49 protein-coding genes and 1 tRNA gene (1 of these 50 running past the window's edge) are annotated in these 57,671 nt (G+C 33.7%); 28 read left to right on the top strand and 22 right to left on the bottom strand.

Annotated features, from left to right (window positions below):
• A protein-coding gene (locus tag MST30_RS05955; protein WP_243473468.1) for a DUF8457 domain-containing protein crosses the window boundary here: on the bottom strand, positions 1–359 show its 5' end (the start). 388 nt of this gene lie to the left of the window's left edge; the window shows 359 of its 747 coding nt (coding positions 1–359); it begins with the start codon at positions 357–359; its stop codon lies beyond the left edge, outside the window.
• Between the two features lie 171 nt (positions 360–530).
• On the opposite strand from MST30_RS05955, the gene MST30_RS05950 reads away from it, so the two are divergent.
• From MST30_RS05950 to MST30_RS05915, 8 genes are all read left to right on the top strand, one after another.
• Positions 531–1,187: a thymidine kinase gene (locus MST30_RS05950; RefSeq protein ID WP_243473467.1), complete on the top strand. Its 657-nt coding sequence runs from the start codon at positions 531–533 to the stop codon at positions 1,185–1,187.
• Positions 1,171–2,280: an alanine racemase gene (gene alr, locus MST30_RS05945; protein WP_243473466.1), complete on the top strand. Its 1,110-nt coding sequence runs from the start codon at positions 1,171–1,173 to the stop codon at positions 2,278–2,280. Before MST30_RS05950 ends, alr begins: the two co-directional genes overlap by 17 nt.
• An 81-nt stretch (positions 2,281–2,361) precedes the next feature.
• Entirely contained in the window at positions 2,362–2,763 is a 402-nt protein-coding gene (gene mscL, locus MST30_RS05940; protein WP_243473465.1) for a large-conductance mechanosensitive channel protein MscL, read from the top strand.
• Between the two features lie 205 nt (positions 2,764–2,968).
• Positions 2,969–3,958 (top strand): aspartate-semialdehyde dehydrogenase, encoded by a 990-nt coding sequence (locus MST30_RS05935; protein WP_243473464.1) that lies wholly within the window; start codon positions 2,969–2,971, stop codon positions 3,956–3,958.
• A 152-nt stretch (positions 3,959–4,110) separates the two neighbouring features.
• On the top strand, positions 4,111–6,276 hold the full coding sequence (locus tag MST30_RS05930; RefSeq protein ID WP_243473463.1) for a prolyl oligopeptidase family serine peptidase: 2,166 nt from the start codon (positions 4,111–4,113) through the stop codon (positions 6,274–6,276).
• 163 nt (positions 6,277–6,439) lie between these two features.
• Positions 6,440–7,801, top strand: coding sequence for an Ig-like domain-containing protein (locus tag MST30_RS05925; RefSeq protein WP_243473462.1), 1,362 nt, complete (start codon positions 6,440–6,442; stop codon positions 7,799–7,801).
• A 12-nt stretch (positions 7,802–7,813) separates the two neighbouring features.
• Positions 7,814–10,165, top strand: a complete 2,352-nt coding sequence (locus MST30_RS05920) for an FG-GAP-like repeat-containing protein (RefSeq protein ID WP_243473461.1) — start codon at positions 7,814–7,816, stop codon at positions 10,163–10,165.
• A gap of 64 nt (positions 10,166–10,229) precedes the next feature.
• On the top strand, positions 10,230–11,141 hold the full coding sequence (locus MST30_RS05915) for an ABC transporter ATP-binding protein (RefSeq protein WP_243473460.1): 912 nt from the start codon (positions 10,230–10,232) through the stop codon (positions 11,139–11,141).
• Between the two features lie 31 nt (positions 11,142–11,172).
• Here MST30_RS05915 and MST30_RS05910 read toward each other — a convergent pair whose 3' ends face one another.
• From MST30_RS05910 to pdxA, 9 genes are all read right to left on the bottom strand, one after another.
• Complete coding sequence (locus MST30_RS05910; RefSeq protein WP_243473459.1) at positions 11,173–11,622, bottom strand: GreA/GreB family elongation factor; 450 nt, start codon at positions 11,620–11,622, stop codon at positions 11,173–11,175.
• Entirely contained in the window at positions 11,619–12,734 is a 1,116-nt protein-coding gene (locus tag MST30_RS05905) for an NAD(P)/FAD-dependent oxidoreductase (protein WP_243473458.1), read from the bottom strand. The genes MST30_RS05910 and MST30_RS05905 overlap by 4 nt, the downstream gene beginning before the upstream one ends.
• A 51-nt stretch (positions 12,735–12,785) precedes the next feature.
• Positions 12,786–15,779 carry a zinc-dependent metalloprotease gene (locus tag MST30_RS05900; protein WP_243473457.1) on the bottom strand — a complete coding sequence of 998 codons (2,994 nt, stop codon included), beginning with the start codon at positions 15,777–15,779 and terminating at the stop codon, positions 12,786–12,788.
• A gap of 169 nt (positions 15,780–15,948) precedes the next feature.
• Entirely contained in the window at positions 15,949–17,298 is a 1,350-nt protein-coding gene (gene accC / locus MST30_RS05895) for an acetyl-CoA carboxylase biotin carboxylase subunit (RefSeq protein WP_243473456.1), read from the bottom strand.
• A gap of 83 nt (positions 17,299–17,381) precedes the next feature.
• Positions 17,382–17,858, bottom strand: coding sequence for an acetyl-CoA carboxylase biotin carboxyl carrier protein (gene accB, locus MST30_RS05890; protein ID WP_243473455.1), 477 nt, complete (start codon positions 17,856–17,858; stop codon positions 17,382–17,384).
• Between the two features lie 30 nt (positions 17,859–17,888).
• Positions 17,889–18,887 carry a beta-ketoacyl-ACP synthase III gene (locus tag MST30_RS05885; protein WP_243473454.1) on the bottom strand — a complete coding sequence of 333 codons (999 nt, stop codon included), beginning with the start codon at positions 18,885–18,887 and terminating at the stop codon, positions 17,889–17,891.
• 178 nt (positions 18,888–19,065) lie between these two features.
• Positions 19,066–19,269, bottom strand: coding sequence for a 50S ribosomal protein L32 (gene rpmF, locus MST30_RS05880; RefSeq protein ID WP_218545603.1), 204 nt, complete (start codon positions 19,267–19,269; stop codon positions 19,066–19,068).
• Positions 19,270–19,277: 8 nt separating this feature from the next.
• Positions 19,278–19,817, bottom strand: a complete 540-nt coding sequence (locus MST30_RS05875; RefSeq protein ID WP_243473453.1) for a YceD family protein — start codon at positions 19,815–19,817, stop codon at positions 19,278–19,280.
• 79 nt (positions 19,818–19,896) lie between these two features.
• Complete coding sequence (gene pdxA / locus MST30_RS05870) at positions 19,897–20,937, bottom strand: 4-hydroxythreonine-4-phosphate dehydrogenase PdxA (protein ID WP_243473452.1); 1,041 nt, start codon at positions 20,935–20,937, stop codon at positions 19,897–19,899.
• Between the two features lie 96 nt (positions 20,938–21,033).
• Between pdxA and MST30_RS05865 the strand changes: the two genes are divergently transcribed.
• On the top strand, positions 21,034–21,624 hold the full coding sequence (locus tag MST30_RS05865; RefSeq protein ID WP_243473451.1) for a riboflavin synthase: 591 nt from the start codon (positions 21,034–21,036) through the stop codon (positions 21,622–21,624).
• On the opposite strand, the gene MST30_RS05860 is transcribed toward MST30_RS05865, so the two are convergent.
• The 3 genes from MST30_RS05860 to mce form a co-directional block, all read right to left on the bottom strand.
• Positions 21,613–21,816 (bottom strand): Fjoh_0651 family PID-CTERM protein, encoded by a 204-nt coding sequence (locus MST30_RS05860; protein WP_243473450.1) that lies wholly within the window; start codon positions 21,814–21,816, stop codon positions 21,613–21,615. The genes MST30_RS05865 and MST30_RS05860 overlap by 12 nt on opposite strands.
• 260 nt (positions 21,817–22,076) lie before the next feature.
• Positions 22,077–22,150: transfer RNA gene (locus MST30_RS05855), tRNA-Ile, on the bottom strand.
• A gap of 77 nt (positions 22,151–22,227) precedes the next feature.
• Positions 22,228–22,632: a methylmalonyl-CoA epimerase gene (mce, locus tag MST30_RS05850; RefSeq protein WP_243473449.1), complete on the bottom strand. Its 405-nt coding sequence runs from the start codon at positions 22,630–22,632 to the stop codon at positions 22,228–22,230.
• Positions 22,633–22,739: 107 nt separating this feature from the next.
• Here mce and rbfA point away from each other — a divergent pair, with 107 nt between their 5' ends.
• Both rbfA and MST30_RS05840 read left to right on the top strand, forming a co-directional pair.
• Positions 22,740–23,132 carry a 30S ribosome-binding factor RbfA gene (gene rbfA / locus MST30_RS05845; protein WP_243473448.1) on the top strand — a complete coding sequence of 131 codons (393 nt, stop codon included), beginning with the start codon at positions 22,740–22,742 and terminating at the stop codon, positions 23,130–23,132.
• Positions 23,133–24,335 carry an ABC transporter permease gene (locus MST30_RS05840; protein ID WP_243473447.1) on the top strand — a complete coding sequence of 401 codons (1,203 nt, stop codon included), beginning with the start codon at positions 23,133–23,135 and terminating at the stop codon, positions 24,333–24,335.
• Here MST30_RS05840 and dusB read toward each other — a convergent pair.
• Positions 24,332–25,333, bottom strand: coding sequence for a tRNA dihydrouridine synthase DusB (dusB, locus tag MST30_RS05835; RefSeq protein WP_243473446.1), 1,002 nt, complete (start codon positions 25,331–25,333; stop codon positions 24,332–24,334). The two genes, MST30_RS05840 and dusB, sit on opposite strands and share 4 nt — an antisense overlap.
• An 80-nt stretch (positions 25,334–25,413) precedes the next feature.
• On the opposite strand from dusB, the gene MST30_RS05830 reads away from it, so the two are divergent.
• Entirely contained in the window at positions 25,414–26,157 is a 744-nt protein-coding gene (locus MST30_RS05830; protein WP_243473445.1) for a prolipoprotein diacylglyceryl transferase, read from the top strand.
• Positions 26,147–27,541 (top strand): radical SAM protein, encoded by a 1,395-nt coding sequence (locus MST30_RS05825; RefSeq protein WP_243473444.1) that lies wholly within the window; start codon positions 26,147–26,149, stop codon positions 27,539–27,541. The genes MST30_RS05830 and MST30_RS05825 overlap by 11 nt, the downstream gene beginning before the upstream one ends.
• Positions 27,542–27,995: 454 nt before the next feature.
• Here MST30_RS05825 and MST30_RS05820 read toward each other — a convergent pair whose 3' ends face one another.
• Entirely contained in the window at positions 27,996–29,240 is a 1,245-nt protein-coding gene (locus MST30_RS05820; protein WP_243473860.1) for a M28 family peptidase, read from the bottom strand.
• A gap of 59 nt (positions 29,241–29,299) precedes the next feature.
• Between MST30_RS05820 and MST30_RS05815 the strand changes: the two genes are divergently transcribed.
• Positions 29,300–30,406, top strand: a complete 1,107-nt coding sequence (locus MST30_RS05815; protein ID WP_243473443.1) for a TolB family protein — start codon at positions 29,300–29,302, stop codon at positions 30,404–30,406.
• On the opposite strand, the gene MST30_RS05810 is transcribed toward MST30_RS05815, so the two are convergent.
• A complete protein-coding gene (locus MST30_RS05810) occupies positions 30,403–32,808 on the bottom strand; it encodes an outer membrane beta-barrel family protein (protein WP_243473442.1) in 2,406 nt (801 codons plus the stop codon). The two genes, MST30_RS05815 and MST30_RS05810, sit on opposite strands and share 4 nt — an antisense overlap.
• Before the next feature lie 154 nt (positions 32,809–32,962).
• Between MST30_RS05810 and lepA the strand changes: the two genes are divergently transcribed.
• The 4 genes from lepA (at position 32,963) to MST30_RS05790 (ending at position 38,237) form a co-directional block, all read left to right on the top strand.
• Positions 32,963–34,759, top strand: coding sequence for a translation elongation factor 4 (gene lepA / locus MST30_RS05805; RefSeq protein ID WP_243473441.1), 1,797 nt, complete (start codon positions 32,963–32,965; stop codon positions 34,757–34,759).
• A gap of 44 nt (positions 34,760–34,803) precedes the next feature.
• A complete protein-coding gene (locus MST30_RS05800; RefSeq protein WP_243473440.1) occupies positions 34,804–35,439 on the top strand; it encodes a response regulator in 636 nt (211 codons plus the stop codon).
• Positions 35,417–37,234, top strand: a complete 1,818-nt coding sequence (locus MST30_RS05795) for a sensor histidine kinase (RefSeq protein ID WP_243473439.1) — start codon at positions 35,417–35,419, stop codon at positions 37,232–37,234. Before MST30_RS05800 ends, MST30_RS05795 begins: the two co-directional genes overlap by 23 nt.
• Positions 37,235–37,484: 250 nt before the next feature.
• Entirely contained in the window at positions 37,485–38,237 is a 753-nt protein-coding gene (locus tag MST30_RS05790) for a hypothetical protein (RefSeq protein WP_243473438.1), read from the top strand.
• A gap of 323 nt (positions 38,238–38,560) precedes the next feature.
• Here MST30_RS05790 and MST30_RS05785 read toward each other — a convergent pair whose 3' ends face one another.
• A complete protein-coding gene (locus tag MST30_RS05785) occupies positions 38,561–40,390 on the bottom strand; it encodes a cation:proton antiporter (protein WP_243473437.1) in 1,830 nt (609 codons plus the stop codon).
• 113 nt (positions 40,391–40,503) lie between these two features.
• Between MST30_RS05785 and MST30_RS05780 the strand changes: the two genes are divergently transcribed.
• The 4 genes from MST30_RS05780 to MST30_RS05765 all read left to right on the top strand — a co-directional run bounded on the left by MST30_RS05780 (position 40,504) and on the right by MST30_RS05765 (position 45,749).
• Positions 40,504–41,364 (top strand): MBL fold metallo-hydrolase, encoded by an 861-nt coding sequence (locus MST30_RS05780; RefSeq protein ID WP_243473436.1) that lies wholly within the window; start codon positions 40,504–40,506, stop codon positions 41,362–41,364.
• Positions 41,365–41,380: 16 nt separating this feature from the next.
• Positions 41,381–42,988, top strand: a complete 1,608-nt coding sequence (locus MST30_RS05775; RefSeq protein WP_243473435.1) for a S8 family peptidase — start codon at positions 41,381–41,383, stop codon at positions 42,986–42,988.
• Positions 42,989–43,067: 79 nt separating this feature from the next.
• Positions 43,068–44,876, top strand: coding sequence for a M1 family metallopeptidase (locus MST30_RS05770; RefSeq protein WP_243473434.1), 1,809 nt, complete (start codon positions 43,068–43,070; stop codon positions 44,874–44,876).
• A 3-nt stretch (positions 44,877–44,879) separates the two neighbouring features.
• A complete protein-coding gene (locus tag MST30_RS05765; RefSeq protein ID WP_243473433.1) occupies positions 44,880–45,749 on the top strand; it encodes a zinc-ribbon domain-containing protein in 870 nt (289 codons plus the stop codon).
• Positions 45,750–45,762: 13 nt separating this feature from the next.
• On the opposite strand, the gene MST30_RS05760 is transcribed toward MST30_RS05765, so the two are convergent.
• Positions 45,763–46,953 (bottom strand): succinylglutamate desuccinylase/aspartoacylase family protein, encoded by a 1,191-nt coding sequence (locus MST30_RS05760; protein WP_243473432.1) that lies wholly within the window; start codon positions 46,951–46,953, stop codon positions 45,763–45,765.
• A gap of 3 nt (positions 46,954–46,956) precedes the next feature.
• Entirely contained in the window at positions 46,957–48,801 is a 1,845-nt protein-coding gene (locus MST30_RS05755) for a glutamate-cysteine ligase family protein (RefSeq protein WP_243473431.1), read from the bottom strand.
• 145 nt (positions 48,802–48,946) lie between these two features.
• Between MST30_RS05755 and rnpA the strand changes: the two genes are divergently transcribed.
• The 3 genes from rnpA to MST30_RS05740 all read left to right on the top strand — a co-directional run bounded on the left by rnpA (position 48,947) and on the right by MST30_RS05740 (position 51,899).
• A complete protein-coding gene (gene rnpA / locus MST30_RS05750) occupies positions 48,947–49,339 on the top strand; it encodes a ribonuclease P protein component (RefSeq protein WP_243473430.1) in 393 nt (130 codons plus the stop codon).
• Complete coding sequence (locus tag MST30_RS05745; protein ID WP_243473429.1) at positions 49,320–50,954, top strand: S41 family peptidase; 1,635 nt, start codon at positions 49,320–49,322, stop codon at positions 50,952–50,954. Before rnpA ends, MST30_RS05745 begins: the two co-directional genes overlap by 20 nt.
• Before the next feature lie 102 nt (positions 50,955–51,056).
• Positions 51,057–51,899: an OmpA family protein gene (locus MST30_RS05740; protein ID WP_243473428.1), complete on the top strand. Its 843-nt coding sequence runs from the start codon at positions 51,057–51,059 to the stop codon at positions 51,897–51,899.
• On the opposite strand, the gene MST30_RS05735 is transcribed toward MST30_RS05740, so the two are convergent.
• The 3 genes from MST30_RS05735 to rpiB are packed head-to-tail and all read right to left on the bottom strand — an operon-like array spanning position 51,896 to position 53,694.
• Positions 51,896–52,339, bottom strand: coding sequence for a GNAT family N-acetyltransferase (locus MST30_RS05735; protein ID WP_243473427.1), 444 nt, complete (start codon positions 52,337–52,339; stop codon positions 51,896–51,898). The genes MST30_RS05740 and MST30_RS05735 overlap by 4 nt on opposite strands.
• Positions 52,339–53,256 (bottom strand): cation diffusion facilitator family transporter, encoded by a 918-nt coding sequence (locus MST30_RS05730; protein ID WP_243473426.1) that lies wholly within the window; start codon positions 53,254–53,256, stop codon positions 52,339–52,341. Before MST30_RS05730 ends, MST30_RS05735 begins: the two co-directional genes overlap by 1 nt.
• A 3-nt stretch (positions 53,257–53,259) precedes the next feature.
• Positions 53,260–53,694, bottom strand: coding sequence for a ribose 5-phosphate isomerase B (gene rpiB / locus MST30_RS05725; RefSeq protein ID WP_243473425.1), 435 nt, complete (start codon positions 53,692–53,694; stop codon positions 53,260–53,262).
• A gap of 624 nt (positions 53,695–54,318) precedes the next feature.
• Between rpiB and MST30_RS05720 the strand changes: the two genes are divergently transcribed.
• Genes MST30_RS05720 through MST30_RS05710 form a run of 3 tightly spaced genes read left to right on the top strand, consistent with a single transcriptional unit; the run spans position 54,319 to position 57,576 of the window.
• On the top strand, positions 54,319–56,562 hold the full coding sequence (locus tag MST30_RS05720; RefSeq protein ID WP_243473424.1) for a ribonuclease R family protein: 2,244 nt from the start codon (positions 54,319–54,321) through the stop codon (positions 56,560–56,562).
• A 23-nt stretch (positions 56,563–56,585) separates the two neighbouring features.
• Positions 56,586–56,885, top strand: coding sequence for a heavy metal-binding domain-containing protein (locus MST30_RS05715; RefSeq protein WP_243473423.1), 300 nt, complete (start codon positions 56,586–56,588; stop codon positions 56,883–56,885).
• Positions 56,886–56,904: 19 nt separating this feature from the next.
• Positions 56,905–57,576: a head GIN domain-containing protein gene (locus MST30_RS05710; RefSeq protein WP_243473422.1), complete on the top strand. Its 672-nt coding sequence runs from the start codon at positions 56,905–56,907 to the stop codon at positions 57,574–57,576.
• Positions 57,577–57,671 lie beyond the last annotated feature (95 nt).

Raw genomic sequence — 57,671 nt, 5'->3', positions numbered from 1 at the left:
ACATCTACCTGTTCGCTTTCGTCTGGCATTTGGGCCACCATATCCTTAATTTTTTCCATTAGAGGCTCTGTAATTTGGTCGTCCTCAACCTCGTCTACATTAACATAGGTTTTATTTCCAATTTCAATATTATCGCTTACAGTATTATTAAACGCGGCATCTAGCATACCAAAAAATGAAGAATCATTACCAATGGTTGGCATATCGTCTTCAAAATTTTCTTGTGCAAATTTTAAGACCGTTAGCTTTTCATATAGTTTGGTAACCTCCTCATGCATTCTATCGACATCTTCTCTACCTTTTAATTTTAGAATCCTATGTGCAATGCTGATTAATTCTGATTCTAACTTCTTTTTCATGTGATCTAAGTTTATTGTTTAGTAAAGTCACACAGAACATCTTTAAACTATACTATTCTTGTTTAAAAATAAATAGCAGATGTTTCATCTTAATTACTTTTGATTTTTAATATTTTTGATTGACCTTTATACAAACGAAAATTGACTACGTTTTAGTGCTAAAATTACGAAATGTTTCTTGAAAATACGGTAAATCATAAAGAACAATTTGGGTGGATTGAGGTGATATGTGGATCAATGTTCTCTGGTAAAACCGAAGAACTGATTCGCAGGTTAAAACGCGCCCAATTTGCCAGACAAAAAGTTGAAATTTTTAAACCTGCTGTAGATGTGAGGTATGATGATGAAATGGTGGTTTCTCACGATTCTAACGAAATTCGCTCTACTCCTGTACCAGCTGCAGCCAACATTCCTATTTTAGCAGATGGTTGTGATGTTGTTGGTATTGACGAAGCTCAGTTTTTTGATGATGAAATTGTGAGAGTATGCAACGATTTGGCAAACAAAGGCATTCGTGTTATCGTCGCTGGTTTAGATATGGATTTTAAAGGCAATCCTTTTGGGCCAATGCCATATCTTATGGCAACCGCAGAGTATGTTACAAAAGTGCACGCTATCTGTACAAGAACAGGAAACCTGGCGCAATACAGTTATAGAAAAGCACAAAGTGATGATTTGGTTTTGCTTGGGGAAGTAGAAGAATACGAACCTTTGAGTCGTGCCGCTTTTTACAAATCCATGCTTAGAGATAAAGTAAGACAGATGAAAGTGAAAGATGCTGAAGAAATCAATCCTAAAGAAAAAAAATCGGATGCCAAAAGCGAATGAAACGGTCTTGGAAATTGATTTAGGTGCCTTAACACATAACTTCAATTATTTAAAATCTAAACTTAAACCCAACACCAAATTTCTGGCTGTTGTAAAAGCCTTTGCTTATGGTAGTGATTCTGTTGTTATAGCTAAACATTTGGAAACCCTCAATATAGACTACTTTGCTGTAGCTTATGCTAAAGAAGGTGTTTTACTAAGAGATGCTGGCGTTACAACACCTATCTTGGTACTTCACCCTCAGCCTGTTAATTTTAAAACGATAATAGAGCGCTGTTTGGAGCCTAGCATTTATAGTTCTAGAATTTTAGATGAGTTTATAAACGTTGCAGAGACTGAGTCTCAAAAAGACTATCCTGTACACATTAAATTCAATACAGGTTTAAACCGCCTTGGTTTTTGGGAAAATGATGTAGACAGCATAATTACCAAATTAAATAAAACCAAATCTGTAAAAGTGAAATCCCTTTTTTCACATTTAGCTGCCAGTGAGGATAAAAATGAAATTGAATTCACCCAAAATCAAATAGCAAGTTTTCAATCTATTGCTAAAGATTTTAAATCTAAATTAGATTATAACCCTTGGTTGCACTTATGCAACACTTCTGGTATTATAAACTATCCTGAAGGACATTTAGATATGGTTCGTAGTGGTATTGGGCTTTACGGTTTTGGAAACTCAACCATAGAAGACCAAAAGCTAAAACCAATTGCAAGTTTAAAGTCTGTAATATCACAAATTCATACTATTGAAAAAGGAGAAACCGTAGGTTATAACAGAGCATATCTAGCACAAGATTTTGAAAAAACAGCCACCATCCCAATTGGTCATGCCGATGGTATAACAAGGGTTTATGGTAAAGGCAAAGGTTTTGTTTTTATCAATGGTAAAAAAGCACCTATAATTGGCAATGTTTGTATGGACATGATAATGGTTAACATTACAGGTATTGATTGTAAAGAGGGTGACGAAGTTGTAATATTCGACGGTATACATAAGGCTTCCAATCTTGCGGAATCTTCTGGCACGATTTCTTATGAAATCATCACCGCAATCTCTCAGCGTGTTAAAAGAATTATTATCTCAGATTAGTATTTTTTTAACAAATTGTGACTTTTTTACTTATTTTAGTATCTCAATAACATATATACTAACTATTTAAAACACCAAATTATGTTAAAAGAATTTAAGGAATTTGCAATGAAGGGCAACCTTGTAGACATTGCTGTTGGTTTTGTAATGGGTGCTGCTTTCAATAAAGTGGTTGCATCATTCACTGGTGGAATTGTGTCACCATTAATAGGTCTAATTTTCAACTCAGATTTTAAAGACTTAAGATATAAATTACAGGAAGGAACTCAAAACGACGCAGGAGAAATGGTAGGAGAAGTATGGTTAGAGTATGGTACATTTTTAACTAATGTTATTGACTTTATAATCGTTGCATTTGTGATGTTTATGGTTGTAAAAGGAGTTAACAAAATGAAGAAGAAAGAAGAACCAGCTCCAGAACCACCAGCAGGGCCATCTGAAATCGATTTATTAATGGAAATCAGAGATTCTTTAAAGAAATAATAAGTTTTAGCTTTACCGCTACACTACATTTTATTAACCAAACCCAGACATTAAAGTCTGGGTTTTTCTTTTTAAAAAAGCCACACTGTTAAATAATTAACACTTTGTTTTTTATTGTTAAAAGGCTTTATTTAATTGAAAGTACGGTCTTTTTTTTACGTAATTTTGCACGAAATTTATTTTAATTCTTTTTAAAAATTAACAGATGAAAATAGCTGTAGTAGGTGCAACTGGCTTAGTAGGTAGCGTAATGTTAAACGTTCTTGAAGAACGTAATTTCCCAATTGACGAATTGCTTTTAGTAGCATCTGAGCGTTCTGTTGGAAAAAAAATGGAATTCAAAGGAAAGACGTATGAGGTTATAAGCATTCCTGCTGCGATTGAAAAACGTCCTGATATAGCATTATTTTCAGCTGGCGGAAGCACATCTTTAGAGTGGGCTCCAAAATTTGCAGAAGTTGGCACTACAGTTATAGACAATTCTTCGGCTTGGAGAATGGATTTATCAAAAAAGCTCGTTGTTCCTGAAATTAATGCTGGTCAACTAACCAAAGAAGATAAAATTATTGCCAACCCAAATTGTTCTACCATACAAATGGTAATGGCATTAGCTCCACTTCATCATAAATATAAAATAAAGCGTATTGTTGTGTCTACCTACCAATCTGTTTCTGGTACTGGTGTAAAAGCAGTAGAGCAATTAGAAAACGAAATAGCTGGCAAAAAAGGAGACATGGCTTACCACTATCCTATTCACAAAAATGCCATACCACATTGCGATGTTTTTGAAGACAATGGCTATACCAAAGAAGAAATGAAATTGGTTAGAGAAACTCAAAAAATTCTTGATGACAAAAGTATTGCCGTAACCGCTACAGCGGTAAGAATACCAACTGCAGGAGGACATAGTGAAGCTGTAAATGTAGAGTTTGAAAATGATTTTGATTTAACCGAAGTGAGACAGCTCCTTAACGATACAGATGGTGTTACCGTACAAGACAACTTAGATGTTAATGTATACCCAATGCCAATGTATGCCAACGGAAAAGATGATGTTTTTGTGGGCAGAATAAGAAGAGATGGCTCACAACCCAACACACTAAACCTTTGGGTGGTTAGTGATAATCTTAGAAAAGGCGCCGCAACAAATACTGTTCAAATTGCAGAATACCTTGTAAAAAACAGTCTGGTATAGGTATTTCATAATTTTTTAGAGTAGCACTAAATTTTGTATCTTTCATCTCATATCTCTAAAGAGATATTAGAGGATTATTTATGTCTAAAAACTTTCAGCTCAATACCGTCTTACATTAGAATTTGTGTTGAGTTTAATACTAAACACCTATTATGAAAAAATTACTTTTAATTACTGCATTACTAAGTATTTTTGTTTGTCTAAAATTAAACGCACAACAATTGATTCAACCAAAACTACAATACCCAGAAACAAAAAAAATAAATCATGTTGACACCTACTTTGGCGAAGATGTATCTGACCCATACCGTTGGTTAGAGGATGACAGAAGTGCAGAAACCGAAGCTTGGGTAAAGTCCGAAAACCAGACTACATTTGGCTATTTAGATAATATCCCATACCGAGAGGAATTAAAGGAACGCCTCACCAAACTATGGAATTACGAAAAAATTGGAGCACCTTTTAAAGAAGGGGACTATACTTATTTTTATAAAAACGATGGGTTACAAAACCAGTACGTCATCTACAGATACAAAAACGATGCTGACCCAGAAACAGCTGAAGTATTTTTAGACCCTAATACTTTTAAAGAAGATGGAACAATCTCTTTAGGCGGAACAAGTTTTTCTAAAGATGGTAAAACTTTAGCATACTCAATTTCTGAAGGAGGTAGCGACTGGAGAAAGATTCTTATAATGAATGCCGAAACTAAAGAAATCATTGAAGACACTTTAGTAGATATAAAGTTTAGTGGTATGTCTTGGTACAAAAACGAAGGTTTCTATTACTCTAGCTACGATAAACCAAAAGGAAGTGAGCTTTCTGCGAAAACAGACCAACACAAGGTGTATTATCACAAATTAGGCACTAAGCAATCTGAAGACCAATTAATCTACGGAGGAACTCCTGAAGAAAAACACCGTTATATCTATGGTGGTGTTACAGAAGATGATAGGTATTTAGTAATTACTCCTAGAGTTTCTACGTCTGGTAATAAGCTTTACATTAAAGACTTAACGGTTCCGAACGCTCCTTTAGTTGAAATTTTAGGCCATACAGACTCAGACTCTAACATTATAGAAAATGTAGGCTCTAAGCTCTATATTATGACAAATCTTAACGCACCTAATCAAAAAATAGTTACCGTTGATGCGTCTAACCCAACGCCTGAAAATTGGGAAGATTTTATCCCTGAAACGGAAAATGTACTTAGCCCATCAACAGGTGGTGGCTATTTCTTTGCAGAATATATGGTAGATGCTGTTTCAAAAGTTTTACAATACGACTATGACGGAAAACTTGTAAGAGAAGTAAAACTGCCTGGTGTTGGTAGTGCAGGTGGATTTGGCGCTAAAAAAGAAGAAAAGGAACTGTATTATTCATTTACAAACTATGTGACACCAGGAAGTATTTATAAATATGATATAGAAAAAGGAACATCTGAATTATACCGTAAACCAAGCATAGATTTTAATCCAGATAATTACGAGAGCAAGCAAGTGTTTTATACCTCTAAAGATGGTACAAAAATCCCAATGATAATCACTCATAAAAAAGGCATAGAGCTCAACGGAAAAAACCCAACAATTCTATACGGTTATGGTGGTTTCAATGTTTCATTAACACCAAGCTTTAGTATTACCAATGCTGTTTGGATGGAGCAAGGAGGTGTTTACGCTGTCGCTAATTTACGTGGCGGAGGTGAATACGGAAAAAAATGGCATAATGCAGGCACGCAAATGAAAAAGCAAAATGTTTTCGATGACTTTATAGCTGCAGCAGAATATTTAATTTCAGAAAAATACACCTCATCAGATTACTTGGCTATTAGAGGTGGATCTAACGGAGGTCTATTAGTTGGTGCAACAATGACACAAAGACCAGATTTAATGAAGGTTGCATTGCCTGCGGTAGGCGTTTTAGATATGCTGCGTTATCATACATTTACTGCTGGTGCAGGTTGGGCTTACGATTATGGTACTGCAGAAGACAGTAAAGAAATGTTTGAATACCTTAAAGGTTATTCGCCTGTTCACAATGTAAAAGAAGGTGTTGAATACCCTGCAACTTTGATAACCACAGGAGATCATGATGATAGAGTGGTTCCTGCTCACAGTTTTAAGTTTGCTGCAGAATTGCAAAGCAAGCAAACAGGTGATAATCCAGTATTAATAAGAATTGAAACAGATGCTGGTCACGGAGCAGGTACACCTGTAAGTAAAACCATTGAGCAATATGCTGATATTTTTGGGTTTACACTTTACAATATGGGCTTTGATGTACTACCAAGTAAAACGAAAGAAAAGGTGAAAGGCTAATTTTCATATTTCTCTAAATACAACACATTCAATACGGTCGTTTATCTTTTTTTAATTAATTGTAAACGATTTAATTAAAAAACCTTAGATTTACTCCTATTTTTGTTAAAAAAGTAGGAGTTTTTTTATTGAAGCTGTTCTATTAGTGCGCTGTCTTTATTACATGAAAAAGAAATACATTCTAAAACTGTTTTTTTTAACCTTGTTGTCACTTTCATCTTGTAGCGAATCAGATGATAACACAACACCTTTGTCTATTGAAACAAATCCGGACGAAATTATTTTGGCCCAAAACTCTCAGGTCGAGATATTTATATTCAACAATGATGCTAATATTCCTCAATCTGGTACGCTTTCAATAAGTGCCCCTTCATTGGGTTCGGTAGTGATTAACAACAATAATACTCCCGAAAATGTAAATGATGATTATTTAGTCTACACCGCAAATCCAAACACTGTTGGTGATGATTCAATTCAATATACCATCTGTGATGCTTCTAATAACTGTTCAACTGAAAATGTTTCTTTGTCAATCACAACCTTGTCTGTTGTAAATATGTTTGAAGGAGACACTCCTCACCAAGCATTATCATCCTACAATTTTTTTGAAGGAGATTTAAGCAACCTCAACCCTACTTTTGGCGTTTTACCTTATGATCTTATTACTCCGTTGTTTACAGATTACGCGAAGAAAAAACGCTTTATTTGGATGCCTAATGGAGTTAAAGCAAATTACATCAATGATTATTCTCCCCTAGATTTTCCAACCGGAAGTATTATCATAAAAAACTTTTATTACAATAACGTACAACCCAATAATTCTACAAAAATTATTGAAACCCGGATTATGTATAAAAAAGCAAGTGGTTGGGATTTTGCAAACTACGTCTGGAACGAAGAACAAACAGAAGCCTATTTTACAAATCAAGGAAGTATAGTAAATATCAGTTGGCTAGAGAATGGTGCCTTAAAGACTACAGACTATAGGGTTCCTTCTAGAGCAGAATGTTTTACTTGCCATAACAGTTCTGATAGTCCAACTCCTATTGGCCTAAAACCACAAAATATTAACAGAGATTATAATTTTGATGGGGAAATTATGAACCAACTTCTTAAGCTCAATCAAGTTGGTTATTTAAATTCAAATTTGCCCAATTCCATTAACACTGTTGTTGCTTGGGATGATGAATCCCAGTCATTAAACGATAGAGTGAGATCCTATTTAGATATCAATTGTGCACATTGCCATTCAGATGGTGGGCACTGCAACTATAGACCAATGAGGTTTGAGTTTCGTTTAACTGAAAACCCAGAAAACATTGGTGTCTGTGTGGTTCCTGAAACACAATTTATACCAAATTCTTATATTGTAACACCCAACGATATAGACTTATCTATTCTTTACTACAGATTGAGTACTGAGGACGAATCATTTAGAATGCCTTTATTAGGCAGAACTATTAACCATAGAGAGGGAATTAATCTTATAGAAGAATGGATCAATTCTCTTAATAACTGTAATTAATACCATTAAAGCATGAAAAAAATTACCTTATTTTTAATAACTGTTGTCTTTACCTATTTTGTAGGAAATGCACAGTATGTTTTTAGCACTATCGATGGGCCAATAAATGTGGCTCAAGCATCTCCTGTAACTTATAGCCTTAACGATGTTGGCAATTCAGCAGGTGTTACCACTCCCACATCTGGTTCTTACATTTCTTTTAGAGTCTCTGTCGATTGGTCAGAGGGGTCTGGTGTTCCATGGTCTAGTGAAGCAGACTTAACATTTACAACCTCTTCGGGCTCTGTTAACATTAACCCTCCTACTTCTGGTGATGCCAATTCAACAAGTGATGCAACAATAATTTTTGAAGGAGATTTACCAGGTCTTTATGATCCATCAACCGATGGCTATATTGATTTAGTATTTAATCAAAGTTATAGTGGCTCAAATGCCGATTGGTCTAATATTGTTGTTACATTATATGAAACTCCTTCTTGTCCAAACCCTACAAATCCAACTGCCAGTAATATTATGGCAAATTCAGCAGATCTCCAATGGACTGAAATAGGGTCATCACTCTCTTGGAATATTGAATGGGGTGTTGCAGGTTTTCCGTTAGGTTCGGGTAATAGTGTTCCTAACCTAAATACAACATCTTATAACCTTTCAAACTTATCCCAAGGCACTTCTTATGATTTTTATGTACAGGCTAATTGTGGTGATGGTGAAGTTTCAAACTTTGTTGGACCAGTAAGTTTTACAACGCTTGTACCTTCAAGAATTAATTTCACTCAGCAATCAATTGCGGTTAGTGGTTATGATATGGCCGTTGTTGATATGAATGGAGACTTTTTAGATGATATTGTTGGGGTTTCTTCTACGAATATTAACATTCAAGAACAAAATCTAAATGGTTCTTTTACGAACAAAAATATTACCACACCTAACGCAAATTATCTACCAAGTTGGAGTATGGCTGCAGCTGACTTTGATGCAAATGGGAAAACCGATTTACTTTATGGGTCTGGCAGTGGTGTAACATTTATGCAAGCAAGCAGCGATGGTAATAGCTTTACCGAACAATCCACTTCAGATTATGTATTCTCTCAACGCTCTAACTTTGTAGATATTAATAACGACGGAAACCTTGATGCTTTTGTTTGCCACGATGTAGAGCCAAACGTATATTTTATAAACGATGGTACTGGCAACTTTACTTTTTATCAATCTGACGTAACCGCTGGAGCACCTTACTCACTAGGTAATTATCCTACTGGAGGTGATTATGGGTCTATCTGGATAGATTATAATAACGATAGAAACATCGATTTATTCATCGCTAAGTGTGGAGGAGCTGAAGAGCGAAGAACAAATATGATGGTTACAAATAATGGAGATGGCACTTACACTGAAAATGCTGCTGTTATAGGTTTGGCAGACCCAATGCAAACTTGGTCTTCTGCTTGGGGAGATTTTGATAATGATGGTGATATGGATGTGTTTGTTGGCGCAAGTTCTGGTTCTCACAAATTAATGGAAAACAGTGGTTTCTCTGATGATGGCAACCCGAACAATGACTATGTTTTTACCGATGTTACGGCTGGTGCTGGGATTAATGCTCCAACAGGATGGGAAAGCTCTGCGTACGACATTGACAATGATGGCTATCTTGATATTATAAGTAATGGTTCTATTATGTATGGAAAGGGAGACATGACTTTTGAAGATGCCGATAATACTCAAATCAACTATAAAAATGGAAGTTTTGGTGATTTAAATAACGATGGGTTTATAGACACCTATTATAACGAAACCATATATTACAATCTTGGTAATAGTAATAATTGGGTTAAGATAAACACTGTAGGTATGGCACATGTTACACCAAACTACAGCAATAGAAACGGAATAGGTGCTAGAGTTGAATTAGTGACTCCTTCTGGCACTCAAATTAGAGATGTAAGAAGTGGCGAAGGCTTTGAATTTATGAGTTCGCTTAACACTCATTTTGGTATAGGTACAGAAACTTCAATTACAGAAATTAGAGTGTATTGGCCTTCTGGTGTCGTTGATGTATTTGAAAATCCTAGCATTAATACTACTCATGTGCTTGTTGAAGGTACAGCTCCTCTTAGTATCGAAGATCAGACTATCTCAGATATCTCAATTTATCCTAACCCTGTAGATGATGTTTTAAAGATTAAAACCTCAACAGTATTAACAGAAAAAATCGCTACGATTTTTGATGTTACAGGAAAACGTGTTTTCAACCAAATGATGACTAATAATGAACTTAATGTTTCAAGTCTTCAAGGAGGTGTTTACTTCTTGAGAATTGAATCTAATGGTCGAAGCATAAGACGAAAGTTTATTAAAAAATAAATTGCATTTTAAATACACTAAGCCGCTTGAGATCCAAGCGGCTTTTTTATGGTATTTTTGCAATATGCTTCAAGTTAAAAACCTTAGCTTCGGTTATACCGATAATCCTGTTCTGAAGGATATAAACTTCACCGTTAAATCAGGTGAAAATCTAGCTATCATTGGCGAGAGTGGTTCTGGAAAAAGTACAATTCTAAAATTAATTTTTGGTGAATATGACTTAGAACACGGTCAGGTATTTTGGAAAAACACCGAAATTCTTGGCCCAAAACATAATTTGGTTGTGGGCTATGATTTTATGAAATATGTCACTCAAGAATTTGACCTAATGCCTTATACTTCGGTTGCAAATAATATTGGTAAACATCTATCGCGTTTTTATCCTGAAGAAAAAGAAAAACGAACGCAAGAATTAATTACAATTGTAGAATTAGACAACTTTGCACAAACCAAAGTAAAAAATCTGAGTGGTGGACAAAAACAACGTGTTGCCTTAGCCAGAGCTTTGGCAAAAGAACCAGAAATCCTTCTGCTAGATGAGCCCTTTAGTCATATTGATAATTTCAAAAAACAATCCTTACGCAGAAACGTATTTAACTATCTAAAGGAAAAAAATATTACTTGCGTTGTGGCCACCCATGATAAAAATGATGTTCTTGGTTTTGCGGATGAAATGTTAGTGCTACACAACAAAAAGATTATTGCTAAAGATACTCCTCAAAACCTTTATAAAAACCCGAAACTACCTTTAATAGCTTCTTTTTTTGAAGAGTTTAATAGTGTTAACAACACTATTTATTACGCTCACCAATTAAAAATTGTAGACCATTCTGACTTAAAAGCCATTGTTAAACAATCCTATTTTAATGGAAACTCATGGCTGGTAGAAGCTTTATATAATGAGCATCTTATATATATTTCTCACACAGAGTCTATTAATGAGAAAGAGATGATTTATTTTAAAATTTTGGATTAAAAAACCCTTTCAATCAAACTAGCAAAAAGGACTATATCACTTTTGATATTACAAAGGAATTATCTCTAAAAACCATAGTGTCTCCTTTTGTCTTCCCTAATAATAATTTAGCAATTGGTGATAATGGAGAAATGGCATAAAATGATGCCTCGTTAAGACTTATTTCACCTACGCTTATACTTATGAAATAATTGTGCTGTGAAGTGTACACCACACTCCCTAAAGCAATGTTTTTGTGTATTGAATTGTAATCTATTTTTTGAAGTAACTCTTGACTCTTTTGAATTTCTGCAAGCTGTTGCCCTGCTTTTTCACGCTCTATTTGTATCATGGCTCGCCCTGTTTCATGCTTATCTCCTGCACTACTCTTTGTTTCAGACTGCAACGCATTCTCAAGGTCTAAAATGCTTTTTTTAACAAGTGCTAAACGTGCTTGTAAAACATCACTACATTTAGTGTATAGCTGTTCTTTTGTGTTCATTCCATTAAATCTGCTAAATCCTTTCCAACACTACTACCAATAGCAACTCCCATACCGCCAAGTCTTACTCCGCAAAAAACATTATTGCTAAGTTGTTTTACAATAGCCTTTTTTTGTTGGCCAACTCCCATTATACCAGACCATCTATGGTCAATTTCAAAATCTATATTGGGCAAAATAGTGGTTTTTAGTAACGACTCTAAAGTATTTTGAATACGCTCTGTTTGCCCAAATTCATCTGTTTCCTCTGTTTTAAAATCCAAATGCCTTCCACCTCCAAATAGAATTCTATCATCTATATTTCTAAAATAGTAATAGCCTCTATCTAAATGAAATGTTCCTTTGATGTGCAGATTATGTATAGGTTTGGTGATTAAAACCTGAGCTCTTGCAGGCTTTACTTCTTCGTCTATTAATCTTGAAGCAAATCCGTTTGTGGCTATTAAAAGTTTTGAAGTCGAAAACTCAAATTGATTGGTTTTTATCTTTACATCGCTTGTTCCTTCTGAATAGGTCTCTACAGTACAGTTATTAATGATTTTAACACCCAAACTCAACACCTTATGAAGAAGCGCCTCCATCATTTTACCTGTATCTAGCTGTCCTTCAAACTGATTAAAACAGCATCGAGATTGAATGTTTTTAAACCCAAAGTTATTTGATTTAAAACTAAAGACATCATCGTTAAAAATAGGCTTTAGAGACTTATTAATATACTCTTGTTTCTCTTGGCATAGATTATAAAGTGGCTCATTCTCTTTTGTGAATAACTCATATCCACCAAGGTTTTGATAGTCTATAGCTTTATCTCCCAAGGTTTCGCGAAGTAATTGTAAGCCATTTATTCGTTTTGTAATGAGATTTAACACCTCTTCTTCTGAATGTGTTGTTAGGTCGTCAATAATTTCACTTAGGCTTCCAAAACAAGCAAAACCTGCATTTTTAGTGCTGGCCCCTTGTGGCAAAACCCCTTGTTCTAGTATTACAATCTTAGCGCTTGGGAATCTGTTTTTTAAATGAAATGCTGTGTTGAGCCCAACGATTCCACTTCCAACGATAGTGAAATCGACCTCTGTAAACCACGTTTTTATTTCCCAATACGATAAATTCATAGCAAAAAAAAGCTCCTCAATATAAGGAGCTTTTGAGTTTAATCTTAAGAATTATTCAACTATAATTTTCTTGGTTGTCTTGTAAGAGCCATCAGAAATATTCAATAAATACACACCTGATTGTGCACTACTTAGTTGAATCACTTCATTGAATCTATTAGTGCTATTAAAGGTCTTAGTATAAATAGCTCTACCTCTAATATCAAATACTTCAATACTTATATCCTCACCCGATCTTGAGTTAAAACCAATAGTAAAGGTGCCATTATTTGGGTTTGGATAAACGCTTAAGTTGTCTAACTCATTGTCTTCTATACTCAAGTCATTAATAACATTTAAAGAATAGTCTTCTACCTCACCATCAAAACCTGTTTCGCAAGACGTAGGGAAGTCTAGTGGATTAGGAGATGGAGGAGAGTACTTAGTACTTACTCTCATTGTTGTTGTACCTGCAACTGCATCTACAGGAACCGTTATCGTTAGAGGCGAACCGTCTGTTAATTCGTCCGCAATATTTGCAGTCGTACCTAAGTCTAAATCATACTCTTCGCCAGGATCATCAAACGAGCAGTTTTGATTCCAGTCAATCCATACTCTGGTACTAATTCGGTAATTACCATCAGAGTTCGCTCTTACAGATAAATCGTAATCCATACCAGCCTCAACATCAGTAGAAATTGATGTGAAATCTGTATAAGGAGAGGTTTTAGGGCCTGCATCTAAGTTATTAATAGTATTAAAAATCACACCTGTTGTTCTTGTCTGAAAGCTTAAATTTCCTTCCGAAGGACAAACTCCATCTGTAATTATTAAATCTACGGTTGTTTGTTTTGTGATTGATGGTGAGGTAGCAATAAGTGTAATCGTATAGGTGTTGTTCGCTAAAGAATTTAACCCTGTTAGATTAAGTGTTACCGTACCGTCAGTATTTAAAGACATTGGGTTTATATTAGAACCTACGCCTCCAGGTAAACCAGATACACTAAATGAAGTTGTCTCAGAAAAACCATTAGACGTTATAAAACTAAAGTCTATTGAAGCTGTATCTTGCCCACATACAAATGCATCTCCATTAGTAGCATTTATGCTAAAGTCTTGTACGTTTGAGATTGAAAAAGCATTAGATACCGCATAAAAAATGTTATCTGCTGCTTCTACTAAAACTCTAGCATTACTAGTATTACCTATACCTGGAACTGTTATTGTTGCTGAACCTGTATTAGGAACACCAGAGGCTAGGGTAGTAAAAGAAAAACCACCATTGGTTGTAAACAAAATATTTACAGTTTGACAATTTATTGGAGCTGAATTTGTTTGACCAACAACCCATGATACTGTCTGACTAGAATTTGCTCCCCATGTTGGTGGTGTATTAACCGTAAATGGTGTGGAAAAATTCTGAACGGTCACTGTCATATCATCAGAGTCTGTTGCAGCTCCACCCACTTCATTATCTCTTACTGTTAGTGAAAAATTCATAGTTCTACCTACAGACGGCACAACCTCCCAAGTAGTGGCTAAAGAACCCGAGAAAACAGTGCTCAAAGTTGGCATATATCTATTCGGAGACGTGGTTGGATCTAAAGACCTAAATAAAGGCCCTGCAGAATTAGTAGATTGCGGAGGCATCGTTGCTGGTGTTGCATCTGTTTGCTCCCAGCAATAGGTTAACCCTGAAGCTGTATCTGCATCAGTTGCAGAACCCCTTAAAACAAATGCTGTAGATAAAGGAATTGTGTAATCTGCACCAGCGTTGGCAGCGGGAGCTGCATTATTTGTTGTGCTACTAGCAAAACAAGTGCTGCTTGGGCCAGATGATATGTTAGCCCACATCTCTTTTATGTTCTCCCCATGAAAATAATCATCACTATTATTTTGAACATTAGGAGCACAAATACCTGCGTAGCCCATAATTGTAGAAGCACTTCCAGGTTCTACAGACACACTCGACCTTTGACAACTATTGTTTTGAGTATGATTGCCTCCAAATTGATGTCCCATCTCATGAGCAACATAGTCTATATCAAAAGCATCGCCTTGAGGTACTGGAGAACCTGTTACTCCTTTAGCTTTGTTTGCGGTACATGGAGAACGTAATTGAGCTATTCCACCTCCTCCAGTACTAAAAACATGACCTATGTCGTAATTAGCTGATCCTATGAGGTTATCGCAAGTTGTTTGATTTTCGTCAAGCATTATACCGCCACTATTATTAGTATAAGGGTCTGGATTTAGTGCTGTATCCTCTAAAAATATAATATCTTGATTATTTGCTATTATAACCATAGTCAATCCTAAGTCTCTTTCGTAAACACCGTTTACTCTATTCATGGTTACATTCATTGCCGCTAATACATTAGCAACATTACCTCCATGAAACTGTGCGTACTCTGCTGTACAAGCTAAAGCTAAACGATAGGTTCTTAGTATGCCATCATTCGCATTTTTTGCTGTTATAAAATCCTCATCAGATATTTTAAAATCTGCCGGATCATATTCTGTTTCACAAACAAAACTTCCTCTTGGACCATCTTCATCAGAATTTATAAAAGCTATATATGTTTTTAAATCTTGGGTGTAGGGCTCAAGAAAAACTGTTTTGCTATCAGACAATACCATGCCACTAAAACCCTTTTGAGGAGATATACTAAATCTAATTATTGCAGCAGGGTTGTCAATTCCTTTTCCAACAAATGATCTTATTTCAGGGAACTGTGATTGTAGTTCATACTCCATCACAGAAGCTTCTTGTACCAAATAAGATTCAGGTTTTCCTTCATGATTAGGGAACTGAAGTACTACTCCTTGATCTTTAGTAGAAAATTGACGTTGAGGAACATTTGCTAATTGTTGCTTTAACCCTTCAAGATTAATTGTAATTATCGTTGAATATTTGGGCTTGGATTTATAAAAAGCTACATCTTCTTTCTTAATTTGATCTTTGTTGATTGACCATATGTTACCCGTTTTTTGGGCATTTCCTATTATGCCAAAAAACAAAGCAAGAAAAAAGGTTAAAAGGAATTTAGGGTAATTTTTTTTCATCTTAGAACAATTTTATTTTTCCCTACAAAGGTATCAGTTATCTAAGGACTTTACAAAAAAAAGCCTAATTCCTTAAGGCTTTCTTAATTGAAATGGTAAATTAACGATGATTAGCAAATATTTTGAGATATGTACAATAAAAAAAGCGACCGTTTGGTCGCTTCTTATACTATTCTTCTTCGGGCTTTATTTTAAAGTCTTCCATAAACTTAGTGGTATAATTACCAGCTAAATAATCTGGATGCTCCATTAGCTGTCTGTGGAACGGTATAGTCGTTTTTATACCTTCTATTACAAACTCATCTAAAGCACGCTTCATTTTATTTATAGCCTCTTCTCTTGTTTGCGCTGTAGTAATTAACTTGGCAATCATAGAGTCGTAATTAGGTGGAATACTATAACCTGCATACACATGTGTATCTAATCTTACACCATGACCTCCTGGAGCATGAAGTGTTGTTATTTTACCAGGCGATGGTCTAAAATCATTAAAAGGATCTTCAGCATTAATTCTACACTCAATAGAATGTAAGTTTGGTGTGTAGTTCTTTCCTGAAATTGGAACACCTGCAGCTACCAAAATTTGCTCTCTAATCAAATCAAAATCAATAACTTGCTCTGTAATTGGGTGCTCTACCTGAATACGTGTATTCATTTCCATGAAATAGAAATTTCTGTGCTTATCAACCAAAAACTCTATTGTTCCTGCTCCTTCGTATTTAATAAATTCAGCTGCTTTAACTGCAGCTTTACCCATTTTTGCTCTGAGCTTATCCGTCATAAACGGAGAAGGTACTTCTTCAGTTAGCTTTTGATGTCTTCTTTGAATAGAACAATCTCTTTCTGATAAATGACATGCTTTACCTCTAGAATCCCCTACAATTTGAATTTCGATATGTCTTGGCTCTTCAATGAGTTTTTCCATATACATATCGTCATTACCAAAGGCTGCTTTAGACTCTTGTCTTGCTGAGTCCCAAGCTGCTTTTAAATCTTCTTTTTTCCAAACAGCACGCATACCTTTACCTCCACCACCTGCTGTAGCTTTTAGCATTACAGGATAGCCTACTTCTTCGGCAAGTACAACACACTCTTCGTAATCTGCAATAATACCATCACTACCAGGAACACAAGGTACACCAGCAGCTTTCATAGTTGCCTTTGCTGTTGCTTTGTCTCCCATTTTAGAAATCATTTCCTCAGAAGCTCCAATGAACTTTATGCCATGCTCTTCACATATTTTGGAAAACTTAGCATTTTCAGATAGGAAACCATATCCTGGATGTATGGCATCTGCATTTGTAATCTCTGCAGCTGCTATTATATTTGAAATCTTTAAATAAGATTCGCTACTAGGTGCTGGGCCAATACACACAGCTTCGTCTGCAAACTTAACATGAAGACTATCTGCATCTGCCGTTGAATAAACAGCAACTGTTTTAACACCCATTTCTTTGCAGGTTCTAATAACACGAAGTGCTATTTCCCCTCTATTTGCAATAAGTATCTTTTTGAACATAACTTTTGGTTTAAAAATTCAACTTCCAAGCACCAAATTCCAAATAATTGGGTTTGGGATTAGTGGATTGGAATTTTCAATTGTTATGATGGATCAACCAAAAATAACGGTTGGTCAAACTCTACAGGAGATGAGTCATCTACTAAAACTTTTACAATCTTGCCAGAAACTTCAGACTCAATCTCATTGAATAGCTTCATAGCTTCAATAACACATAGAACATCTCCTTCCTTAATATCTGTTCCAACCTCAACAAAAACTGGTTTGTCTGGAGCAGGCTTACGATAGAATGTTCCTATAATTGGAGATTTAACAGTAATATATTTAGAATCGTCACTTGCAGGTGCAGCAGGTGCTTCTGGCGCAACTGCAACAGGAGCTGGAGCTTGTTGTTGAACAACAGGTGCAGCTGCTTGAACAGGAACTTGTTGCACGATAGTTGTTTCATTATCTGAACCTGTTTTGATTGTTATTTTAACATCATCCATTTCTAACTTAACTTCGCTTGCACCAGACTTGGCTACGAATTTGATTAAGTTCTGAATTTCTTTTAAATCCATAATATTTAGATAGTTTTTGTTAGTTAGTTTTTAGTTAGGGTTATAGGCCCATTTGTAATAGATTGAACCCCATGTAAATCCTCCACCAAAGGCTGCAAATATTAAATTATCTCCTTTTTTGAGTTGAGATTCATAATCATTTAGTAATAATGGTAAAGTTGCAGAAGTCGTGTTTCCGTACTTTTCTATATTCATCATTACCTTTTCTTCTTCGAGGTTAATACGTTGTGCTGTGGCGTCAATAATTCTTTTGTTTGCCTGATGTGCAACTAACCAAGAAATGTCGTTATTTGTTAAGTTGTTTCTTTTTAGAATTCGTTCTGCTACGTCAGCCATATTAAAAACAGCATTTTTAAATACCGTTCTTCCATCTTGAAATACATAGTGTTTACCTTCATCAAAAGCTTCTTGGGTCATAGGGTAAGAAGATCCGCCGTAAGTTGCTTGTAAGAACTCACGTCCTTCACCATTACTTCTTAATAATTCGTCTTGTAATCCTAAGCCTTCTTCATTAGGCTCAAACAATACGGCACCTGCTCCATCTCCAAAAATGATACAAGTAGCTCTGTCTTTATAATTAATGAAAGATGAATTTTTATCGGCTCCGATAAGAAGTATTTTCTTATAGCGACCAGATTCTATGTAAGCTGCTGCTGTCGACATTCCAAATAGAAAACTAGAACACGCTGCTTCCAAATCGTAAGAAAATGCATTTATAGCACCAATTTGTGTAGCTGTGTATGCTGCTGTTGAGGCGGCCTTCATATCTGGTGTTGCTGTAGAAACAATAACCAAATCTATTTCTTTTGGGTCTAATCCAGTTTTTTGAATTAAATCTTCAGCTGCTTTTATGGCTAAAAATGAAGTTCCTTTGCCTTCGTCCTTTAAGATTCTGCGCTCTTTAATACCTGTACGCGTTGTAATCCATTCGTCGTTGGTATCTACCATGGTTTCTAAAATCTTGTTAGAAAGCACGTAGTCTGGTAGATAACCTCCTACAGCTGTTATTGCCGCTGTGATTTTACTCATTATTAGCTTTTAGATTAATTAAAAGTATTGAAAAATGATAAAAAAGAACTGTTTCTATTCAGTTTTTAGCATTTTTTGGCAAATAATTATGCAAATTAAGTGGTTTTTCACTTATTCAGAAAATTTAAATAAAAAAAACGCCCACAAGTGAGCGTTTTATTGTATGCGTGCATAATACTTATGCTAAGTTTTCTTCTTCTGTAGAGTTGTCAATTAATACTTGTCCTCTGTAGTATAATTTTCCTTCGTGCCAGTGTGCTCTGTGATATAAGTGTGGCTCACCAGTTGTCGGGCAAGTAGCTATTTGAGGTACAGAAGCTTTGTAATGTGTTCTTCTTTTATCTCTTCTTGTTTTAGATATTTTACGTTTTGGATGTGCCATTTTAAATGTTATTTATCCGTTAATAGTTTTTTTAAATTATTCCAACGAGGGTCTATATCCTCAGATGTTTTATCTTCTTTTCCCTCTTTAGGGCTCAATTCTTCTAATTTTGATAGTATTTCAGATTTTAATGTGCCATCTTCTATGCCTGGATGTACTCGCTTAGCAGGTACGGCTAAAACAATGAGTTCATAAATATACTGAGCTACATTAATTTCGTACTCTCCATGTGGTATAATTAAGATATCTTCATTGTCATCATTATATTCTGCACCGAACTTTACAACAAGTTTAAATTCATCTTCAATGTCTTGATTATAGGGTTCGTTTGTAAGGTCGCAATTAACATTTACAAAACCAGATGCATCAAAATACAACTCTAATAATGTTGATTTTTTAATGAGTTTTAAGTCAATTTTTACATCAACCTCATTAAATTCATCATACTCAAAATTCTTAAAGAACCTATTATCTATACTATAATCAAAATGGTGCTCTCCTTCTTTTAACCCAACAAATTGAATTGTAAAATCTTTTAATGCCTTCATTACCACACCCATTTTGAGCCTGCAAATATATAAATTTTTCCTTATTTAAAGGCTAGATATCAACAAAATTTGTTAATATCTATTTTGAGGCTTTTTTGAGAGGGTTTTTTGAATAAAAATTGAACTCTTCTCTGTTCTTAAAAATGTTTATTGCTGTATAGATTGCTTGTACAAAAGAATTTTCGTCTGCTACTCCTTTTCCGGCTATTTCATAGGCGGTGCCATGGTCTGGAGATGTTCTTACTCTGCTGAGTCCTGCTGTGTAATTTACACCACCTCCAAACGCAATAGTTTTAAAAGGTATTAACCCTTGGTCGTGATAAGAGGCAATTACAGCATCAAAACTTTTATAATTATTAGAGCCAAAAAAGCTGTCTGCTGAATAAGGACCATACACCAGCGTTCCTTCCTCTCTTATCTTTTCTAATGTTGGTCTTAAAACCACATCGTCCTCTTTGCCTATAACACCATTATCGCCTGCATGAGGGTTAATAGCCAATACGGCGACTCTAGGTTTACTGATGCCAAAATCTTGCTTTAGTGAATTTGTAACTGTTGCTATTTTCTCTCTGATTAAATCCTCTGTAATATGATTAGCTGCATCTTTGAGTGGCACATGGTCGGTAAGTAATCCTACACGCAAATCACCAGCAACCATAAACATTAAGCTTTTTCCGTTAAGCGCTTTTGCAAGATAATCGGTATGTCCAGGAAAATTAAATTTTTCTGATTGGATGTTGTGTTTGTTAATTGGAGCCGTTACCAAAACGTCTATTAACCCTTTTTTTAATGCACTTGTAGCTGCTTCAAGTGACTTTATTGCATATTCACCTATCTTTTTGTCTTCTTTTCCAAATTCAATTTTAACAGGTTCTTTCCAAACATTAACAACATTTACCTTACCATGAACTACTTTTTCTGGACTATCTATATTGAAAAAATTTATCTTGCTCTTAAAGTGGTTTTTAAAGAACTGCATTGTCTTACCTGATGCAAATATTACCGGAGTACTTAGTTCTAAGGCCCTATTATCTTCATAAGCTTTAATGATAATTTCTGGTCCTATGCCGTTGAGGTCACCAACCGAAATACCTACAATCACTTTTTCGTCTTTCTTCATACTGCAATTATCCTATTTTTTTATTAAAACGTACAATGGAGTTAATTTGTGTACTTAACTTTGTAAATGCAAATTTAACCAAATAAAGCGGATACTATGTTTACAGGTATAATAGAAGATTTAGGAATTATTAAAAATCTTGAGGTTGAGGGTGAAAATCTTCATATAACAGTGCAAACTTCTATAACTTCAGAACTTAAAATAGACCAAAGTGTTGCTCATAATGGAGTTTGCTTAACAGTAGTTTCTATTGATAAAGATGATTACATAGTCACTGCTATTAAAGAGACTTTAGATAAAACTAACCTCGGAAAGTTAAAGTCAGGCGATTTTGTAAATGTAGAACGAGCAATGAAGCTTGGAGATCGGTTAGATGGCCATATTGTACAAGGACATGTTGACCAAACTGCTAAATGTATTTCGATAAAGGAAGAAGATGGTAGCTGGGTTTTTACATTTAAATATGATAAAGCACTTAACAACATCACTATAGAAAAAGGCTCAATTACAGTAAACGGTGTAAGCCTTACCGTTGTTAATTCTAAAATAGATGAATTTTCTGTAGCTATAATTCCCTACACCTACGAACACACAACATTCAATAAACTTAAAGTGGGTGACACTGTAAATCTAGAGTTTGATGTTATAGGTAAGTATGTAAAACGTCTTAATGACTTAAGAAACTAGTTTTTTTGAAATTTTATACGCTTTATAAACCCCAAAACTAAACGCGAGAGTAAATAATACCATTAGCCCTTCATCTATTGGAAGGCCTGGTGGAGGTGGTGGTATCGGTGGCGGAGGTGTAGCTCCTTGTGCCACAGAGGCAAAACCCATGGATAAAAATAAGATTAGTACAATTATCTTTCTATTCTTCATATTATCAATTAAGGGTGCGTAAATGTAATAAAAAAACCAATCTAACAAAATAAATATAATTAAAAAACGTCTTTAAACGGTAAATATTATCGACGAAATGCTTAAAATGTGCTATAATTAGGGAAGATACGCACAAAACATTAAGAACATTTAACGCAAATATAATATTAATTCCTGTTCTCGGAAAGACTGAACGAGTCTAAATTAGACAAATGTCAATAAAAACAAAAAAGCCCTTCTAAAATTAGAAGGGCTTTTTGTGGTCCCACCTGGGCTCGAACCAGGGACTTTCTGATTATGAGTCAGATACTCTAACCAACTGAGTTATAGGACCCATTAGCATGCTGCTAATAATACTCTTTTAAAAAGAGTGTGCAATATTACTATATATTTTAAAACTCTACAAGAAAATTATTCTCTAATGTCTTGACACAACTCTATTAATACACCATTTGTTGATTTTGGGTGTAAAAAAGCAATCCATTTGTTATCTGCTCCTCTTTTTGGTTTTTCGTGAATCATTTTAAAACCTTCGTCTGTTAATCTAGCTATTTCGCTTTCTATGTCATCTACAGCAAAAGCTATGTGATGAATACCTTCACCTTTCTTTTCTATAAATTTTGCTATTGGGCTATTCTCATTAGTGGCTTGTAACAACTCTATCTTATTTGGTCCACATTCAAAAAACGATGTTTTTACGCCTTCGCTTTCTACATCTTCAATTTTATAATGTTCTTTTCCGAATAATGACGCAAAAAGATTATTTGAAGCGTCTATATCTTTTACGGCTATACCTATATGTTCGATTTTTTTCATTCTATTAATTTAAAATTTCGTCAAAGAAATGAATTCCTTTGTATAGAAACTATGATTTTTGTTCTATAAAAATACCATAATCTTTAAATATGCTCTACTTTTGCACTATGGAAAGTAATAGACAAAAGAAAATAGCTGGTATTTTACAACAAGATTTGGCAGAAGTGTTGCAACGCGCAGCTTCTTCTGGTGGGTTAAAGGGTGTAATTATTTCTGTATCTAAAGTTAATGTTACTGTAGACCTATCTATTGCTAAAGTTTATCTTAGTATTTTCCCTAATAAAGAAGTGAAAGGGCTTTTAGAAGGTATACGTTCTAATACACCTCTCATTAGACACGAACTCTCTCAACGCACGCGTCATCAACTAAGACGTATGCCTCAACTAGAATTCTTTATTGATGACTCCTTAGAATATATTGATGGTATAGAACGTTCTCTTAAAGGTAAAGACAATCCGCTTGAAAACAAGGATTTATTAGACAAGCGCAAAAAATCCTAAGTGAATTTCTCGCTATACATAGCTAAACGTTATCTGCTTTCTAAAAGTAGTAATAATGCTATAAATATTATGACCCTTATTGCATCTGCAGGTGTTATTATTGCGTCTGCGGCTTTATTTATTGTACTCTCGGTTTTTGCTGGATTAAAAAATTACAGTCTTCAATTTTCTTCTTTTGTTGATCCTGATTTGAAAATTTTTCCTGCTGAAGGAAAATCTTTCATGTTTTCTGATGATGACAAAAACACGTTAACAAACATACAAGGTGTTGCTTCTTTTTCTGAAGTAATAGAAGAACGGATTATCTTAAAGTCCGAAAATAAAAACCTATTGGCTACACTCAAAGGCGTTGATTCTAATTTTCTAAACGTAACGTACATCGACTCTATGGTTACAAAAGGCTATTGGTTTACTCCAAACAGTAACGAGGTTGTATCTGGTTGGGGAATATCTCATAATCTTTCCTTTGGAATTTTAGACTTTAGAAAAGCATTGTCTTTGTATGTGCCTAAACCAGGAAAGGGGCAAATAAGTTCAATAAAGGGCGCATATAATGCAGTTTATGTTAATAATGTAGGCTTATTTGATATTAACGAAGAATTGAATGACGAATATGTGTTTTCTGATATAGGTTTAGCAAAACAATTATTAAACTATAAAGACAATCAAATTAGTGCTTTGGAATTAAAACTAAATCCTGAAGCAGACGAAAACGAGGTTAGAGATGCTATTAACTCTACTTTTAAAAATAGGTTTGTCATAAAAAACAGAGAGCAACTCAATGAAGCGTTGTTCAAAATGTTGAATACTGAGAATTTAGCGATTTATCTCATTTTTACTTTGGTAATTATCATAGCCTTATTCAATGTTATTGGGGCCATAATAATGATGATCTTAGATAAAAAGAAATCTTTAAATACGCTTTTTAACTTAGGTACAGAGCCAAAAACCATTAAGTCTATTTTCTTTTGGCAAGGTAGTCTTATGACCTTTGTAAGCGGTATTATTGGTGTTGTCCTCGGTTTTCTAATTGTTTTGGCTCAACAATCCTTTGCATTAATAATGCTTACTCCAGATTTACCTTATCCTGTAGTACTGAAATTCTTTAATATTATAATTGTTTTAACAACGATTTTTGGATTAGGTATAATCGCATCGAGAATAGCATCTCAAAGAATCACAAAGAAATTGATTCAATCTTAATATTGATTTTCAAATTGATAGTCTGAAAACTTATCTAACACCTCATCAAAAGTATCAAACACATCTTTTGAATCATCGCTAGTTACCATTTTCATGCGATATTCTTTAAAGTTAGGAATGCCTTTAAAGTAATTGGTGTAATGTCTTCTGGTTTCAAAAACACCTAGTTTTTCGCCTTTCCAATCTATGGACATTTGTAAATGGCGACGAGCAGCTTCTACACGTTCTTGCATAGAAATTGGTGGTAAATGTTCTCCTGTTTTAAAATAATGTTTTACCTGCTTAAAAAACCACGGATTCCCAATTGAAGCTCTACCGATCATCGCTCCGTCTAATCCGTACTCATCTCGCATTTCTGCGGCGCGCTCAGGAGTGTCTACATCTCCATTTCCAAATACAGGAATATGCATTCTTGGATTATTTTTAACTTCTGCAATAGGTTTCCAATCTGCATTTCCTTTATACATTTGTGCTCTCGTACGACCATGAATGGAGATAGCCTTACAGCCAACATCTTGAAGTCTTTCAGCAACTTCAACAATTTTAATAGAATCGTGATCCCAACCCAATCTTGTCTTTACGGTTACAGGCAAATTGGTACGCTTTACCATTTCGGCAGTAAGTTGCTCCATTAAGCAGACGTCTTTCAGAATTCCTGCTCCTGCGCCTTTAGAAACGACCTTTTTTACAGGACAGCCAAAATTAATATCTATAATGTCTGGATTAGATTTTTCTACAATATCTATGGTTTGCAACATGCTCTCCATATTAGCACCAAAAATCTGAATACCAACAGGACGTTCCTTTTCATAGATGTCTAATTTCATAACACTTTTGGCCGCATTACGAATAAGGCCTTCGCTAGACACAAACTCGGTATATACTACATCTGCTCCTTGTTCTTTACACAATGCTCTAAACGGAGGATCGCTTACATCTTCCATTGGTGCTAAAAGCAATGGAAAATCTGGTAGTTCTATGTCGCCTATTTTTACCAAGTCTAAAATTTTGGAGCAAAATTACATCTTTTTGAGTAATGTGTGTATATTGACTGTTCATAACATCTAAATTGTTACGATTGGAAATTCCTTTTGAACCTTTAGTCTTAGGATTTAAAATTAACATTCATCTAATCCTTGAATATTTAGCCTTCTTTTTAGCATTTAGATATTATTTATACTTAAGAAAACGTAAAACCGATTCCATTACAACTTCTAATCGATTGTCTATAATACTTGGCGCTGCTCTTGGAGCATTAATTGGATCAAGAGTTGTTGGCCTATTAGAAAATCCTACTATAAAGTTTTCTCTGGAAAATTTTATTCAAATATTAAATACCAAAACCATTATGGGCGGATTGTTTGGTGGTTTACTTGGTGTAGAGTTGGCAAAAAACATCATAGGAGAAAAACAGTCGTCTGGCGACCTATTTGTGTTTCCAATTATCTTAGGAATTTTTATTGGTAGAATTGGATGTTTTTTATCTGGAGTTAACGAGTTTACTTATGGTAAAGAAACAACATCAGCCTTTGGAATGGATTTGGGTGATGGACTAATGAGACATCCCACATCTCTTTACGAGTTAATTTTCTTGATTATTTTATTTTTCGTTTTAAAAAAGATTCAGAAAAAAGTTCTGCTAAAAAATGGTGACTTGTTCAAAATATTCATGCTTAGCTATTTTGGGTTTAGGTTTTTTATTGAATTTTTAAAACCCAATGTGTTTTATGTATTTGGGTTGAGTAGCATTCAAATTTTATGTGTAATTTGTTGGTTGTATTATTCAAAATTCATCATTCAAAAACTAAAAAATGCCTACTAGAAAATATACCTATTACGATTTCACTTTAAGCTTATGCCCAGAGTGTTTGCAGCGTGTTGATGCAAAAATTGTGTTTGAAAATGGTAATGTATATATGCTAAAACGCTGTAACAAACATGGCAACAGTAAAGTGTTAATTGCTGATGATATTGAGTATTACAAAAACATTCGCAACTACAACAAACCTAGTGAAACACCTTATACATTTAACACCAAAACACACTATGGTTGCCCATACGATTGTGGGTTGTGTCCAGACCATGAACAGCACAGTTGCCTAACGGTAGTTGAAGTAACAGACCGTTGTAATTTAACTTGCCCAACTTGTTATGCTGGTTCTTCGCCAACCTATGGTAGACATAGAACTTTAGACGAAGTTAAAACCATGCTAGACACCATTGTAAAAAATGAAAAAGAGCCAGATGTTGTACAAATTTCTGGAGGCGAACCAACAATACACCCACAATTTTGGGAAATCTTAGATTATGCAAAATCATTACCTATAAGGCATTTAATGTTGAATACCAACGGAATTAAGATTGCAAAAGATATCGCTTTCGCGGAACGACTGAAAACCTACGCGCCAGATTTTGAAATCTATTTGCAGTTTGACTCTTTTGAAAATAATGTATTGCAAGAATTACGAGGTGCCAATTTAAATGACATTCGTAAACAAGCATTAAAAAACCTTAATGACTTAAACCTATCTACTACATTAGTTGTAACACTTCAAAAGGGATTAAATGATAACGAAATAGGAAAAATTATAGACTTTGCATTACAACAAAAATGTGTTAGAGGTGTTACGTTTCAGCCTACACAAATTGCGGGACGATTAGAAAATTTTAATCCTGAAACGGATAGAATGACACTTACGGAAGTACGTCGAAAAATTTTGGAACAAACTTCTATTTTTAATCCAGACGATTTGCTTCCTGTACCTTGTAATCCTGATGCGTTGGTTATGGGATATGCTTTAAAATTAGATGGGGAAGTCTTTCCATTAACGCGTTACATTAACCCAAACGATTTGTTGGACAATAGTAAAAACACCATAATTTACGAGCAAGATGAACAGCTTCACGGAAAAATGATTGAACTTTTTAGTACTGGAAACTCTGTTGAGGTTGCTGAAGAAAATTTAAAGTCGATTATGTGTTGTTTACCAAATATAGAAGCCCCTAACCTTAGTTACGATAATCTTTTTAGAATAATAATTATGCAGTTCATTGATGCTTATAATTTTGATGTAAGAGCAATTAAGAAGTCTTGTGTTCATATAGTAGATAAGGACAATAAAATTATTCCGTTCGAAACCATGAATTTGTTTTATAGAGATGATAAAAAGAAACGACTAGAAGAATTAAGAAAAGAAATTATATGATTATTTTAAACTCTGGTAGTGGCTGGGAATATTTAATATTTATAGCAATATTCTTAGGAATAATTGTACCTGTTGCGTTATTCATTGTTGGCCTAGTTCAATTGAGAAAAAACCATAAAAGAGGAAAAACTATTCTAATAATAGCAACCGTATATTCTATAATTAGTTTTGGATTATGTGGAGGTTTTGGATTCTAAATTAGCTTAAGTATATGGTATTAGAGTTAGAAAATTTAGATAGTTTAATAGCGCTTATTGTAGCTATAATGTTTGGACCATCTATAATCCTCACAATAGTTGGTTTAGCTCAATTTAGAAAAAACAAAAAAACGGCTAAAATTCTGTTCATTATTGCCACAGTTTACCTAATTGTTAGTCTAGGTATCTGTGGAGCCTTGATAATTGGATAGCAGCACTAAAAAGAGCATACTATTGTTTTTTCTCAGTAACTATTTCTAAAAATTCACTTTTGTATCAATGGTCTCCTCACCACGTTTAACAGTTATAGCCGCTTCATCTCCTTTTTCAAAAACAGATAAAGCTCGCATATAACTCATCATATCTGTTATTGTACTGTCTCCCAGTTTCACAACTATATCGCCTTTTTGTAAACCTGCATTAAATGCTGGTGTTTCTTCTCTTGTGCCATCAATACGCATACCTTCTCCATCATATAAATAGTCTGGCACAACACCTAATCCCACCTTAAATCGCGGTGTTTCTTCGCTTTCGTTTTTAGTTTTTCTGAAGACTAGCTCTCCATTATCGTCTAAATCTGAAATGATATCAAAAATGTAATCCGAAATTAGGTTCATTCCTTCATAATTCAACTTCTCTGAATCGTCGGCTGGTTTATGGTAATCTTCGTGCTGACCAGTAAAGAAATGCAATACCGGAACATCTATAAGATAAAAAGACGTATGATCGCTTGGTCCTACTCCACTTTCATTTTCAACCAACTTAAATTTGTCATTATTTGATTTTATAGTTTGCTTAAACATCGGAGATGTTCCTAAACCATATACCGCTAAAGTGCTATCTGCTTTTAAGCGTCCAACCATATCCATGTTGATCATGTAGTTTATAGATTTAGCATCGATAGTTGGATTTTTAGAAAAATAGTTTGAACCCAATAAGCCCATTTCCTCTCCGGAAAATGACATAAATAAATAGTTGTTTTTATCTTTTATTTCAGCGTTATCGTTCTTGACTTTTAGACGCTCGGCTAAATTTAGCATTACAGCAACACCACTTGCGTTATCATCTGCACCGTTGTGTACAGCTTTTTCTTCACCTCTGTAAAGTGAGCCTTCTCCACCGTAACCTAAATGGTCGTAGTGCGCACCAATTACAATGGTTTTCTCTGCATTGTTGTTAATAAAACCTATAACATTATTTCCGGTTATGGTGCTGTCTGCATTGGTTGTAAACTCCACTTCCTTATGAGGGTCTGTTTTTGGTTTAAATGAAAACGATTGTAAATAGCCTTCGGTTCCTTTTGCTTCTAGACCTATCTCTTTAAAACGTTTAACAATATATTCCGATGCTTTTTTCTCACCTTCAGTTCCGGTTTGGCGACCTTCTAGCTTGTCATCAGCTAAAAAGTAAACATCTTCTTTAATATTATTTTCTGCAACCTTAGGCGCTTCCTTACAAGCAAACATGCTTACTAAAAGAAACAAAAACACTATATTTTTCATCACTAAATCTTATTTTTGCAAAATTAAGTATTAATGCCCATATATTATAATTATATATCATGAACAGACTTACTGTTATTCTTGTTATTTGTATTTCGATTTTATCTTGTAAAAATGACAAAAAATCGTCTGAGACAGATGGTTATTCTGGAGCTACAAAGATGAATGAATCTTTGATTTATCCTGAAGAAACTAACTTTAAAACTTTACGACAAGTTACTTTTGGAGGCGATAATGCTGAGGCTTATTGGAGTTTTGATGACAAACAATTGGTTTTTCAGTCTAATAGTGCAAAATGGGGAGTTAATTGCGACCAAATGTTTTTGATGAATGCAGACGAAACACTTTCAGACAGTATTGCGCCACCAATGGTAAGCACAGGAAAAGGAAGAACCACTTGCTCTTATTTTTTACCAGATAACAAGCACATTATTTATGCTTCAACACATTTGGGTGGTGATGAATGTCCTGACGTTCCTGTTAAAGAAAACGGTAAATATATATGGCCAATCTATGATACTTACGACATTTTTGTTTCTGATTTGGAAGGAAATATAGTAAAGCAATTAACCTTTGAAGATGGTTATGATGCTGAGCCAACAGTATCTCCTAAAGGTGACAAAATTGTATTTACATCTACCAGAAGCGGAGATTTAGAACTGTACACTATGAATTTAGATGGTACAGACGTAAAACAAATTACTAACGAGCTTGGTTACGATGGTGGAGCATTCTTTTCTCCAGATGGAAGTAAGCTTATTTTTAGAGCATCTCGCCCAAAAACAGAAAAAGAACAAAAAGAATATAAAGATTTATTAGCCAGAGGTTTAGTAGAACCAAGTGACATGGAACTTTTTATATGTAATGCCGATGGTAGCGATATGAGACAACTGACGGATTTAGGAAATGCCAATTGGAGTCCGTTTTTTCATCCAAGTGGAGAAAAAATATTATTCTCTTCTAATTTTGAAAGTGAAATAGGGTTCCCATTTAATCTTTATATGATTGATATTGATGGGAAAAATCTAAAACGAGTAACACACGGCAATACCTTTGAGGCTTTCCCTGTGTTTTCTAATGATGGTAAATATTTGATCTTTTCTTCTAACCGAAATAACGGTGGTACAAGAGATACTAATTTGTTTATTGCCGAGTGGCAAGATTAGTTTAGGTCTTTTAATCTATCGCGTTCTTCTTCTGAGGTTCTACGTTCGTTAGTATTAAGTTTTGTGTTTCCAAATTTATAGCTGAAGCCCAACTTGATAAACCTATTGTCTGAATTTATAAATCTTGTACTTGATTGATTGAGATAGTTAATAGACGCATCGTAATCTTGCATATTAAAAATATCCTCTACGCTTAAAGATAATACTGCGTTGTCTTTTAATAAAGATTTTGAAATACTAAGTGTTGATATTAACCTATCTTCTACAGTTTGCAAACTCTGAAGATTTCTTCCAACCCACCAAAATGTAGCATTAATATTTAAACTATTATCTTTAAGAAGCGACAAACCAGGAGATAAAATAAACAACTGAGACCATTGGTTTTGTTTAATAAAGCCTTCTCCAAAATTTACTTCTTCTTTAACATTATAGGTAGAAGAAACAGCATAAATACTAAACCTGTTTGACAAATAATAATTAAACTCTAAATCAAAACCATAATCTACGCGCTTATCTAAATTGGTGGGCGTATAAGCTATAACGTTAGTTTCATTATTTTGTCTAGGCAATTCCTCTATTCCTCCATCGAAATTTAAGTAGTAGGCTGAAAGCGTAAAGTTCTTTAAAAAGTCTATACTTACCTTATAGTCATCAGTATAGGTTGGCAGTAAATTAGGATTTCCTAAAACCACAGTATTTTCATTTAGAAAAAAAGTAAATGGGTTTAGGTTTGTATAGCTTGGTCTGGTAATACTTCTTTTGTAATTAGCTGTAATACTTACATCATCAGAAATACTGTGTGTTAAACTGGCATTAGGAAACCAATTAAAGTAATCTTGTGAATTTGTTTCATTTAATGATATTGATGTCCCTTCAATATTGGTTTGTTCTACTCTTAATCCAATATTCATATTCCATTTATCCCAAGTCTTGCTATAGTTGGTGTAGGCAGCATAAACATTTTCGTCATATTTAAAAGCATCTGAATTCTCCATATTTACCACCTCGTTGCCATTAATGATATCTATTCTTGTTATATCACTATTAGTGTTAACGTTAGAATATTTTACACCAACATCGAAAATTGACGTTTCGGTGATTGGTAAACTATAATCAATCTTGCCAGTAATAATTTGAGTGTCTTGATTTGCAAGGGTGTTAAATTGAGAATCATTACTATCTATAGGTTCGTCTTGAAACACATTTTGTTTACGCTCATAATCATAGATTGTGTAATGAGCGTTAAAAGTTAAACTCGATTCATTTTTAAAATCATGCTTAAAGATGACATCTGTCCCAATATTGTACTTATTATCTCTAGACAAGTTATCTGCCATAAAGCTTGATGAGAAATTATTATTAGCATCAAAAATATTGGTATTGTTATTAATTTTGTATTTAAAATATGGCGTATACAAACCTGTGCTTGTAAGGCTTAATGTGTTGCGTTCGTCAATAAAATAATCAAAATTAAGATTAAGATTATGGGTTTCTGACCAGGTGTTTCTATTCACATTAGATTTCCAGATTTCATCAATATCTCCATTATTATTCAAATAATTTACGGCATCATCCTGATCTCTGTTAATCTTTTGATTGGTGTAGCTGTAGTTTAAGTTTAGATTAATGTCGTCATTTTTAAAATAATGACTAGTGCCTGCATTGTACCTTGGAAATACTCCTTGTGTATAATTTGTAAACACATTTCCTCTATAGCCTGTTACCAAATTTTTACTCATTACAATATTTATTACCGAACCGCTATCTGCATCGTAACTCGCTGGTGGGTTAGTAATAACCTCAACTGATTTTATACTGTTAGCAGGCGCGCTTTCTAGCAATTGCATTAACTCATCTGATGTTAGCTGTACTCTGCGTTCATTAATATAAATTGCTGCTGGTGCACTTTTAATATTAATACCTCCCTCACTTACAATGATACCTGGCGTACTTTTAAGAACACCAAGCGTAGACCCTTCTACCAGCGCTGTATTTTCAACATTAAAAACTAAGCGATCTGGTTTTCTAGTGATTGTTGGTTTCTTGGCAACAATAGTAACTTCGTCTAAACTTTCAGGTGTCTCGTTAAGAATTATAGTTTTTAAGTCTAAGTTTCCTGTGAGTACAATTTTTTGCTCAAATTCTTTGAGTCCAATAAAGCTTACTTTAAGATAATATGTGCCTTTTGATAGGTTAACCAAATTAAAATAGCCGTTGTCATCTGTTGACGTTCCTATTAAAAACTCTCTTTCTTCCCCCTGTAAAAGGATGACATTAGCCAATTCAATTGCTGTATTTTCAGCATCAATTACCTTACCTAAAATGGAGAAATTCTGAGCATAAGCACCAAATGAAAGCACAAAAAGAATTGTGCAAAAAAGAGAACGTAGGTAAACAATCATTAGTTAGGTTTGTATCCGCAATATAAACATTGTTTTTTACTTTATATTATGGTTTTTGCGTAGTTTATCGGTGTTTAATTGTTATTTTTTGTTGTTATAAAGCATAAGAAATCGATTATATTTGCACACTTAATGTCGCTTTAGAAAAAGAGAAATGAAGAATATTCGCAATTTTTGCATCATTGCACATATAGACCACGGAAAAAGTACACTTGCTGATCGATTGCTCGATTTTACAGGTTCTGTAACCGATAGAGAAAAGCAAGATCAGTTGCTAGACAATATGGATTTAGAGCGCGAGCGCGGCATTACCATAAAGTCTCATGCTATTCAGATGGAATATAATTACAAGGGCGAACAATATATTCTTAACCTTATCGACACTCCTGGTCACGTAGATTTTTCATACGAAGTTTCTCGTTCTATTGCTGCTTGTGAAGGTGCTCTTCTTATTGTTGATGCGGCACAGAGTATACAGGCACAAACCATTTCTAACCTGTACTTGGCTTTAGAAAATGATTTAGAAATCATTCCTGTTTTGAATAAAATAGATTTACCAAGTGCTAATCCTGAAGAAGTAACCGATGATATTGTAGATTTATTGGGCTGCGATCCTTCTGAGGTTATTCCTGCCAGTGGAAAAACAGGTCTTGGTGTAGAAGATATTTTAGAGGCAATCATTGAGCGTATTCCTGCTCCGCAAGGTAATCCTAACGAGCCTTTACAAGCGCTTATTTTTGATTCGGTTTACAACCCTTTTAGAGGTGTAGAAACGTATTTTAGGGTTATAAATGGCTCCATTAAAAAAGGGCAAAACATTAAGTTTATTGCTACTGGTAAAAACTATTTTGCTGATGAGGTAGGGACTTTAAAACTTACGCAGGTAAAAAAACAAGAAATTAAAGCTGGTGATGTTGGGTATCTTATTACAGGAATTAAAGATGCTCGTGAAGTAAAAGTTGGTGATACAATTACCGATGCAAAGGAGCCAACTAAAAATGCTATTTCTGGTTTTGAGGATGTAAAACCTATGGTATTTGCGGGTATTTACCCTGTTGATACTGAAGATTATGAAGAGCTACGTGCCTCTATGGAAAAACTTCAGCTTAATGATGCGTCCTTAGTATTTGCACCTGAGAGTTCTGCGGCCTTAGGTTTTGGGTTCCGTTGTGGTTTCCTTGGTATGCTTCATTTAGAAATTATCCAAGAGCGTTTGGAACGTGAGTTTGATATGACAGTAATTACTACTGTACCAAACGTAAGTTACCATGCCTTTACCAACAAAAATCCTGATGAGATTGTTATTGTTAACAATCCATCAGATTTACCAGAACCTTCAACATTAAACCGTGTTGAAGAACCTTACATTAAAGCTACCATCATTACTAAAGCTGACTTTGTTGGTCCTGTAATGAGTCTTTGTATAGAAAAACGTGGACAAATCACCAACCAAACCTATTTAACAACTGAGCGTGTTGAATTAAGCTTTGATATGCCCTTAGCGGAGATTGTATTCGATTTTTATGATCGCTTAAAAACAGTTTCTAAAGGTTATGCGTCTTTTGATTATTCGCCAATTGGTATGCGCGCTTCTAAGTTAGTACGAGTAGATATCTTATTAAACGCGCAAACTGTGGATGCCCTTTCAGCCTTAGTACATGCGGATAACGCTTATACTATTGGGAAAAAGATGACCGAAAAACTAAAAGAGCTTATACCAAGACAACAATTTGACATTCCAGTACAAGCTGCAATTGGAGCAAAAATTATAGCTCGTGAAACCATTAAAGCACTTCGTAAAGATGTAACTGCTAAGTGTTATGGTGGTGATATTTCGCGTAAACGTAAACTTCTAGAAAAGCAGAAAAAGGGTAAAAAACGTATGCGCCAAGTAGGTAACGTAGAAATCCCTCAGCAAGCATTTATGGCTGTTTTAAAGCTTAACGATTAATTCTTAATTTCTTTTTAGTATCTTGTTTGGTAGGTTTTTGTCTTATGAAAAGCCAACCAAAAAAAATACTCATCTGTGAAGACCATCAAATTGTTATTGATGGCTTGATTTCAATTTTTGACAATCAAAACGATTATACTGTTTTAGATTATGTCAAAGATGGTGATTTAGTTTTGTCAATTGTCAAGGAAAAATTACCAGATATTCTTCTTCTAGACCTTAATCTACCAAATAAAAATGGTCTGGATATACTTAGTGATATTAAGCTTCTCAACTCTGAAATAAAGGTAGTAATACTTACTATGTACAATAAAGAAAGTATTGTAAAAAAAGTGAAGCAATGTGGTGGTGATGGTTTCTTGTTAAAAAATTGTTCTTCAGAGGATTTGCTTAAAGCCTTAGATAGTGTTTCTGAAAAGAAAACCTTTTATATTGGCAAAGGTGTAACCATTACTATTAATGAAACCGATGGTTTTACAGAAAAAATAAAACTTACGCGAAGAGAAAAAGAAATTATAGCAGAGCTGATAAAAGGCTATAATGTGCCACAAATTGCGAAAACCTTGTTTATTAGTCCTCATACTGTAGAAACACACAAAAAAAATATTTTTAAAAAGCTTAATATTCATAACTCAATAGATCTAATAACTTTTGTAAATGAAAAGAATTTGCTTTCATAAACTGGTTTGGAGTTTATTGTTTTTGGCCTTGAGTTTATTTTTTAAAATTAACGCCCAAAATGTGGATACGCTTTATTTGGGATCGGGTTTTCAAAAAGAAAACATTAGGCTTTTTTCAAAAGTAAACGGACTAAAATCTAACAATCGAAGTAACTTTTTCTATTTCGGGTTTGAAAAGGAATATAATACCGTAGAATTCTGTGTAAAAAACACAGAAAACAATAGTAAAGATTTGGTGTTAGAGTTTACCAACGCCTTAATTAGAGGCATAGTTCTGTTAAAAAAAAGCAACCTGTTGTTTCAGCCAATTGACAATACTGGTATTGATTATCCAGTGTCTAAAAGACCTATCGCGCATAGGCTTTTTGCGTTTCCGATAAAGCTAAAACCCTATGAAGTTGCCACCTATAAAATTGAACTAAAGAAAGAATCGGGTAAGCCTTTGGTAACTACTATTTTCTTGAAGGGTTTTCAGGCCTTTAGTAAGCAAAATTCCATTCAACAAACTATAATTGGCATCTATTTTGGCATCAGTGTTTTATCAATTTTGTTCAGTGTGTTTGTCTTCTTTATTTTAAGAAAGGGCAGCTACCTCATTTATGCGCTCTACATTATTTTTCTTGGCCTATTTATAAGTGCTTATACTGGTATATTTTCTCAAATATTTTTGAGCGAAAATGATGTTTTCGATAAATACAAACACTATGTTTTGTTCAGTGAAATATCGCTATTGCTCTTTGTCGTTTTTTCACAAAAAATTCTAGAAACCAAAACATTTATGCCTAAGCTTAAGAAAGCGGTAGATGTGTTACTAATAATTCTTGTATCGGTTAGGTTGTTGATACATTTTGCTTTTACAGGTGTTTTCGAGAAATATATTCAAGTATTCATGAATCTTTGGTACGTCATATTTATAGTAATGCTCGAACTGGTTGTTATAGAAATTGTAAAATATTTTAAGACTAATTTTAAAAGGTCTTCTCTTTTTGCCTTTGCTTATTTGTTCATGATAATTGGAGTGTGTACTACAATCCTTTATCATAGTTATGGTCTTATAAACACCATGATCTATGGATTGCCTATTCTCTTTTATTCGTCATTTTTAGAAATTATTTTTCTAACCTTTACAATAATCTATATGGTAAAGAGTATATATGATGAACGCAATTCTTTATCAGAAAAACTCATTGTCGAAGAAAAAAAGAACCTTACTGCTTTTATACATGGAGAAGATAAAGTAAGAAAGCGCATCAGTAAAGAATTGCACGATAATATTGGCAGTCAATTGGGCTATCTAAAGCGTTTTATTTCCGAAAAGCTCAACGACAATGCTATAAACGATGCCATTGACACCATTTGTAATGATATAAGAAATTTGTCTCATGAAGTATCCCCTTCGGATTTAACCTTTATTGGTTTTGAACATGCTGCTTCAGATTTAGCAAATAGCCTATCTAAACAAACATCGCTTACCCTAGACTTTAGCAGTTATAATTTTCCGAAACAACTCGACGAAAATCTAGAAACACAACTGTATCGTGTACTACAAGAAGCCATAAATAACATTATTAAACATGCTGATGCAACACACATAAATATTCAGCTTGTCGGTCATGAAGACTATTCGAGTATTATTATAGAAGATAATGGAAACGGTTTTAATTTGAATAATACGAGTCTTGGTTTGGGTCTTAAAAATATGACATCGAGAATCAATCAAATAGGAGGAACCTTAGAGATTGATTCGGTAATAGGAAAAGGCACTTCTATAAATATTACGTTTCCTAATATTTAAATCTACCTGAATTCTGGTATTGAATTAATTCTTTTTCAGGCTTAGTTTTATCTTTTGCTATTAATCAATCTCATGATAAAAAATCATCAAGATGTATGTTTTAAATTGATTATTATCTTGAGGGTAGAGGCTTTTATATATATAAAAGCCTCTATATTTTTATACAAAGTCAAATATACCTGAACTCTGGTATTGTTCTTAAGGGTCCTCTTCTCCTAGTTTTACTGATGTCAATTTAAAACCATGTATTATGAAAACAAAACTCTCATGTGTATTAGGTATAGCTATACTGCTTATATGCACAAAACTCAATGCGCAATCAGAACAGTTTACTGACTTTAATCTAGATAAAAAGGAGATAACTTCGGGCGATTTCATTACCCTAGATACAGAGTCTATTCTTGAAGATTTTAGAACTCAATTGGAAAACCGACTTGAACTTAGTGAAAAATTCAATGAACAAGTCAGCCCAAACGACATTGTATTTGCAATGCAGATGTTAGGTGTTGGAGCTGGTTTGGGGTTGGGTGAAGATGAAACATTATGGTGCTTACAAGCAGCTTATTATTACAGGTTAAAACTTTTTCAACGCTCTGCTCTATATGGCTCTTTAGGTATTGATTATAATGGGGCAAGTATTGGTGATCAAACACAAAATTTATTCGGGTTTCAACTAGGTCTAATGATGTTTCAAACCATATCGGCATTGAATGAAGTCCGTTTAATTTATGGGTTGCTTGGTGGCTATGGTTTTGGTAGCGAGAAATTCAACGGTTTTACAACTGATATCACAAGAATTAACGTTGCCTTGGTGGCTGGCTTTCAGTTAATGTTAGCTGCTCGGTGGTCCTTAGCTATACAAACGAACATTGTGGCACATAATAGGTGGACATATAAACCCGAAAGTGGAGGTGAATTTAAAAATGACTTTACTAATTTTTTCTTCAATAAAAACAATTTGCTCACTTTATCCTTAATTTTTCATTTAAAGAAAAGGCAATAAGCTTGTAAAGGCTACAAACTAAAATTCACAAATTATGAAAACAAAAATTATTTAATTAACCCCTACTTTTAGTTTAATTGTAAGTGCCTCATCAGGAAGTCATCTAAGAGGGTTAGATGCTGTTACAAAAACCTAAAGAAGTTAGTTTATATAATCATAATTTGTGAGAGACCCTTATCGCATCAATCGATGGATAAGGGTTTATCGTAAAACTATCACAATTTGCGAGTGGGTAAATTCGTGTTTAAAAAGATTTACAAGATTAATCATTTATTAATTCAGTAGAGGTTTTAATTAACTTAAAATCTCACCTTTTTAAGTTTCTAGAATGGCTTTCCCAAATACACTAATCGACTTTTTGCATCAATTTCCTTTTCTACATCATCATCTAAAGAAGGAATAATGTGTATTTCGCCTTTACTTGTTTTAAGAAATAACGGAATTTGATCTTTATCAGATTTTATATTCTCTAAAATATTGTGGTAAGATTCTAAATCTGTTACTGTAACTTCATGTATCTCCGGATATTCTTCGGTTACTTCCATTAGATTATTAAAGTCATCGGATAGTGTAAATACTCCATCTTCTGGAGAAATAGAGCTATTCTCTAATTCAGCTTTAGAGGCCAACCTAAAAGAACCGTTTTCACCAAACTGAGCTCCAAATTTTTCTACTGCATAGCGGTTTATATCTGCGTTTCCTGTTAAAGCTAATAAATAACCTATGTCGTTAAACTCTACATTATCTTGTAATGTTTCAGAATAAATATTTTCAGTATGAGCTTCAATACCCATTTTTTCGGCTTCGCTAACGTTATTTTGGTTGCTGTCTACTAAAACGACATGTCGTCCGTTATCAATTAAATATTGAGCAACAAGACGAGAAACCCTCGACGCTCCTATTATTAAAATTCCCTCAGATTTTGATAAGAAAACTCCAGAGATTCTTGCAAACAAACGTGCGGTTGTGGCATTAAGTAACACCGTTCCTAACACAATCATAAACACCAACGGAGTAATATATTCTGCGCCAACAACACCTCCTGCGCTAAGCTTACTTCCAAAAAGTGATGCTATACCAGCAGCAACTATACCGCGAGGACCAACCCAACTGATAAACATTTTTTCGTTGGTTCTAAGTGTTGAGCTTTGTGCGCTGACAAATACCGCTAAAGGTCTTATAACAAACACTACAGCTAAGAATAACGCTAAAGTTTCCCAACGGTACAAAAGCATTAGATCTTGATAATTAATATTCGCAGCCAAGAGAATGAAAAGAATAGAAATCAACAATACGCTTAAGGATTCTTTAAAATAAAGTAGCTCTTTAATGTTGTCTAACTTGCTGTTTCCTATAACCATTCCCATTACAACCACAGCAAGTAAACCAGACTCGTGAGCAAAAATTTCTGACTCAATAAACACTAAAAGAACAACCGATAAGGACACCACATTAAGAAGATAATGTGGTATGAATTTTTTATTAATAGCAAATACCAGAGCATGAGCAAATGTAAAACCAAAAGTTGTTCCGAAGAGGATAATTTTACCAAACTCAATTAGTGCAGTTTTGGTAAATCCTGCCTCACCTTCAATAGAAATAAATTCAAATACCAATACTGCAACCAAGGCTCCTATTGGATCAATCAAAATACCTTCCCACTTTAACACTGTAGACACGTCGCGTTTCAAAGGTATATTTCTTAAAATTGGTGTTATAACTGTTGGTCCTGTAACAATAATTAATCCTGAAAATAAAAAAGATAATTCCCAGCTTAAACCAAATAAATAATGTGCTAACACTGCTGCGCCAAAAAAAGTAACAGCTGCACCTACTGTAATCAACTTAGTTATAACAGGACCCACATTTCTTATTTCGCTTCGCTTTAGGGTTAGTCCACCTTCAAAAAGAATAATACTAATAGCTAAAGACACAAAATAAAACAATCCCTCTCCTGGAAATAATCCTTTTTTTTGTTCTTCGTTCCAGATCGGTTCTATCCATTTTGTGCCGTCTTCATTTATAAATTCGGCTGCAATAGGTCCAACTAATAAACCTATAAGAATTAATGGTAAAATCGCTGGAATTTTAAATTTCCACGCCACCCATTGTGCTAATATCCCAAGAATAATTATGCCAGCTAATTCAACCATATCGTAGTTTTTAAAATCATTTCGAAAATAGCCTTTTTTTTATAACCGTAAAAATCCTAATAATTTCAAAAGGATATTCTGTTTTACAAGCTAATTTGGTAAATTGCGTAATTATGAAATTATACCCTATAAACGCAGGTAATTTTAAACTCGATGGAGGCGCCATGTTTGGTGTAGTACCTAAATCCCTATGGCAACGTACCAATCCTGCCGACAATAACAATATGATAGATATTGCGGCACGTTGTTTGTTAATTGAAGAAGGTGATCGATTAATATTGATTGATACAGGAATGGGAGACAAACAAAACGACAAATTTTATGGCTACTATTATCTTTGGGGAGATGACTCTATAGATAAGTCTCTTGCGAAATATGGCTTTAGTAGAGATGATATTACTGATGTGTTTATGACACACCTACATTTTGATCATTGTGGTGGTAGTATTCAATGGAACAAAGACCGAACAGGTTACGAGCCAGCATTCAAAAATGCACATTTTTGGAGCAATGCTGACCATTGGAAATGGGCAACCGAACCGAACCGAAGAGAAAAAGCATCTTTCTTAAAAGAAAATATTCTTCCAATGGAAGAGTGTGGGCAATTAAAATTTACCAACCTTCCTAATGATAAAATTTTAAAAAATTCTGCCTTAGGTTTTGATATTTTCTTTGCAGATGGACACACAGACAAACAAATGATTCCTATGATAAACTATAAAGGAAAAACCATTTGTTTTATGGCAGATTTGCTTCCAACTGCAGGGCATTTGCCATTACCATTTGTAATGGGTTATGATACAAGGCCATTACTAACCTTAGATGAAAAAGAACAGTTTTTGAACATGGCGGCAGATGAAAATTTTTATCTGTTTTTAGAGCACGATGCTCATAACGAAATTATAACTGTAAAACACACCGAAAAAGGTGTAAGACTAAACGAAAATTATACTTGTAAAGAAATATTTAATTAAAACTAAACATCAACAAATGAAATTTAACATTAAACCATTAGCGTACCTATTTGTTTCTTCAGCACTATTTATGGGTTGTGGTGGTACAGCAGATATTTTATCTACACCAGTAGAAAATATTGATACTTCTCCTCTAAAAGTTACAAAGTTAACTGAAGCCGAAAAGAAAAATTGGGGCCATTTAGATTTAGCAAAAGATACTATTCCGGGTATGGCTGTAGATAGAGCTTACGAGGAAATCATTAAAGGTAAAAAGGGTAAAAAAGTTATCGTTGCTGTAATTGATTCTGGTATAGATATCGACCACGAAGATTTAGACGATGTTATCTGGACCAACAAAGATGAAATACCAAACAACGGAAAAGATGATGATAACAATGGTTACATCGATGATATTCATGGTTGGAATTTCTTGGGTGATGCCTACGACGAGCAATTAGAATACGTGCGTATGATTGCCGCTAAGGATACCTCAAACCCAAGATATGATGAGGCTGTAGCTTTACAAGCTTCCGAATATGAAAAATATTTAGGGACTAAGACACAGTATGAGCAAATCTACCAACAAGTGGTTTCTGCAGACGAAACCTTAGCAAAGGTAACTGGTAAAAAAGATTATACTAAAGAGGATGTTAATGCTATAACTTCTGAAGATGCAGATGTACAACAAGCTAAAGGTATTGCACAATACATGTACAATAATGGTATTGAATCGATGGCAGATGCCAAAAAAGAAATTAATGAGGCTTTAGAATCTATTAATGAGCGTTTAAACTATCACCTAAACATTAACTTTTCTGGTAGAACTACTAAAGATGATATCAACAATTTATCTGATGTCGGCTACGGAAATGGTAATGTAAAACATGTAAAAAAATCTGAATCTCATGGTACACACGTTGCTGGTATTATTGCTGCCGAACGTAACAATGGTTTAGGTGCAAACGGTGTGGCAAATAATGTTGAGATTATGGCAATTCGTGTTGTACCTAACGGAGATGAGTACGATAAAGATGTGGCTTTATCTATTCGTTACGCTGTAGATAATGGCGCAAAAGTAATAAATGGTAGTTTTGGTAAATCTTTTTCACCACATAGCGATTGGGTAAGAGACGCTATTAAATATGCCGCAGATAACGATGTTGTATTTGTTCACGCTGCAGGAAATGACAGTAATAACATTGATGTAGAACCTAATTTCCCAGATGATAATGTAGACTTTGTTGAAGTATCTAACAACTACATTAGAGTTGGTTCTTTAACTCAAAATTATGGTTCTAAAATGGTTTCTGGTTTTTCTAACTACGGAAAGAAAAACGTAGACGTATTTGCGCCTGGTTCTTCTATATACTCAACAACTCCAGAAAACGAGTATGATTTTAAAGGTGGTACATCTATGGCAGCACCTGGTGTTGCTGGTATCGCTGCTTTAATTCGTTCGCAATACCCTAACCTATCTGCAGCTCAGGTAAAACAAGTTATTTTAGACTCTGGTTTACCTTTAACAACAAAAGTTGTTGTAGGTGGAGACGCTTCAAACGTAAAACCGTTTGCTGATTTATCTAAATCTGGAAAAATAGCTAATGCATACAATGCATTAATTATGGCTTCAAAAATAAAATAAATCCTTTTTAGGAATTCTATAAGGTAACTATTCTAATATATGATGGAATAGTTACCTTTTAATTTAAAATCATATACAAATGAAAAAATTGCTTCTTAATCTTACCTTTTTTGCTTTAGTGCTTTCGTGTGGTGCAACTGAGAACCCTATTAAAAATGCTCCAAAAACTATTGAAAACACCACTTCTTATGGTTACTGGCAACAGCATGTAAACTATACTATGGAAATTGATATGGACGTTAACTCCTATCAATACAACGGCAAACAAAAATTGGTGTATACCAACAACTCTCCAGACGTACTTAATCGTGTGTATTACCATTTGTATTTTAATGCCTTTCAACCAGGAAGCGAAATGGATGTAAGATCTAGAACTATTGCAGATGCTGACCCTAGAGTTGGAGATCGTATTAGCAAGCTTCAACCAGATGAAATAGGATATATAAAAGTAAAATCCTTAAAACAAAACGGTAAAACAATATCTCATGAGACTGTAGGAACAGTACTTGAAGTAAAGTTAGACCAACCGATTCAACCAGGAGAAAGTGTAACTTTTGATATGGATTTTGATGCTCAAGTCCCTGTTCAAATTCGTCGTTCTGGTAGAAACAACAAAGAAGGTGTTGCGCTTTCTATGGCACAATGGTACCCAAAGTTAGCAGAATATGATGATGAAGGTTGGCATGCAGATCCTTATATAGGTAGAGAATTTCATGGTGTTTGGGGCGATTTTGATGTAAAACTAACTATTGATAAAGATTATGTAGTTGGTGGTACAGGTTATATTCAAAGTGAAACCAAAGCTAAAAAAGGCAAAAAGACCGTTCATTTTAAAGCACCAAATGTTCATGATTTTACTTGGGCTGCAGATCCAGATTTTATTCATGATACATTTGAAATGCCTAATGGACCAACTTTACATTTTTATTATAAAAAGGATTTAGAACCTAAGTACATAGAAAACTGGAAAAAACTTCAACCAGATACAGCAAAACTAATGACCTATTTTAGTGAAAACATAGGACAATACCCTTACGACCAATATTCTGTAATACAAGGAGGTGATGGAGGTATGGAGTATGCCATGTGCACCCTCATTACAGGACAACGCAGTTATGGAAGTTTACTAGGTGTTACAGCGCACGAAATGGCGCACTCCTGGTTTCAGTTTTTATTAGCAACCAACGAGGCTAAGCACGAATGGATGGACGAAGGTTTTACAAGTTATATCTCTACTTTGGCCGAAAATGAACTTAGTAGTAACAAAAGTGATAATCCTTTATCATATACATACAGAGGTTATATTGGTTTGGCAAATTCTGGTTACGAACAACCTCTGACCACCCAAGCAGATCGTTATAAATATAACCAAGTGTATGGTGCAGCAGCCTATAATAAAGGTGGTGTATTTATTGCACAATTAGGATACGTCATTGGGCAAGAAAATTTAAACAAAACTATTAAAAAGTATTTCGAAGACTTTTCGTTTAAGCATCCTAAACCAATGGATTTTATCCGAACAGCTGAACGCATTACAGATTTTGAATTGGATTGGTATCTTATAGATTTTGGACAAACTACTAATACTATTGATTATGGTGTGAAGTCTGTTGAAGGCAATGCAATAACTCTAGAGCGTATAGGTTTAATGCCTATGCCAATAGATCTTTCTGTAACATACACTGATGGAACTACTGAAGAATTTTACATTCCGTTACAAATGATGCGTGGTGAAAAACCGACCTTAGCAACAATTATAGACGATTGGGCTTGGGCAATGCCAACGTATACATTTAAAGCTAAGAAAACAGTTAAATCTGTTGAGATAGATGCTTCAAAACTAATGGCAGATGTTAAGCGTGAAAATAATACGTTTACAGTAGAATAGCATATGATTGTTTTCTTTGGTTTAAGGTCTGCACGTATTGAGTCTCGTAAGTTAGATGCTAATACAACTTGCGAGCATTGCAATAGTGAAAATTCATTTATTGCAAGTGTTTATGGAAACTATTTTCATGTGTTTTGGATTCCGATTTTTTCAACTGGAAAGGCTATTGTGGTAGAGTGCAATCACTGTAAAAAAACATATCATTTAAAAGATTTATCTCCTGATAACCAAAAGGCTGTTCAAAATTCATTTAATGAAAACCCACCTAAAAAAGCAAAATGGCTCAATTTGGGCTGTTTTGTTATTCTGGGATTTGTGTTTTTATTTATATGCTTGGCCATATACTCAATAATACTCTCAAGTTTTAACGACGATTATGAAGATAATTATGATACGGATTATCCTACATATGAAGAGTCAAAAATTGATGGCGAAACAAATGATGATGAGTATGTTATTGAAAATCCAGATCCTAAATGGATTAAGACTTTAAAAAAAGACCTTCTCGAATCAGAGCTTTATCCCAATAAAGAAGAGGAACCTGTAAGTTATGCTCTACAGCAATGTTTAGACACTGAGACACTAGGATTAGGAGAAGACGATATTGGCTACTACTATGAAGTTAATGATGATGAAGTTTTAATACTTCTTCAACCTTGGAACCTGAGTAAATTAAATGAAAAAGAAAAAAATGCTTTCTATAAAAAAATTGACCATTGTTTGGATATCATCTTAAAAGATGAAAACTATAAACGCTTTATAGGTGTATATGATCAACATGAATTAAAAATGCAAAAGACTCCAAAGGGAATGGTAAAAGATAGCACAGCAAAAAGTTCGGAATTACTTAAAGAATTTTATGATAAAATTTAGCTATAAACCTGTTTTAATACCATTTTTCGTTCTTATACATAGATTTTTTAGCCACACGCTCTCTATTGTAAAGCAGCAAGTAATTTTTATCTATTTGTTTGTTTCTATATCCAAATAGGTGAAATATAGATTTTGCTAAAAATCGAGCAACTTTTAGATTGGCTTTTAGAATTCCTTTAGACTTATCGTACCATGTAATGCCTGGCAAAAAAGTTAATATTTGATCTGCTTTTGAGTTTCTTAAAAGTTCCGATAATTTTAAGAAGAATTGTGGAATAGCCTTAATAATAAAGAAGCCATCATTTCCAGATTTTTGATACAATGGCATAAAGAGTTTTGCCGAATAATTTGAGTAAATATCTTCACCATTAGAGCTTGCTAAAAGTGTCCCTTTTTTTATAGATTGAAAGCTTTCATAACCTTTAAGCATCTTAAAGTTTTCCTTTGGTTCAATATGATATTTATAAACAACCTCAAAAATTGAGTCAATGGATTTTGAAGCTTTTTTTAATTCATTTTCATACTTGTTTATCTTATCACTTTCTGGATTGAGCAAGTTGTTGGTATGATTTAAAACCAAATAAACAAAAGCCTCACAGCTTTTTATAGCTTGTGGATCGGTGTGCTGCCCAGATTCAAAACCAAGTGACACATAACCAAGGGTATTTAAATAACTTAAAAGTGGGCCTTCTAGATATTCTTCTATACCAAGCACCACAGGTACATTAAAACAGGCTGAAAATTTACGATTGATTAGAGCGTCATTTATAGTTATAAAAGGAAGTGTCTTGCTTGATGTAGTATGCAGGTCAATAAAATAAATAGGATTGTCTGTAGAGGCTAAAACACCTTTTATAAACTTGAATAAATCTATTTGTTCAAAAAGCTCATTTTCAGGATTCTCTTCTGTTTCTAATTGCTCAAGTTTTTTAGCTGTCCATAATCTATTTAGATCAAAATCTATAAAACGCCTATTAGCTTTAAGTGCTTTAATATTACCATAGACACCAAATATTTCTCCTCTAATATCATTTTTATTAAGCTTTGGTATTATGGTATTTAGTGCATTAACTCCAGCAAACTCATTACCATGTATACCAGCAAAAAAAACAACTGTTGCTCCAGGTTGTTTTCCTTTTATATGATGAAAAACCCTGTTTGAGGCTTCTAGTGTTTTAATATGTTCTTGTAGGTTAGCATTCATCTTTTAAAAATCACTTGAAGTTATAATACCAAGTAGCTCCTTATTTCTAATTACAGGCAAACAATTAATTTTATGTTTTTGCATTAAGTCTTTTGCTTTATTTAATGGCGCTTCTTGGGTTATAGTAATTAAATCCGTAGTCATAACATCCTTAACGCGTAGGTCTAAATCCTTATCTCCAAGTTTTATTAAATCTGTCCAGGTTAATAATCCTGTGAGCTCTTTCCTCTTGTTTATTACTGGTATATGGTGAATATTTTTCCATTGCATTATACTACTCACTAACTCTAAACTATCGTTTTGGTCTACCAATAACATTTTGGTGTTCATGTTGTGTTTTACGATTCGGCTGGCATCTATTTTTAAGTTATCATCTGGATTAAAAACATCCCATTGATCAACTGTTTTTTCTTCAAACTGATGCTTATACATATAAGCTGTTATATTCTGAAGCGCTTCGAAATTGGTTTTTGTTTTTTGAAGATTTCTATAATTATCAACCATCCATTGCGAGCCTGTGTGTGATTTAACGCGTGCTTCAATTACAGATAAATATTTTGAAATATCATTAGAAGTGATATTTGCTTTTTCCAACCCTTTTGTAGCCATTGGTAAAAGCTTACTTAAAATAAGATCTTGGGCAGAAATGAGTTTGTTATTCCATTTGAATTGTGTTTCTATGCCATTACGAGCCGCTTTAAAGAAGTTGCTTTTAACGTCTTTAAAATCCATCTTTTCGTGAATCTTGTTATACGCTTCTGATTGCCCAAGCATCAATCCTACCCAAAACACCATATTTGCAATCTCATCGGTTAGTGTTGGTCCTGCCGGAATATAGCGACACTCAATTCTAAGATGAGGTTTACCTCCTCCAACACCATAACAGACACGGTTCCATTTGTAAACTGTTCCATTGTGCAACTGTAATGCTCTAAGTTTTGGTATGTCTCCTTGTTCTAATTTTTCTAAGCTATCATCGTGCTCATCTGAGGTGAGTAAACTTCTAAATCTCGAAATATGATCTCTAAAAATGTCTGTAACCGTCCCTCTTTCCCAATCGGCACCAAAACTAACACGTGACTCTTTCTCGTGATGGATGAATGAATTTCTCCTAGTATCAATACTTTGGGTAAACAAAGCTATACGTGTTTCTGCCCACAATTCTCGCCCAAAAAGGATAGGTGAATTTGCACAAATGCTTAGCACTGGTCCTGCTATGGCTTGTGCCCAATTGTACTTATCTACAAACTCATCTGGATTGATTTGTAAATGCGTTTGAAAACTTGTATTACAAGCTTCTAGCATTACACAATCATGTATTAAATTAAGCTCATCAACACCTTTTATGTGTATATTAAAATGCTCTCGTCTTGAAGACTTTAGCGAATTGTTCAATACATGATATCTGGGTTTATCTGTTAAATAATTTTCAGCTATGTGCTTTAATCTTAAAGTTGGTAGAATACCTGTTAATACAATTTTAGAATTCTTTGACTTTGCTCCTTTTTTTGCTTTCTGAAGTAGCTCATTTAATTGTTGTTGTAAAAGTGAAAAACAAGCCCCTTTTAATAGCAAAGGATCTGAATTTATTTCAAGGTTATATTTTCCGATTTCTGTCGTAAAATGATTGTCGCTAATCGCTTCTAAAACTTCAATATTGTTGTTGTTAGGGAAAAATTGGTGGTTAGTAATGCAGAATTCTTGCTCTGCTCCAATTCTTATAGGTTCTTTCTCAATTAAATCTTGTTTAAGCATTATATCTAAAGCTTCTAGATCTCTAATAAGATGCCGAATATATAATGCCTTATCCTTGGGTCTTTTAAGTTGTTTTACGTCTAAATGTCCCATAATTACAAAGCTTAAATCAGATTTATCTTTGTAAGGTACTCTAAATAAAGCGCTTAAAATATGATTTTTGTCATGGCATCATAAGCCATTTCCTTTGGTAATGACAAAATACAATTCTATTTTTACGAGCTACTTATTTTAAAATATGCAATTCAAATACGGCAAAAAAGACAAGCTAAAAAGTAAAAAACTGATTGAGCAATTGTTCAGTGAGGGTAGATCTGTAACCGCTTACCCCTTAAAACTTATCTATCTTAAAACTGAATTTGAAGATGACTCAATTTTAAAAACCGGAGTATCTGTGAGTAAGCGTATTCATAAAACAGCTGTTGCCAGAAATAGAATAAAGCGATTGCTCCGAGAAGCTTACCGACTTAACAAGCCTCATTATTTTAACAATAGTTCAACATCTTATGCGTTTATGATATTGTATCTTAGTAAGGATGGAACAACTTTTGATGACATTGATAAGAAAATGAAATTGTTATTTGAGAAGTTCTTAAATAAAACCAGTAAAGATGAAGAAAATCCTACATAAAAGAATATTACTACCAGTAATTGCCGTGGTTGTCTTTCTTAGTACGACAGCTTTTAGAAATGACTTTTTTGAAATAGCAAAACAGATAGAAATTTTCACTACCATGTTTAAAGAATTAAACATGAATTATGTAGATGAAACCAATCCTGGTGATTTAATGGATACGGCAATAAAAAGCATGCTAGATGATCTAGATCCTTATACACAATTCTATAATGAACAAGATGTAGAAGCTTCTAGAATTAATAATGCAGGTGATTATACAGGTATTGGAGCTAAAGTTTTAACGCTAAAAGACAAACTGGTAATTGTAGAACCTTATAAAAATTATGCTGCAGATAAAGCAGGATTAAAAGCTGGTGATGAGATTATAAAAGTAGATAATGTTGTGGTTTCAGATTTTAAAGATGATGCTGCAAATTTACTTCAAGGGGCTGCAGGTACTGAAGTTAATGTTACCTACAAACGACAAGGAAAAACTAATACTGTAAAAATTATTAGAGAGTCCTTAGAGATTAAAGCTGTACCTCATTATTCAATGATAGACGATAAAACGGGTTACATTGTACTTAGAAAATTTAATAGAAAGGCCTCTTCCGAAACTTTAGGAGCGCTTAGGGCTTTAAAAAATCAAGGGGCTAAACAACTCATTTTAGATTTAAGAGGAAATCCTGGTGGATTACTGAATGAAGCTGTTAATGTTACAAACATCTTTGTACCAAAAAATCAGTTAGTGGTAACCACTAAATCTAAAGTTAAAAAGTACAATAAAACCTATTACACAAAGCGTGATGCCGTAGATACAGAAATACCATTAGTAGTTTTAATAGATGGTCATAGTGCCTCTGCAAGTGAGATAGTTTCTGGTGCCTTACAAGATATGGATAGAGCCGTTGTGGTTGGTACACGTAGCTTTGGTAAAGGCTTAGTACAACGCCCAAAACCATTAACCTATGGTACACAAATGAAGATCACAATTTCGCGCTACTACACACCTTCTGGACGTTGTATACAAGCTTTAGATTATTGGAATAGAGATGAAAACGGGAAAGCCACTCGTGTAAAAAAAGAAAACTACAACGAGTTTAAAACTCGAAACGGAAGACCGGTTTATGATGGTGGAGGAGTACAGCCAGATGTTGAGGTTGAATTTGCTAAACAAACACCTATAACAAAGGCCATTTTAGGAGAGAATTTGGTTTTTAACTTTGCTACAGATTACTATTATGATAATACCGTTGATGATTTAACTAAATTTGAATTATCAGATAATGAATTTAAATCATTTAAGAATTACTTAAAAACAACAGGTTTTGATTTTGAAACCAAAACCGAAAAAGCGCTGAGCGATGCCATGGATATCGCTAAAGAAGAAGAATTAGAAGGTGTAATTAATTCTGAATATCATAGTTTATCAGCAGCCTTACAGGCCTATAAATCTAATGCTATAGATGGTAATAAAGTACAATTAAAATCTCTATTAACAGACGAAATTATAAAACGCTACTTTTATAGTGAAGGCTTATATACCTATTACACAGTAAATAATCCCGAAATTAAAAAGGCAGTTAGTATACTTAATAATCCTAGTCAGTACACTAGTATTTTAAAGTAGTATATAAATATCTAGTTACTAGTTAAATAAGTAATTAACAAAAAATTACATATATTTAATGGTAAGTAAATTTTCAAAATGTTAGAAAATTTTAAGAAAAAAATGAAGTCCCTACTCTTTATCATATGCCTAAGTTTTCAGTTTGCTTTAGCTCAAAAAGAATTAAAGCATCAGGTTTATTTTTTAACCGATGAATATGAAATTCCTGAAACTGAAGAAAGTCGACTTTTACTGTTTTTATCAGAGATAGAGAACATGGATATTCAGAAAATATCAATCTATGGTTTTTGTGATGATAGAGGTAGTGACTCTTATAATTTAGTGCTATCTCAACAACGTGCAGATGCTATAAAAGAAGTCTTTTCTAATAACGAATTTGATGAATCTGTAATTACCAATGTAGATGGTAAAGGTAAAATTTTACTTAATGTTGTTAATGATAATGATCTTTATAAAATACGTGGTTTAAATAGAAAAGTTGAGATTATAGTTCAGCCTTACGATCCTCCAAGAGAAAAAGTAGAACAGCCTAAAAAAGAAACTACCGAAGAACTTTTGAGAGGAGAACTAAAAGAAGGAGATAAAATTCAATTAGAAAACATCCTATTTCGTACAGGTTATAGTTATCTTACCAAAGAATCTAAGGCTAAGCTCGATGAGATTGCAAAAATACTGGTAGAACGTACAGATATTTATTTTAATATAGAAGGCCATGTGTGTTGTACCCAAGGTGCTCGTGATGCCATAGATAGAAAAACTAAAAAACGTAATCTCTCATTAGCTAGAGCAAAAACTGTTTATGACTATTTAGCTGATAAAGGTGTTAAACGCTATAGAATGAAATTTGTAGGTCAAAGACGAAAATTTCCACTTGGTGGTGAACCAGAATTAGATAGACGTGTAGAAATTGTTGTAACGCGTATTATAAAAAAGGCTACAGATTAAGATTTAATCATATTTATATGCGGAATACCATCTTCAAGGTACTCCTCTCCTACTTCTTTAAATCCTAAATTGTTATAAAATGTCTTGAGATAGGTTTGTGCTGAAATTCTTATTTCAAGAGTATTGTAGTGGTCATTAATAGCTTTAATAGAAGCATTCATAATTTTATAGCCATTTTTAAATTTCCTTTCATGCCACCTAACTACTACTCTACCAATACTAGCTTCATCAAAGTAATCACCTGGTTGAAAAATACGTGTATAGGCTACTAATTTTTCGTCTTTGTAACCTAAAATATGTAAAGCTTTTTGATCTTTTCCATCAATATCTTGATAAACACAATCTTGTTCCACAACAAAAACTTCACTTCTTAGCTGAAGCAAATCATAAAGCTCTTTTGTATTGAGCTGTTCAAATGTTTTGGTTTGTATATCTAGCATCAGTCTTGTACAATAACTTCCTTAGGATCTTCTTTGTTATATTCTGGCTGAATGGTAACATGATTGATATCAAAGTCATCATGTAAAAGTGCTTCAATTTGTAATAGCAAATCATTAAATTCTGTAGTACTAATATCTTCTGTAAGGTCTAAATGTGCTTCTAGATGAAGCTCATGATCACTAAGATTCCAAATATGTACGTGGTGTAGTTTATTAACTTTTGGTAGCTTATTAACAGCGCGTACAACATCTTTTATATTGATATGCTCGGGCGTAAAAAGCATTAACATCTTAGTAGATGTTTTTAGTAAATCATATCCAACATATATTAAGTAAAGTGCTATTAACAATGTTAATAAACTATCTACCCAAAACAATTGGTAATACTTCATTAATAAACCTCCAATTAATACAGCAACACTAGCTAACATATCTGTTAATAAGTGTAAATATGCAGAACGAAGATTAATGTTGTTTGAAGATTCTTTCTTTAACAATAAAACACTAAAACCATTAGCAAAAATTGCAATTAAAGACAGCCATATCACTAAATTAGAATCTATTGACTGCGGGTTTTGAAAACGTTCTACAGCCTCTTTTATTAAGATTATAGCAACAATAACTAAGGTTGAAGCATTAACAAAAGCCGCTAAGATTTCGGCACGTTTATATCCAAAAGTTCTATTTATAGAAGCTTTTTGTTTAGATAATTTTGCAGCAATATAACTAACTACAAGGGACAATACGTCACTAAAATTATGAAGTGCATCACTCAATAATGATAAACTTCCAGATACTAAGCCACCAACAACTTGAGCTGCAGTTATTACAATGTTGAGAAGAATTGTAATTAAAAGTTTCCTTCCTTTTAAATCTTTATGATCGTGAGTATGGTTATGTGAGTGCGAATGCCCCATAAATTAACACGATAAAGGAATCTTATCTATACGTCTTTTATGACGACCACCTTCAAACTCTGTGTTAAGAAATGTATCAACCATTTTTATAGCTTGTGGAATAGACGTATAACGTGCTGGAATACATATAATGTTAGCATCATTATGCTGACGTGCTAATTCTGCTATCTCACCAATCCAACAAACACCAGCTCTAACATTTTGGTATTTATTAGCCGTCATAGCAACTCCATTTGCAGTACCACAAATTAAAATTCCAAAATCTACTTTTGCGTCATTAACATCTTTTGCAACAGGATGTACAAAATCTGGATAGTCTGCACTATCAGTTGTGTCTGTACCGTAATTGGTAATGGTATACCCTTTAGTTTCAAGGTGTTGTATTATAGCTTGTTTATACTCTGGTCCTGCGTGATCGTTACCGATAGAAATTGTCATGTTAATAAGTGTTTGTTTTGCTTTGCAAAATTACGAATAATAAAATCTGGTTAATACAATTTCTCATTACTTGTTAATAAGTGTTCACAAGTTTTGAAAATAAAAATTAGGATTGTTGCAGAATTTTTTCAAACAAAAATTGAATCCTAAAATCAAAATTTAATAATCACTTTTTTCGAGGAAGTTATTCATACTCCTAACAGACGAAATTAACAGTGTTTTAAAAATTAAATATGAGTCATTTCTATTAACATGAGTTATTAACACTTGTTTACAATAATTTTACTTTTCTTAAAAATCAAGAGGTTACATGTAAATTTAATGTTAACTAAACCGTAATAAAGTGTAAACTTCAACTTATCAAAATAAAATTCAAAAAAGTTATACTAGTAATTAACACCCTATAATAACCATTATTTATTTTTTTAAATTTTAAAAGAAAAATGATAATAGTATATATAAATGTGAATAAGTGAATTTTTATTTATTTAACCTTATCTAAACACTTTTAAATTTTTATAGTGTAGCTTTGTAATAAACTTAATAACTTCACTTCCACCTTTATTAAGTTTTAAATGAAGAATTCCTAACACTTTTAGGAAATGAATATGATTACAAAATTAAATGACAAGAAAAAGAAAAAAGAAATCCGGTAAAAACAAGATTTCTAACCTTACAAATACAATTCTAAGTATTCTAAAAAAAGAACGAAACAAATCGTTTAATTATAAACAAATAGCTGCTATTATTGGTGTTAACGACGCTAGTAGCCGTAACCAGATTATAAAAACTTTAGCAAAACTTGCTGCTAAGCAAGAAATAGAACAAGTAGATCGTGGTAAATTTAAAGCAGTTGTTACAGCTGAGTATCATACAGGTATTTTAGATTTAGCCTCAAAAGGAAACGGTTATATTATTTCAGACGATTTTGAAGAAGATGTGTTTATAGCATCTAATAATATTAACAAAGCCCTAGATGGTGATGAAGTAGAATTCTATGCTTACAAACGCAGAAAACGTGGTAAAATTGAAGGTGAAATCACCAATATCCTTAAGCGCGCTAAAACCGAATATGTTGGTACCATTCAAATTCAACAAAACAGAAACTTTGCTTTTGTAGTTGCAGATAGTAGTAAAATGTACAAAGACATTTTTGTACCAATTAACAAAACTAAAAAGGCTGAAGATGGTGATAAAGTATTGGTAACACTTACAGATTGGCCAGAAAAAGCAGATTCACCTTACGGTAAAGTACTAGAAGTTTTAGGAAAACCAGGTGAGCATAATACCGAAATACATGCCATTTTAGCTGAGTATGGTTTACCACATGAGTTTCCTTACGAAGTAGAAAAATTTGCTAATGATTTAGATATTTCTATCACGGAAGATGAAATCGCTAAGCGTAGAGATATGCGTAAGGATTTAACCTTTACGATAGATCCTAAGGACGCAAAAGATTTTGATGATGCATTATCCTTTAAAGTTTTAGAAAATGGCTTATATGAGATAGGAATCCATATTGCAGATGTATCGCACTATGTGCAACCAGGAACAGTTTTAGATGATGAAGCTTACGAACGTGCTACATCCATTTATTTAGTAGATCGTGTGGTTCCAATGTTACCAGAACGTTTATCTAATGGAGCATGTTCGTTAAGACCACATGAAGAAAAATATACCTTTTCTGCAGTGTTTCAAATGAATAATCAATGTGAAATTAAAAACCAATGGTTTGGTAGAACTGTAACGTATTCCGATGCACGTTTTGCTTACGAAGAAGCACAAGCTATTATAGAAAACAATCCTAAAGTCACGCTAAGCGAAGTCGAAGCATCTCAATTAAATACTACAATTCCTAAGGAAGTTTCGCTAATAGGTGAGGAGTATAACACTAAACCAGAAATCGCAGAAGCTATTCTGGTTTTGGATCGTTTAGCTAAAAAGATGCGATCTCAACGTATGAGACACGGAGCTATTTCTTTTGATAAAGTTGAGGTAAAATTCAATTTAGATGAAGAAGCTAATCCTGTTGGAGTATTCTTTAAAACTAGTAAAGATGCTAACAAACTTATAGAAGAGTTTATGTTGTTAGCTAACAGAAAAGTGTCTGAGTTTGTTGGTAAACAAAACCCGAAAAAGACCTTTGTGTACCGTGTTCACGATGAACCAGATGAATCTAAATTAGCGCAACTTCAAACAGTAGTGTCTCGTTTTGGTCATAAGCTTAATTTCAAGGATAGAAATAGTATAGCTTCATCTTTAAATAGGCTTTTAACAGATGTGGTAGGGAAGAAGGAACAAAATCTAGTAGATACATTAACCATAAGAACCATGGCAAAAGCCGAGTATACCACGCATAATATTGGTCATTATGGTTTAGCGTTTGATTATTATAGTCATTTTACGTCGCCAATTCGTCGTTATCCTGATGTTATGGCGCATCGTTTATTACAGCTTTATTTAGATGGTGGTAAATCTGCTAACGAAGAAGTTTACGAAGAAAAATGCAAACATAGTAGTAATATGGAATATCTAGCGACAAAAGCAGAGCGCGATTCTATAAAGTACATGCAAATTCGTTTTATGCAAGATCATCAAGACGAAGAATTTTTAGGTGTTATTTCAGGAGTTACAGACTGGGGAATTTATGTAGAAATAGAGTCTAATAAATGTGAAGGCATGGTAAGCGTTAGAGACATGAAAGACGATATGTATTACTTTGACCAAGAACATTATGCTATGATTGGCAAAAATACACACACTATGTATCAATTAGGAGATGAGGTTATTGTAAAAGTAAAAAGTACTGATTTAGTGAAAAAACATCTCGATTTTTATCTAGTTGGAAAGCCTGATGAAAACGATTAAATTTACCTAAAAAGAAATTTATTATGATTCTTACAACGACCAATTCTATAGAAAATTTTAAAATTATTGATTACTTAGGTATAGTAACAGGTGTTGCTATTAATGAAGAAAAGCTGGCTATGGGATTTAGCATGTCTAAGTATTTTAATTCTGTAAGAGATAGTATTGATGTTGTTAAGGAAAAAGCATTTCAGCAATTACAAGAAAATGCAAAAAAATTAAATGCAAATGCTGTCGTTGGTATAAAAGTTGAGATAGAATTAACAACTCACAATTATGCAATGGTTTCTGTTACAGGAACAGCTGTTAAAGTAGCCGCGTAGCTTTTTTAAAATTATTAAAATGAAGAATTATCTTTTACTATTAGCATTTACTTTAGGTTTATCTATAAATGCACAAGACACTATTGAGAAAAATATTGGAGAATTTTCTACTGTTAAAGTTTATGATTTAATCAATCTTAAGATGTTGAGATCAGATGTAAATAAAGTTATTATTTCAGGTGAAAACAAAGAAGATGTTCAGATTATAAACAAAAACGGTAAGCTAAAAATTAGAATGAAGCTTGAAGAAAGCTATGATGGTAATGATATTGTAGTGAATTTATATTACACGTCTGTAGATGTTATAGATGCTAACGAAGGTGCAAATGTTGAGGTAACCGAACCTATAGAGCAATTTGAGATTGATTTGAAAGCCCAAGAAGGTAGTGAAATTACTGCTGAACTTAAAACTAGTTATGCTAATTTTAGAGCCGTTACAGGAGGTGTAATTAATGTTTCGGGAAGCTCAAAAAATCAGGATATTTCCATTTATACAGGAGGCGTTTTTAATGGAGAAAAATTTACTACCCAACAAACCGAAGTTAGTGTTAATGCTGGTGGTGAAGCTTATGTAAATGCCTCAGAACTTGTAGATGTAAGAATAAAAGCTGGAGGAAATGTATACATCTACGGTGAACCTAAGCAAATTAACGAAAGCAAAGTATTAGGTGGTAATGTAAAACGAATGTAGATTTATTTATTTTTATTATCTCTGTATCTTAAAAATCTCAATAGCTTTCATTTAGCATTTCTTAATTAGTTTACTACTTTTGTGTAAACCGCAAG

The sequence above is a fragment of the Winogradskyella sp. MH6 genome, from assembly GCF_022810765.1.
Taxonomy (GTDB): Bacteria; Bacteroidota; Bacteroidia; order Flavobacteriales; family Flavobacteriaceae; genus Winogradskyella.
The sequence above is the reverse complement of the archived record's forward strand: the minus strand, read 5'-3'. Positions and strand labels throughout refer to the sequence as shown.

Excerpts from the sequence above, each read along its gene's own strand:
- MST30_RS05950 (WP_243473467.1), top strand. The coding sequence starts at position 531 with ATGTTTCTTGAAAATACGGTAAATCATAAAGAACAATTTGGGTGGATT.
- alr (WP_243473466.1), top strand. The coding sequence starts at position 1,171 with ATGCCAAAAGCGAATGAAACGGTCTTGGAAATTGATTTAGGTGCCTTA.
- mscL (WP_243473465.1), top strand. The coding sequence starts at position 2,362 with ATGTTAAAAGAATTTAAGGAATTTGCAATGAAGGGCAACCTTGTAGAC.
- MST30_RS05935 (WP_243473464.1), top strand. The coding sequence starts at position 2,969 with ATGAAAATAGCTGTAGTAGGTGCAACTGGCTTAGTAGGTAGCGTAATG.
- MST30_RS05930 (WP_243473463.1), top strand. The coding sequence starts at position 4,111 with ATGAAAAAATTACTTTTAATTACTGCATTACTAAGTATTTTTGTTTGT.
- MST30_RS05925 (WP_243473462.1), top strand. The coding sequence starts at position 6,440 with ATGAAAAAGAAATACATTCTAAAACTGTTTTTTTTAACCTTGTTGTCA.
- MST30_RS05920 (WP_243473461.1), top strand. The coding sequence starts at position 7,814 with ATGAAAAAAATTACCTTATTTTTAATAACTGTTGTCTTTACCTATTTT.
- MST30_RS05915 (WP_243473460.1), top strand. The coding sequence starts at position 10,230 with ATGCTTCAAGTTAAAAACCTTAGCTTCGGTTATACCGATAATCCTGTT.
- MST30_RS05910 (WP_243473459.1), bottom strand. The coding sequence starts at position 11,622 with ATGAACACAAAAGAACAGCTATACACTAAATGTAGTGATGTTTTACAA.
- MST30_RS05905 (WP_243473458.1), bottom strand. The coding sequence starts at position 12,734 with ATGAATTTATCGTATTGGGAAATAAAAACGTGGTTTACAGAGGTCGAT.
- MST30_RS05900 (WP_243473457.1), bottom strand. The coding sequence starts at position 15,779 with ATGAAAAAAAATTACCCTAAATTCCTTTTAACCTTTTTTCTTGCTTTG.
- accC (WP_243473456.1), bottom strand. The coding sequence starts at position 17,298 with ATGTTCAAAAAGATACTTATTGCAAATAGAGGGGAAATAGCACTTCGT.
- accB (WP_243473455.1), bottom strand. The coding sequence starts at position 17,858 with ATGGATTTAAAAGAAATTCAGAACTTAATCAAATTCGTAGCCAAGTCT.
- MST30_RS05885 (WP_243473454.1), bottom strand. The coding sequence starts at position 18,887 with ATGAGTAAAATCACAGCGGCAATAACAGCTGTAGGAGGTTATCTACCA.
- rpmF (WP_218545603.1), bottom strand. The coding sequence starts at position 19,269 with ATGGCACATCCAAAACGTAAAATATCTAAAACAAGAAGAGATAAAAGA.
- MST30_RS05875 (WP_243473453.1), bottom strand. The coding sequence starts at position 19,817 with ATGAAGGCATTAAAAGATTTTACAATTCAATTTGTTGGGTTAAAAGAA.
- pdxA (WP_243473452.1), bottom strand. The coding sequence starts at position 20,937 with ATGAAGAAAGACGAAAAAGTGATTGTAGGTATTTCGGTTGGTGACCTC.
- MST30_RS05865 (WP_243473451.1), top strand. The coding sequence starts at position 21,034 with ATGTTTACAGGTATAATAGAAGATTTAGGAATTATTAAAAATCTTGAG.
- MST30_RS05860 (WP_243473450.1), bottom strand. The coding sequence starts at position 21,816 with ATGAAGAATAGAAAGATAATTGTACTAATCTTATTTTTATCCATGGGT.
- mce (WP_243473449.1), bottom strand. The coding sequence starts at position 22,632 with ATGAAAAAAATCGAACATATAGGTATAGCCGTAAAAGATATAGACGCT.
- rbfA (WP_243473448.1), top strand. The coding sequence starts at position 22,740 with ATGGAAAGTAATAGACAAAAGAAAATAGCTGGTATTTTACAACAAGAT.
- MST30_RS05825 (WP_243473444.1), top strand. The coding sequence starts at position 26,147 with ATGCCTACTAGAAAATATACCTATTACGATTTCACTTTAAGCTTATGC.
- MST30_RS05820 (WP_243473860.1), bottom strand. The coding sequence starts at position 29,240 with ATGAAAAATATAGTGTTTTTGTTTCTTTTAGTAAGCATGTTTGCTTGT.
- MST30_RS05815 (WP_243473443.1), top strand. The coding sequence starts at position 29,300 with ATGAACAGACTTACTGTTATTCTTGTTATTTGTATTTCGATTTTATCT.
- MST30_RS05810 (WP_243473442.1), bottom strand. The coding sequence starts at position 32,808 with ATGATTGTTTACCTACGTTCTCTTTTTTGCACAATTCTTTTTGTGCTT.
- lepA (WP_243473441.1), top strand. The coding sequence starts at position 32,963 with ATGAAGAATATTCGCAATTTTTGCATCATTGCACATATAGACCACGGA.
- MST30_RS05800 (WP_243473440.1), top strand. The coding sequence starts at position 34,804 with ATGAAAAGCCAACCAAAAAAAATACTCATCTGTGAAGACCATCAAATT.
- MST30_RS05795 (WP_243473439.1), top strand. The coding sequence starts at position 35,417 with ATGAAAAGAATTTGCTTTCATAAACTGGTTTGGAGTTTATTGTTTTTG.
- MST30_RS05790 (WP_243473438.1), top strand. The coding sequence starts at position 37,485 with ATGAAAACAAAACTCTCATGTGTATTAGGTATAGCTATACTGCTTATA.
- MST30_RS05785 (WP_243473437.1), bottom strand. The coding sequence starts at position 40,390 with ATGGTTGAATTAGCTGGCATAATTATTCTTGGGATATTAGCACAATGG.
- MST30_RS05780 (WP_243473436.1), top strand. The coding sequence starts at position 40,504 with ATGAAATTATACCCTATAAACGCAGGTAATTTTAAACTCGATGGAGGC.
- MST30_RS05775 (WP_243473435.1), top strand. The coding sequence starts at position 41,381 with ATGAAATTTAACATTAAACCATTAGCGTACCTATTTGTTTCTTCAGCA.
- MST30_RS05770 (WP_243473434.1), top strand. The coding sequence starts at position 43,068 with ATGAAAAAATTGCTTCTTAATCTTACCTTTTTTGCTTTAGTGCTTTCG.
- MST30_RS05765 (WP_243473433.1), top strand. The coding sequence starts at position 44,880 with ATGATTGTTTTCTTTGGTTTAAGGTCTGCACGTATTGAGTCTCGTAAG.
- MST30_RS05760 (WP_243473432.1), bottom strand. The coding sequence starts at position 46,953 with ATGAATGCTAACCTACAAGAACATATTAAAACACTAGAAGCCTCAAAC.
- MST30_RS05755 (WP_243473431.1), bottom strand. The coding sequence starts at position 48,801 with ATGGGACATTTAGACGTAAAACAACTTAAAAGACCCAAGGATAAGGCA.
- rnpA (WP_243473430.1), top strand. The coding sequence starts at position 48,947 with ATGCAATTCAAATACGGCAAAAAAGACAAGCTAAAAAGTAAAAAACTG.
- MST30_RS05745 (WP_243473429.1), top strand. The coding sequence starts at position 49,320 with ATGAAGAAAATCCTACATAAAAGAATATTACTACCAGTAATTGCCGTG.
- MST30_RS05740 (WP_243473428.1), top strand. The coding sequence starts at position 51,057 with ATGAAGTCCCTACTCTTTATCATATGCCTAAGTTTTCAGTTTGCTTTA.
- MST30_RS05735 (WP_243473427.1), bottom strand. The coding sequence starts at position 52,339 with ATGCTAGATATACAAACCAAAACATTTGAACAGCTCAATACAAAAGAG.
- MST30_RS05730 (WP_243473426.1), bottom strand. The coding sequence starts at position 53,256 with ATGGGGCATTCGCACTCACATAACCATACTCACGATCATAAAGATTTA.
- rpiB (WP_243473425.1), bottom strand. The coding sequence starts at position 53,694 with ATGACAATTTCTATCGGTAACGATCACGCAGGACCAGAGTATAAACAA.
- MST30_RS05720 (WP_243473424.1), top strand. The coding sequence starts at position 54,319 with ATGACAAGAAAAAGAAAAAAGAAATCCGGTAAAAACAAGATTTCTAAC.
- MST30_RS05715 (WP_243473423.1), top strand. The coding sequence starts at position 56,586 with ATGATTCTTACAACGACCAATTCTATAGAAAATTTTAAAATTATTGAT.
- MST30_RS05710 (WP_243473422.1), top strand. The coding sequence starts at position 56,905 with ATGAAGAATTATCTTTTACTATTAGCATTTACTTTAGGTTTATCTATA.